Consider the following 57,671-nt stretch of genomic DNA (forward strand, 5'->3'; position numbering starts at 1 on the left):
AAAAAAGACCTGATGGAACGCCGCTTCGCCGAAGCAGTGAAGCGAGCGAAGGACGATCCGACAGAGGGCAAGCCGCTGCGGGATTTCGATCTCGATTAGGCGGCCGCAGCGATCGCGCGGTGGGCGGAAGTCCGCATCACACCACAAGGATCGCTGCACGGGTGCGCATTTCCCAGAAAGCAGCGGATAGACCAGGACGCCAGACCACGGTGCCGGTGAAAGGAAACAGGAGCGATGGCGATGGAACTGTCAGGGGTATCGAAGCGAGTGAAGAACAGTCTGGATGACCTGCCGGGCGGCACGAGCGCGTGGACGCGCGGACTGGCTGCCGGATCCTTGTTGACGGGTGCTGTTCTGCTCGCAAGCGGACGCCGCCGTGCCGCGCTTGCTGTCGCTGCCGCCGGATCGCTGGTGGCTCTGCTGGAGGAGTCCGACAACGTACGCCAGATCTGGGAAGATCTGCCGGACTACATCAAGACCGCGCAGGAGGCCCTGGGCCGGTTCGAGACGTTCGTTCAGGATCTTGGCGAGCAGGGCGAAAAGATCCGCAAGGTCATCCGCGAACAGGTGCACGTCTAGTCGCGCGAAGCACGTCACAGACGACTGGATCGCACTAAACGCGAGAGACGGTGACAGGATTATTCCTGTCACCGTCTCTTGTTTGTTTTTGATACCTATTCGGTGTGCGACCGCAGCCAACGTGGCTTAGCTCGTGCGATCGACGATATATCGCGCGACCGTCTTCAGCGGCTCCGCCTGCTCCCCGAAGATATCGAGTGCCCGGAACGCCTCCTCGATCAGCCGGCGTGCTTCTGCGACCGAAGCAGGAATGCCGTGGACGGCTGGCCAGGTCGCCTTCGCGCTGGCCTCATCTTTGCCTGCTGTCTTGCCCAGCGATGCCGCGTCTCCCGTCATGTCGAGCACATCGTCGATGATCTGAAAAGCCAGCCCTGCATATGTCCCGAAGCTGGTCAGCGCGGCGACCTGTTGTTCGTTCGCTCCACCGTAGATACCGCCGCTCACCAGGCTGACGCGAATGAGTGCGCCCGTCTTCGCACGATGGATGGCGTGCACTGAACTCTCTGTCGGTTGCGATTGCTCGCCTTCCAGATCGAGCACCTGGCCACCGATCATGCCATCCCGCGTGCCCGTCGCTTCCGCTACCAGTTGCACAATGCGGATCGCGGCCGTTGCCGGACAAGCGAGTGAGCCGAGCACCTGGTACGCGAGCGTCTGCAGTGCATCGCCGGCGAGGATGGCGATCGCCTCACCGAACACTACGTGGCAGGTCGGCTTGCCTCGACGAAGATCGTCATTATCAAGCGCCGGCAGATCATCGTGGATCAGCGAGTAGGTGTGAATCATCTCGATTGCCGACGCGAGATCTTCCACACCGTTGGGGTACTCTGCGCCGCCTGCAAGCATGCGTGCTGCTTCCATGGCGAGGATCGGCCGCATCCGTTTGCCGCCCGCGAAGACACTGTGCCGCATCGCGCGGTGGATGGAAACAGGAACCTCGTCGGAGGAGGGAAGCAGGCGTTCCAGCGCCCGATCTGTGCGGGCCGCACCGCTCTCCAGCAGGGCGCGTATCTCGATCTGCATTGCGGTCATCATACCTGAGCCCTCCCTGTACTTTGTTCTACTGCTGGCCCGCTAAGATGGGCCAGACATTGAAGTATGCTTGCCTTTGCCCCAGACGCCGAAAGTGCCAGAAGAACGAACAGCGTCGTTGCGCATTCTGCTGCACGGGATCAACTATTCGCCGGAACTGACGGGTATCGGTAAGTACTCGGGAGAGATGGCGGAGTGGTTCGCATCGCGCGGTCACGAGATGCGAGTCGTCACTGCGCCGCCGTACTATCCGGCTTGGCGCGTGCGCGCCGACTATCGTGCATGGACCTATCGCACGGAACCTGGCACGGTTCGCGTCTATCGCTGTCCTATCTATGTCCCCCGGCGACCGTCCGGATCGACGCGCCTGCTCCACCTCGCCTCCTTCATGGTGAGCAGCCTGCCGTTGATGCTGGGCCAGGCGCAGTGGCGGCCGGACGTGGTGTTGACGATCGAACCCACGGTCCTCTCAGCGCTGGCCGGGCTGTGGACCGCGCGACTGGCCGATGCGGTGCCCTGGCTCCATGTTCAGGATTTTGAAGTAGACGCAGCGTTCGGACTCGGACTGCTGCCAGCAGAGGGTCGCATGCACGCACTCGCCGAAGCGCTGGAGCGCTACGCAATGCGCGGCTTCGATCGCATCTCGACGGTGTCGGAGAAGATGATGCAGCGCCTGCCGGAGAAGGGCATCCCGGTCGAGCGCACGGTGATGTTCCCCAACTGGGTGGACACGGACACGATCGCACCGCTCGAAGGCCCGAGCCGGTTGCGCCAGCAGTTGCGCCTTGGACCGGAGCGCGTTGTCCTCATGTATGCCGGCAACATGGGGATGAAGCAGGGACTGGAACTGCTACCGTCGCTGGCTCGCGAGTTCGCGAATGACCCGCGGGTCCATTTCATCTTCTGTGGCGATGGTGCGTTTCATCCGCAGCTGGCGGCCATGGTGCGCGAAGCTCCGAATGTGACCATGCTGCCTTTGCAGCCGTTTCACAAATTGAACGATCTGTTGAATACGGCTGATATCCATCTACTGCCGCAGCGTCCGGATGCCGCCGACCTGGTCATGCCTTCGAAGCTGACCGGCATGATGGCCAGCGGGCGTCCCGTAATTGCGACTGCCGCGCCCGGCACGCAGGTGGCGCTGGCGCTTGGTTGCTGTGGGGTGGCTGTGGCCCCACTCGACGAAGCGGCCCTGTACGCATCTGTCCGGACCCTGGCGTACGACACTGAGATGCGCCGTGCCCTGGGCGTTGCCGCGCGCGCGCATGCCGTCGAGCACCTGGGTCGAGAACGCGTGCTGGAGCGCTTCGAAGCGGAGCTCTTCGCAGCGGTGAAAGCGCATCGTCGCACTGCTCGCGACTACTGATGGCGCGCGCATCATGGAACCGCTTTGGCGACTCATGGACGGTGCGCATGCCGTGGTACCGTAAGGCTGAGGCAGCGCACCCATGCGGCCCGAGGAGCACGCTCTCACCGGGATGTCTCGTAAGATTGTCACAAGGGCGGTAGCGTGAAGAAGGCATTGATCACAGGCATCACCGGGCAGGACGGCTCCTACCTCGCGGAGTTGCTGCTCGCCAAGGGCTACCAGGTCCACGGCATCAAGCGCCGCACCTCGCTCTTCAACACCTCGCGTATCGACCACCTCTACCAGGATCCGCACACGCAGCCGCAGCGCATGGTGCTGCACTACGGTGACCTGACCGATACCTCGAGCCTGATCCACGTGGTACAGCAGGTGCAGCCGGATGAACTCTACAACCTGGCCGCGCAGAGTCACGTCAAGGTCTCCTTCGAAGAGCCGGAGTACACGGCGAACAGCGACGGTATCGGAACGCTGCGCCTGCTCGAGGCGATCCGTACTCTCGGCCTCGAAAAGAAGACGCGTTTCTACCAGGCCTCAACCTCCGAGATGTACGGACTGGTGCAGGAGAATCCGCAAACCGAGACCACGCCCTTCTACCCGCGCTCGCCTTACGGCGTCGCCAAGCTCTACGCCTACTGGATCACCGTGAACTACCGGGAAAGCTACGGCATGTTCACCTGCAACGGCATCCTCTTCAATCACGAGTCCGCGCGGCGCGGTGAGACGTTTGTCACGCGCAAGATCACACGCGCGCTGGCCCGCATCAAGGTCGGCCTGCAGGACAAGCTCCATCTCGGCAATCTGGACGCAAAGCGCGACTGGGGACACGCCCGTGACTACGTCGAGATGATGTGGCTGATGCTGCAGCAGCCCGAGCCGAGGGATTACGTGGTGGCGACGGGCCAGCAGTACAGCGTTCGCGATTTCGTCGAACGCGCGGCGAAGCTGCTGGGAATGGAGTTGCACTGGGAGGGCGCCGGTGTGGACGAACGAGGCGTCGATGCCGAGGGCCGCACCATCCTCGCGATCGATCCACGCTACTTCCGGCCTGCCGAGGTGGAGTCGCTGCTGGGCGACGCTTCCAAGGCGCACCGTGAGCTGGGCTGGAAGCCGAAGATCTCCTTCGACGAACTCATCCACGAAATGGTGACGGAAGATCTGAAGGAAGCGGAGCGTGACGCGCTGGTGCACAAGCACGGCTTCAATGCGTTTCGCTATCACGAGTAGCCATGCATCCGGACAGCAGAATCTTCGTCGCAGGACACCGCGGACTTGTCGGCTCGGCGATCGCGAGCTATCTCGAGCAGCGGGGCTTCCGCAGCGTCCTGAAACGTACGCGCGCTGAGCTGGATCTGCTGGACGCGCGCGCTGTTCAGGCTTTTTTTGCCGCGGAAAAACCGGAGTATGTCTTCCTCGCCGCTGCCAAGGTGGGGGGTATCCTCGCGAACGATACCTATCCGGCCGACTTCATTCGCGACAACCTCGTGCTCCAGACAAATTTGATCGAGGCGAGCCGGCTGAGTGGGGTGCGCCGGCTGCTCTTTCTCGGCTCCAGCTGCATCTATCCGCGGCTGGCGCCGCAGCCGATTCATGAAGAGTCCCTGCTCACCGGCCCGCTCGAGCCTACCAACCGTGCGTACGCGCTGGCCAAGATTGCCGGCATTGAGATGTGCTGGTCCTACAACCGGCAGTACGGGACGCAATACGTCGCCGCTATGCCTACAAATCTGTACGGCCCGCACGACAACTTCAACCTCGCTACCTCGCACGTGCTTCCGGCCCTGATGCGCAAGGTAGCGAAGGCAAAGGCGGCGGGGCAGCACTTCATTGAGGTCTGGGGCACCGGCACACCGCGGCGTGAGTTGCTCTATAGCGAAGACCTCGCCGAGGCCTGCGCGCACTTGATGCAGTTGCCGGACGCGCAGTTCCAGTCGTTGATCAACGCGGAGCATCCGCCGCTGATCAACATCGGCACAGGCGAAGACCTCACCATCCGGGAGCTTGCCGAGCTGATCTCGCGCGAGCTCGATTTTGAGGGTGAACTGCGCTTTGATACGTCGAAGCCAGACGGCACACCACGCAAGCTGCTGGACGTCTCACGCATTCACGCACTCGGCTGGCATGCTCGCACGCCGCTGCCCGAGGGCATCCGCAAGACCTATGCTGCGGCCGAAGCAGTGCTTACAGCAACGGCGCGTTAGACCGTCTCTCCCGTCGCCATACAGCGAGCAGTAGCACGCACCCAAACAAGCTCAGCGCTCGCCCGGCCCAGACGTCGGATGTCGTGCGCCAGTCGATCTCGATGGTGGAACGGCCGGCAGGCAGCGGAACCGCCAGCATGCCGTCATCGCGGCGAGGCATGTCCGTCACGGTCGCGCCATTGCGGCGGACCTGCCATGCCGGGTAGTTCAACAGCCGGAACAGAGCATAGCCCGGCAGCGGCGAGTCGATCCGCACAGTCCATTGCTCTGGGCGAATCGCGATGGGCGCAATGCCGGCGTCGATCTCCCTCGCCGCGTCGCGCTGCCACTCTGGATTCTGCTGCCGGCTCGAATCCGGCTCCTCCGCCGCGGGCTCGCGGACAACCCGGATCTCTGGCTGATCCTGCGCGATTTCAGCGTTATCGTCGTCGCGCGGTGTGTACTCATCCGTGCCCTCCTGCCCGTCGCCACTCTTCATCAGCTCGACTTGCGCCGTGACATTGTCCTGGTCGTCGCAGGTCTGGTGATAGCGCGGCGTGAGGATGGCGATGGACAGCGCCGCCAATCCGGCGGCGCACACCAACATCAACGGCTCCGGCACGCGTTCGGTGAGCACGACCATCAACGCGAGCACAGCGACCGGCGCAAGAATCATGAGCCAGCGCCAGGGAAACTGCACGAACGCAAGATGCGGCGCGACATGCCACAGCGGTGCGCTGACGGGCAGAAGCAGGAGGAGGATGAGCGGAACCAGCATGGCCAGCCAGCCGAGCGAGGCGTCGGAGCTGTCTCTCCTGAATGCAGAGAGGGTGCGCTTCGAGCCGAGAAACGATACAGCGGCGGTGGCGAGAAGGAGACAGCTTAGGATAGATGCAGTGCGGAGCACCGCGTCATGGAACGCATCCCCGGTGCGCCCGAAGAGGAAGCTGTCCTCGTAACGCATGCCGCTGCCGACAGCACGAGTGATCTCTACCCAGCGCTGCTCGCGTGCAGCGGGGACCAGGTAGAAGCCCGCGATCGCGACCCCGATCGCGGTTGCTGCACCGAGCCGCAGCGACGCGCGCCAACGCCGCGTCCAGAGCACACGCACAGCCCCAATCCAGAGCAGCGTGTAGCAGGCGATGACGGCAGAGGGAGCATTCGTCAGCCAGAGCGCCGCGATGAGCAGCGAGAGCCGGGTCACGCGCGGACAGGCCGCGACGGCGCAGGCCAGCACATGCGGAATGAGCGCGGCGGCGAGCAGCTCGCCATAGGCCGTCCGCTCATACGCTACGAACAGTGAGTAGGGGTTTGCGAGACAGAGGCATCCCGCAATCGTTGCCGCACGGGGCGAGAGCCAGCGGCTGGCGAATCGGCGCATGCTCCAGCCGGAGAGCAGCAGGCACAGCGCGGTAAAACAGAAGGGCACTGCATGCCATCCGGCCACTGCGCCCAGCACTGCACCGAGGATCCATGAGCCGGGAGGATAGAAGACGAAGCGCGGCTCGCCCGCTCCGTAGTTTGCAGAATGTGCCCAGTGCGGATACGGAATACCCGCGTGCCACGCGCGTAATGTCTCCATCCAGGAAACGAGATGAAAATCGAAGTCATGCCCGCAGGACGCGCCTTCGCGCAGCAGCATCGCGCTCGCTGCCAGTGTGGTGAGGAGCAGAGCGAGCCAGCTTCGCCACGGCGTGTGCCGCTCGGTTGTCCGCACACCGCTTATGGAAGCAGGCGTAGCGTGTGCTCCGTCACCGCCTGCACGGCGGCTGGCGTGTAGGGCAGCGGCATCGTGGCGCCCGTGTACCAGAGCGGCCACTGGTCGCGGTACCACGGGCTGAGCGGGTCGCCGGACTCGCCCATCACGATGTTCTCGGTCGATTGATCGATATCACTCCAGTCCATGGTGAAGCGCTGGGATGGTCCAAACCCGCGATTCACCTGCTTGACTGTGCTGGTGTCGCCGGACTGCGGCACCGCATCGATACCGGTCCAGCCCATCAAGGGGAGCATGGAGTAGAGCGGGTGTGCGATTTCCACTTGGTGGAAGTCACCGTAGTTCCAGCTCTTCAGCGATGGCGGCGCCTGGAAAAGTGTGAGCCCCTGGTCGACTGCATCGGCGAGCAGGTCATTCCAACTCGCATAGTGCGGCGGCAGCCAGGCGGCGGGCATTGTTGTGATGAGCTGCTCTTCAGCGAACGCGCTTTCAGGCCAGTCGTAGAGCTTCCAGTCATCGCCGAGTCGCGGCCGAAGCAGCACACGCCAGAACGCCGCCTTGCTGACATTGATGATGGCGGGAGCGGCGTCGCTGGTGCGCAGCACCCCATCCCACGAGCGCAGCAGGTCGGCTGCCTCACGCAGACGCGGCGTGGTGTGCTGCGCATGATCGATCGCGTAGGCGAAGCGCTGCGCCAGCTCATGGTCCACATCGGAGTTGATATCGGTCTGGAGCTTGAGCATGTCGGCGCGGTTCAGCTTGTCATGGCTGCCGAGCCACTTCCAGATACGCTCATTGCGGTAAGGCGCCGCCCACTCAAGCGTTAGCGGTGAGGGGTAGTTATCCGGCGTGATGCGCGAGTTCGCGGTGGCGAGAATGCCGGATGGCGGATCGAGCGCGGACGGCAGCGACGCAAAGGGAATCGTTCCCTGCCACTCATGCATGTTGTCCGAGATCGGCACGCCCTCGAGCCCGCCGGGACGCTGCGGCAGATGTCCGATGGCCTGATAGCCGATGTGGCCCTGGTCATCCGCGTAGACAACGTTCAGCGTGGGCGCCCACCACTGCGCGAGTGCCGCCTGCATCTGCTGCCAATTGGCGGCTGTGTTGATGCCAAAAATCGGAAATCCACTGGCGAACTGCGGATCGTAGACCGACCAGCGCAGCGCAAGCGTGCGGCTCTCATGCGGCAGCAGCGGTGTCAGCACCGGGCCGTGCGGGGTGCGCGCCACATCGATGATCTGGTCGGCGGCGAAGCGGACGTGAATCACTTCGCGATCGTGATCCATGGGCCGCCACGCTGCGCCGTCCCAATACTCGCCCTGCGGGTTGGTGCGCTCCACGTAGATGTCCTGCGTGTCGCCGTACATGGCGGTGTAGCCCCACGCGATGTGATCGTTGTGGCCACCGATGATGAACGGCACACCCGGCAGCGTCACGCCGGCGGCATGGAAGCCCGGTGCGGCCAGATCCATCTCGTACCAGATCCCGGGGATGGAGTGGTCCAGGTGCATGTCGTTGGACAGCAGGGGCCGCCCGGATGCAGTGCGCGTGCCACTCACCGCCCACTCATTCGAACCAGGGGTGCAGGTCCGGCACGGGTCGTTCGCGTCGGGTAGAAACGGATGAAGCGCAGCGCGAATGTGCAACAGGTCCTGCGCGGTGCCTAATGAGGACTCCTCATCGGGCAGCATGGGCGGCGTGTCCGTTGGCGGCTGCGTCAGATCGGGTGTGCCCTGGGTCGGCGGATGGTCGCGCCACGAGCCAGTGGGGTAGAGATCAGCGGCGAGTGTCGGGCCCAGGCGGCGTGTGAGCTGCTCGCGCGCCAGCTTGGTCGGCCACTGTTCGTCGAGGGTCTGCACCATGTTCAGCACGATGAGCAGCGAGTCCACCGGCTGCCAGCGCTGCGGCTCATAGTGCAGCAGCCGAAACTCCGCCGGCAACGCGTCGGCCTCCTGGATGTAGTCGTTCACGCCCCGCGCATAGTCTTCGAGATAGCGTCGATCCTGCGCAGACAGGCTCGCTGTCAGCCGCTCGGCGGTCTGTCGCATCTGTAACACGCGCTGTGTGCGATCGTGGGCGACGAAGCGGCTGCCCAGAAGCTCCGCAATGTCGCCTGCGGCAACACGACGCAGCATGTCCATCTGCCACAGGCGATCCTGTGCTGCGACGTAGCCCTGCGCGGCGATCAGGTCATCGAGCGACTCTGCGTTCAGATGCGGCACGCCGGCGTGATCGCGGCGCACCGTGACCGGCGCCACGATCGAGGCGGTGCGGCGCTCGCCATCGATTTGCGGCAATTGCGCCTCCATGGCGTGACGCAGCCAGAGCCAGCCCCCGCCGACCAGCAGCGCCGCGAACAGCCCGATCCCAAGGCACATGATGACCAGCCGTGCCAACCAGCCGCGCCGCTTTCGCAATGGTCTCGTCTCCGCCAGCAGCATGCTGTTCCTCAGCCTGACGCTCTTCCCGTTCCGGAACCTTGCTGGCTGCCGTCGGCCACGGGGAGCGCCTGCCACTGACACAATACCGCAGCAGCTTGACAGGGAGGGGCGACCCGGCAATCCTAGGGGTTCTCTCGCGCTGCTATGTGGGCTACTGCCACGGGCCTTGAAGGAGCCTGCTGTTGAACGTTCGCGTTTTCTATCACGATAAGTGCTTCGATGGGGCGTGCTCGGCTTCTCTGTTCACCCGCTTCCACCGGGAGTGCATCGCACCCGGCGCGAAGTACAGCTATCACGGCCTGGTGCATCGCGCAGGAGCGCTCTTCAACGAGGCCGATTTTCAGGGCGATGAGAACGCGATTGTCGACTTCAAGTACTCCGCATCCCCGCGCATCACCTGGTGGTTCGATCACCACCTCAGCGCCTTTCTCACGCCGAACGACCAGCAGGACTACCAGCGTGGGCTGGCCGACGGCCGCTACGGCGAGCGCCGCTTCTACGATCCGACCTACACGTCCTGCGCCGGGTTCCTGACGCACATCGCGTCCAAGCACTTCGGCTTCAACGCCGAACCGGTCGCTGACCTGGTGAAGTGGGCAGACATCGTCGATGGCGCACTCTACGAGAGTCCCATGGCTGCCGTCGAGATGGCCCAGCCCGCGATGAAGCTGACGCTCGTGATCGAGTCAGCGGCCGACCCGGACCTGATCCCGCGCATGATTCCACTGCTCACCGAAGAGCCGCTGTCGGCCGTGCTGGACGAGCCGTTCATCGCCGCGCTGCTGCCTCCCCTGCTCGAGCGGCATGAGCAATCGCTGGCGCTGATCCGCGAGCGCGCGGAGTGCACCGATAACACGATCTACTTCGACATCACCGACCACCAGCTCGAGGGCTACAACAAGTTCATCCCCTACTACCTCCATCCCGAGGCGACCTACAACATCGGGCTGAGCAAATCGAGCTTTCGGACGAAGGTAGCGGTGGGATCGAATCCGTGGACGCGGCGAACCGCAGAGCAGATGGTGAACCTGGCGACCATTTGTGAGCGCTACGGCGGCGGGGGACATGCACGGGTCGGCGCGATCTCATTCCCGCCAGACCGCTCGGATGAGGCCCGCGCGACCGCAGCCACGATCGTCGAAGAGCTGCGGGCACACGAGCGCAGCCTGCGCTAGGCGTCGCTCTGCTCAACCTAGTGTGAAGTAGAAGCTCGCGCCCTCGGGGCCGCTCTCCGCCCAGACTTCGCCGCCGTGGCGCACGATGGCGCGGCGCACCGTCGCCAGCCCGATGCCGGAGCCCGGAAAGTCCTTCTCCCCATGCAGCCGCTGGAAGGGCTGGAACAGCTTGCCCGCGAACTTCATATCGAACCCCGCGCCGTTGTCTTTGACGAAGTACGCGCGTTTGCCATCGTGCTCCAGCGAGCCGAAGTGAATCACAGGCGTCGCCTGCTTGCCCGTGAACTTGACGGCATTGGCGAACAGGTTCGTGAGCACCACATGCAGCATGCGTGAGTCGCCGTTGCCCTCGAGCCCGGGCTCGATCTCTACAGCAAAGTGCCGCCCGGGAAGTGTCCGGCGCAACTGCTCGACCACTTCGCTGGCCAGCTCCGACAGGTCTACCTCGTCGCGATCGATGTCTGCGCGGGTCACGCGGGAGAGTTGCAGCAGCGAATCGATCAGCCGGTTCATCTGCCCGACGCCCGCGTGAATGCGGCGCAGGTAATCCTGGCTGCGTTCGTTCAGCAGCGGGCCAACATCTTCTTCAAGTGCTGTGCTGAAGCCGTCGATCGTGCGCAGCGGGGCACGCAGATCGTGCGAGACGGAGTAGCTGAATGCCTCGAGCTCCCGGTTGCTGGCGACCAGCTCTGCGGTGCGCTGGCGCACCCGCTCTTCCAATAGCGCGTTCAGTTGCCGAATCTCTTCGACCTGCGCCCGCCGCTCCGTCACATCCCGGTGCACCCCCACCCACTCGCGCACCGAGCCGTCTGCGCGCAAAACCGGCAGCGCCCGAACTACAAACAACCGATACACGCCGTCGTAGCGGCGCACGCGGTGCTCCAGAACGCACATGCGGCGCTCGGCCACCGACGCTTCCCACGCATCGATGGTGGGCTGCGCGTCATCGGGGTGCAGAGCCTTCGCCCAGCCGTAGCCCTCGTATTCTTCGCGACTCTGCCCGGTAAAAGCAGCCCACCCCGGCTGCTCTTCCGTCATGCGGCCGTGCTCGTTATTGGTCCATAGCAGGTCACTGACCGCCAGCGTTGCGGTCCGGAAACGTTCTTCCTTCTCAATGAGCGCCTCGCGGGCGCGACGCTGCTCATGGATGTCCGTGCAGGTGCCGAACCAGCGCACGATGCGACCTCCGGCATCGCGCATCGGATTGCCGCGGCCAAGAAACCAGCGGTAGCTGCCATCCGCACTGCGCAGCCGGTACTCAACCTCGTACCGGTCACCGCTTCTCACCGCACCCTGCCATACGGCCGTGGAACGCTCGAGATCGTCCGGGTGCAGAACAGATGTCCACGCATCGCCATCGGTCGCGCCGGCGTCCACACCGGTGTAGTCGTACCAGCGCTGGTTGTAGAAGTCCGGATGCCCCTCGGCATCGGCCGTCCACACCAACTGGGGCACCAGTTCGACCAGTTGCTCATAATTGCTCTGGCTCTCGCGCAGCTCGGCTTCTGTCCGGAACTTCTCCGTCAGGTCGTAGAGGCTCGCCTGCACGGCGGCTGCACCGTCAAACGTAATCGGCCAAGCGACAACCTCAGCCGCGAAGGGTGTGCCGTCGCACCGGAGCAGGCTCAGGCGCATGCGTGGGGTCGCTTCGCCACCGAGGATGGTTTGAATGCGCTGGTCAACGATCGCGCGCGAACCATCCGCGATGAATGCGAGTGGCGAGCGGCCCAGCAGGTCCGCCGGGGCGGCCGCATGGAAGGCCTGCACCGCAGCGCGGTTCACGTACACGAGAACGTAGTCCTGGTGCACCCAGACCGGGTGCGGGGCATGGTCCCACAGCGCCTGGAGGTGCTCCAGCCGGATCCCCGTCTTCAGTCGTTCTGCCGCGCTAGCCATGGACTCATCGAGGGAAGTGTACCGGTCAGCGCCGCGACGGCCAAACCGGGGCGCGCTTCTCGAGGAATGCCTGGATGCCCTCCCGGAAGTCATCCGTCGCACGGAGCTCGGCATTTGTGTTGACCGCCGCGCGCAGGTTGCGGCTCAGGCGCTCGATCTCCTGCCGATGCAGCAGGTGCTTGGTCGCGCGGATGGAACTTGGGCTGTTCGCCATCAGGGTCGCGGCCACCTCGGCCGCTGCGTTCCCGAGTTCACTCGCCGGATGCACGCGCGTCACCAGACCCAGGCGGTGCGCCTCTTCCGCCTCCAGCACGCGACCAGTCAGCAGCAGATCCCGCGCCTGCTTCTCGCCGATTTGCAGCAGAAGGAAGGCCGAAACGATGGCCGGTACGAAGCCGATCCGGACCTCGGGGTAGCCGAAGCGCGCGTCATCGCTGCACAGCGTGAAGTCGCAGATGGTGGCGAGCCCCATGCCACCCGCCATCGCGGCGCCGCGCACCACGGCGATGCTCGGCACGCTCAGGTTGTAAAGCGTGCGGAACAGCTCGGCGATGTTCATCGAGTCAAGCCGGTGCTCTTCCATGCTGCGGCTGGTCATTGCGCGCAGCTCGGACAGATCGAGCCCGGAGCAGAAATGCTCACCCGCGCCCTGGATAACGACAACGCCGGCACAGGTGTCCTCCGCCGCCCGCAGGGCCAGCGTCAGCTCCTGGATCATGCACGCGGTGAGTGCGTTGCGCCGCTGCGGCCGGTTCAACGTGATGGTACGGATGCAGCCGCCTTCAATCGGCCTTTCTTCCACCGTGATGGTGTTGTACTGCGCCATGCGTCCTCCGCCCTGAGCAAAAGAAACGCTACTGTTTCACGCCCGAGTATCGTTCGGCAATGGCGCTGCTGGCTGTCAGCAGGGGACCGAGGTCACCGAGCGAGGGTACTGTTGCGCCAGCTGCGGCCAGAGCCTCAATGGCACGCTCCGTCGGCACATTGCCGACCAGGATGTCCTGCGCGAACGGACATCCGCCAAGACCGCCCAGCGCCATATCGAAGCGGCGGCACCCGGCGCGGTACGCGGCTGTGACCTTGGCTGCAGCCTGATCCGGCCGCGCGTGCAGATGCACTCCAAGCTCCACCTGCGGACCGGACGAGAGCACCGCGCGAACCACCACTTCGATCAACTCCGGTGTCGCCAGCCCGACCGTGTCCGCGAGCGAGATGCTCTCGATGCCGGAATCGGCCAGCAGATCGCAGGCAGCGACGACTTCCTCGACGCTCCACGGGTCGTCGTAAGGATTGCCGAAGGCCATCGAGATGTACGCGACGACACCGAGGCCGGCCTTGTACGCCAGCGAGCCCACCGTCTCCAGTGCCTCCACTGCCTCCTCCGGCGTCTGCCGCTGGTTACGCTCCAGGAATCCGGCGGAGATGGAGTACGGAAAGCCGACCGTCGTCACACCGTTGCTGTTGATCGCTCGCTCCGCCCCTTTCGCATTCACGACGATCCCGATCACCTCGAGCGGATCCGTAGTCAGCGACGGCAGGTCGGCCAGAGCCAGCACCTGCTCGGAGTCGGCCATCTGCGGCACTGCCTTCGGGGACACGAAGGATGCAGCATCGAGGTGGCGGAACCCCGCGCTGACCAGGGCGCGCAGGTAGTCGGCCTTGATCTCGACCGGCAACGGCAGGGGCAGCCCCTGCCATGCATCGCGGGGGCACTCAATCAACTTCAGCGGCGCGGAACTCGGGTTTTCGGGCATAGGACAGACGAGAGTACCAGTTGTCCGATGCGGCAGAGAGGCAACACGTCGCGGCACGTTGGCCTTGCGACGGTGGCGCTGCTACTGTGCGGCTAAAGCTGTGTCTAGAGCTGAGCCAGGATCAGGACCGCGCCGACCGCAAGGCCGTGGATCACAAGCACCGTGATCAGCGCGCGCAGAAAGCCAGCGACGCGCCACGTGAGCGCCGCAAGCAGCCCGTAGAGAGGGAACTGCGCGTACAGCAGCACCTGTCCGACCGAGTCGGCCGTCGCCTCCGGCAAGCCAAGCTGCGGTTGATGGACCAGCATGGCGAGCGGCGCCATCAGGCGCAGGCGCGCCAGTCCGGCAGGGCCGAGCAGCGGCAGCACCTCTGCGTATCGCACCGCGAACCAGGCAGCGGCGATCCCGGCGACAAGAGGCAGCCACAGCACCCAGCCGGGTGCGCCTGCCGCCTTGCGCTTCTTCTTGCGGGTGCCAGACTTCTGCCGGGGGAGTGCCTCTGCACGCGATGCCATAGCTGGAGCATAGCTGCGGCCGATGTGCATCCGGGTGCCACCTCTTGGGCATGCACCTGCCTGGTCACCTATCCTGCTTTTGAACGCGGAAGGAAACTGGCTCAGGTCTGGAGCACGCCGGGATGGAAGCGCTCCACCTCTGGATTGAGCGCCGCTGCTTCCAGCGCCAGCATCAGCGCCTCGCGCGTCCTCGCCGGGTCGATGATGCCGTCCACCCAGAGCCGCGCCGCCGCATAGCGACAGTCGGTCTGCGCCTCGTAGGTTGCCTCGATACTCTTGCGGATCTCCTGCTTCTCTTCATCGCTGAGACGGCGTCCGCCGCGCTCGAGCGTCCGCAGGCGCAGCTCCACCAGCGTTCCCGCTGCTGATGCGCCCGCCATCACGGCGTAGCGCGCCGTTGGCCACGCGAAGATGAACCGCGGGTCATAGGCCTTGCCGCACATCGCGTAATTGCCCGCACCAAATGAGCCGCCCACAATCACGGAGATCTTCGGCACGGTCGAGTTCGACACGGCCGCGACCATCTTCGCGCCCGAGCGAATGATGCCGGTCCACTCCGCATCCCGCCCCACCATGAAGCCGTTGACGTCGTGCAGGAAGATCAGCGGCACCAGGTTCTGGTTGCAGTCGAGGATGAAACGTGCGGCCTTATCAGCGCTCTCGGCGTAAATTACGCCGCCGAATTCGACGCGCTTCTCGCCGGTGTGGCTGGTGTGCGGCTGGTGCTGCTTCTGATTGGCCACGATGCCCACCGCATAGCCGCCGATGCGTGCATACCCGCAAAGCAGGGTGCGCCCATAATCCGCCCGGTACTCGTCGAACTCCGAGCGATCGACCACACGCGCGATCAGTTCGTGCATGTCGTAGGTGTTCGTCGACGCGCGCGCCGGGTCCGGATCAATCAACGCATACAGGTCTTCCGCCGCATACCGGGGAGCATCAGCCACGCGATCGAAGGCGACACGATCAAACGGTGCGGGCCGCGGATGGCCCAACTTCCCAACGAGCGAGCGCAGACGCGCGAGACACAGATGATCGTTCGGCTCCTTGAAATCGACCGTGCCCGAGATCTCGGCATGCATGGTCGCCCCGCCCAGTTCTTCAGCCGTGTACTTCTGCCCGATCGCGGCCTCAACCAGCGCTGGTCCGGCAAGGAACAATCCACTGCCTTCGGTCATCAGCACGTGGTCGGTCATCACCGGCAGATACGCGCCGCCCGCGACGCACATGCCCATGATGGCCGTCATCTGCGGAATGCCCATCGCCGACATGCGCGCGTTGTTCCGGAAGACACGGCCGAAGTCGTCCTGGTCGGGAAAGACATCCTCCTGCAACGGCAGAAAGATGCCCGCCGAATCCACCAGGTAGAGCGTCGGGATGCGGTTCTCAAGCGCGATGTGCTGCGCGCGGAGCACCTTCTTCGCGGTCATCGGGAAGAACGCACCGGCCTTCACCGTGGCGTCGTTGGCGATGATCATGCAGAGCCGCCCGGCGACGCGCCCCAGCCCGCAGATCGCGCCTGCCGCGGGCGCCCCGCCCCACTCCTCGTACATGCCGAACGCGGCAAACAGCCCGAGTTCGAACAGCTCCGTTCCCGGATCGAGCAGCAGTGCCAGCCGCTCGCGAGCGGTCAGCCGCTTCTTCGCATGCTGAGACTCGATCGCTTTCGCGCCGCCACCCTCGCGCAGCGTCGTCTCCTGCTGCCGTATGGCTGAGAGCAGCGCGAGCATGCCGGTCGAGTTCGACTGCTGGCGCTTCGCCTTCGGGTCGAGCTTCGAGGCGAGCGTGTTGCTGAAGGCGGGCGATGGCGCGTCAGGAGGAGGCATAGGCGGAAACGGGCCAGCATAGCAGAGGCGCGACCCTTGCCTGCTAGGCGCTCGCCTCTGCCGGAGTTCCATCCAGCCCCAGCGCTTCTGCATCCCGCTGCATCGCGGCGAGGCAGAACGCAATGTGCTGATCCAGATCGACCCCGAGTTCGCGTGCTCCGTTGATCACATCGTCGCGATTGACCCCGCGAGCGAAGGCTTTGTCCTTGAGCTTCTTCTTCACGCCTGCGACTTCGACGTCGTGAATCGACTTCGACGGCTTCACCAGTGTGCATGCCGTCAGAAATCCGGCGAGCTCATCGCACGCGAACAGCACCTGGTCGAGGTGCGACTCGCGCGGTGTGCCGCTGTAGTCGGCATGCCCAAGGATGGCGTGCCGCATCTCGACGGGCCAGCCCTGCTCCTCCAGGATGCGGACGCCGACGAAGGGGTGCTCTTCCGGCGACGGATGCTTCTCGTAGTCAAAGTCATGCAGCAGGGCCGTCGCCTCGTAGAGCGACACTATCGCCGCGCGCTCCTGCTCCGGAAGCGCACGGCGCTCTGCCTCCTGCTCGCCGTAGGCGCGAACGCAGCACGCTACGGCGAGCGCATGCTTCAGCAGGCTGGGGTTGTGCGTGTGCTCGGTCAGCAGCGCCCATGCGGCTTCGCGCGTCGGCTTGACTGCGTCCGACGCAGGCGGGCCAGGTACCTGGTTTGTCACTATGTCCCTCGTTCTTCCGATGAGCCACTCTGCTTCGGGACTCTTCGGGTTTTCTAGCGATTCCTCCCGGCGATTCACACGATCTTCGCCGGGTTGTCTCCGGAATTTCCTTGACACTAAAATCAAGGCTGCTGCACTGTAGCAATGCGCTGAAGTCCTACTGCTTCTGCGCAGGGAAGCCCGCTCTGGCCTCCGTACAACATATGGCAACTACCTTAGCAAGCGTCGAGGCGCGCGAGGTAATGCGCTGCACTCACTGCAGTCTCGTGCAGTTCCGCACGATGACCACACTCTGCAGGCGGTGCCGCAAGTCCCTGGAGATGGAAGAGCCGGAGCCTGTCGTTCCGGTCGCGACCTCCCGAACCCCTGAACCGGAAGCAGAAGAGGGTGGTCTGCAGGTGGCCCGTGCCGTGCGCGATGCGCGCCGCGGACGTAACCTCTCGCAGCGTCAGCTCGCCGGTCGCATGCAGGTGCCCCGCACCTACATCTCGAAGATCGAGAATGGCAAGGCGATGCCGACACTGTCCTCGCTCGAGCGGCTGGCTACTGCACTCGAAGTCGACATGTGCAACCTGCTGCACGATGCCCGGAACCGTCAGCACGACGACTCCCTGTCCATGTTCAACGATCCGTTCCTGGCCGAGATTGCTCCTCTAATCTCGAAGCTGGACGCATTGCAGCGCTCCATGTTCCTCAACCAGGCGCGCGAGATGGCCCTCGGCCGCCGCCGCACCGCCGTCGCCTAGCCGAACGCTTCGCATCACCCCGTCGCGCGCGCCGGGCCTGCTTCTCCGGCAGGTCCCGCGCGTTGCGACCCCCTTCCGCGCTGTGCTACGGTCGAAGGGCTGAGAGGGAAGGGCGTTTGTCCATGAAGTCACCCAACCGGACCCACGAGCTCTCGCCCGAGGAGCAGGTTGTTTACCGGTCGCTCGACCCCGAGCGTATGCCGGAACACATTGCCATCATCATGGACGGAAACGGTCGCTGGGCCGGCCGTCGTAGTTTGAAGCGCTTCCTCGGTCACCAGCAGGGCGCCGAATCCGTGCAGTACGTCGTCGAGACGTCCTCCCGCATCGGCCTGCCGTGGCTCACGCTGTACGCCTTCTCGCTCGAGAACAATCTGAAGCGGCCGAAGACGGAAGTGAACTTCCTGATGCGCCTCTTGCGCTCTTACCTCATCAACAACGTGCAGCGCATGAATGACAACAACGTGCGCATCTCCTACATCGGGCGCACGCACGAGCTGCCAGCCGAGGTGCAGGAGCAGATGCAACGGGCTGCCGAGGCCACCGCTCGCAACACGGGCACTGTGCTCACGCTGGCACTGAATTACGGCGCGCGTTCGGAGATCATCGATGCCTTCGCGTCACTCGCGCGCGAGCGTGCCGCGGACGGCCGCAGTGCGGACGCGATCACCGAAGACGATCTGCACCGCCACCTCTACACGGCGCACATGCCTGATCCGGATCTCGTGGTCCGCACCTCGGGCGAGATGCGCATCTCGAACTTTCTGCTGTGGCAGATCGCCTATTCCGAGATCTTCGTCACCGATCGCTTCTGGCCCGACTTCCGTGGCCTGCATCTGCTCGAAGCCATCGCGGAATACCAGCGGCGCGAGCGCCGCTACGGCGGGCTGAAGGATCGGTCGCCCTCGGACGAAGAGCTGCCTGAGCCCTCAGGCGTGCTCGTCCCCCGCTAGCTTCTCAACATCTCTCAACGACGGCTCGAGCCCCCCAGCAGCGTGCCCAGGGCGCCGCGAATCAGGTCCCGGCCCACCTGCGAGCCGATCGCTCGTGCTGCGCTGTTCACCATGGCCTGCGCGGGCGACATCCGTCGCGTGTTGCTCGAGAACAGCGCTCCCATGGCCTCGGTCAGCAGACCGCCAGCGGCCGCGCCGATGCCCGCGCCGGCCGGTGCGCTCTGCTGTTGCACCGTAGCCTGCGCCTGCTGGTTGACCTGGTCCCGCTGCTGCATCTGCACGGGCGTCGGTGTCTGCTGCGCCTTGCCGCTCAACCGTTCGTAGGCTGACTCGCGGTCGACCGTCTTCTCGTAGACGCCCGCCACCGGCGAGTTGGCGATCAAGGCGTGCCGCTGCTCCGGTGTGATCGGACCGATCTGACTTGACGGCGGGGTCACCATCGCGCGCTCGACGATGCCGGGCGTGCCGCGCTCGTCGAGGAAGGACACCAGCGCTTCACCCACACCGAGCTGCGTGATCGCGCTCGCTGTGTCGAGCTTCGGATTCGGGCGAAACGTATCCGCCGCCGCCTTCACCGCTTTCTGATCGTTCGGCGTGAAGGCGCGCAGTGCATGTTGCACGCGATTGCCGAGCTGGCTGAGCACCACCTGCGAGATATCCGTCGGGTTCTGCGTGACGAAATACACGCCGACACCCTTGGACCGGATCAGCCGGATCACCTGCTCGATACGCGAGCCGAGTACGGGTGGTAGATCGTTGAACAGCAGGTGCGCCTCGTCGAAGAAGAAGACCAGCTTCGGCTTCTCCGGATCGCCCACCTCCGGCAGTTGCTCGAACAGCTCCGACAACAGCCACAGCAGGAAGGTGGCGTAGAGCTGTGGCGCCTGCATCAGCTTGTCCGCCGCCAGCAGGTTGATCACGCCGCGCCCATGCTCGTCCGTCTGCATCAGGTCGTCGATGTTCAGCGCCGGCTCGCCGAAGAATTTGTCACCGCCCTGCTGCTCGAGCCCGATCAGCCCACGCTGGATTGCGCCGATGCTCGCCGCGGAGATGTTGCCGTACTGCGTCTTGTACTGCGCGGCGTTGTCGCCCGCGTGCTGCAGCATGGCCCGCAGGTCCTTCAGGTCGAGCAGTAGCATGCCTTCGTCATCGGCAATCTTGAAGACCAGCGTCAGCACGCCGGCCTGCGTGTCGTTCAGGTTCAAGATGCGGCTCAGCAGCAGCGGCCCCATCTCGGAGACGGTCGCGCGCACCGGGTGGCCCTGCTCGCCGAAGATGTCCCACAGCGTGACGGGGCAGCCAGCAAACGCCGGCGCGGGCAGGCCCATCGCCTTCAGCCGCTCGTTGAGCTTCGGCGTGCCCGTGCCCGGCTGGCTGATGCCGGAGAGGTCGCCCTTCACGTCCGCCGCAAACACTGGCACACCCAGCCGGCTCAGCGCCTCTGCCATCACCTGCAGCGTCACCGTCTTGCCCGTGCCGGTTGCGCCGGCGACCAGGCCGTGCCGGTTCGTCAGCCCGGGCAGTAGCGCCAGGTCTTCGTTGGTGTCAATGGTGCGGGCAATCAGCATCGGTGCTGGCATCCAGCCTCTCCTACCGCCGCAGCGGGTTCTCCGAAAAGACGAAGGTACACCGAGCACGCCTCCTTCGCACCACGCGCGCGCCGGACTACCTTCCATGCCATCGACCGTCTAAGCTGAGGAAGCATGCAGGTGCGCGTTCTCTTCTTCGGCGTTCTCAAGGACCTTCTCGCCTCGGACGGTCAGTCGCTCACGCTGCCCGAGGGCGCGACCGTCCGCTCTCTGCTCGACCATCTGCGCACCCCAGACCCGGTGTGGTCTGCTTTGGCGGTGGCCGTGAACCAGGAATACGCCAACAGTGCGGTCGTGCTCCGGGATGGCGACGAAGTTGCGCTGCTACCGCCAGTCTCGGGCGGCCTCGATGCGGCAGGCTTTGCTGAGCCGCACATTGCGCTCACGCGCGAGCCGATCCGCCGCGACGAGTTGATCGCTGCACTCCAGCAGCCCGGCGATGGCGGCACTGTCGTCTTCGACGGCACCGTGCGCGACAACACGCGCGGACGGCGCACGCTCTTTCTCGATTACGAAGCCTACGAAGCCATGGCGCTCGACGGCATGCGCAAGCTCGCCAGCGAAGCACGCGAGCGTTACGCGATCGATCGCGTCGCCATCGTTCATCGTTTGGGGCGGATCGAGGTAAGGGAGAGCAGCGTGTTGATCGTCGTCACCTCCGCGCATCGTGCGGCCGCGTTCGACGCCTGCCGCTGGCTGATTGACACGCTCAAGCGCACGGTGCCGGTGTGGAAGAAGGAGCACTTCGCCGATGGCGCCGTGTGGACCGACGGCGAGCCCTTCCCGCCCGAGCTGACGCCCGACGCAGCACCGCAGCCGGAACCTGCCCCATGATGGGCAACGTCATCGGCCAGCTTCGCCGCGCCGAGCTGCTGCCACTCGTCGTCTCGCTCGCCTTATCGCTCGCCGGCGCTGCGCAGACGCAGCCGTCTTCCGATCCGCAGCCGGACAGCGTCCCCAACTTCCGCGTCAACGTTGGTCTCGTGCCGGTCTTCGTCAGCGTGACCGACAAGGCGGGCGCGCCCATTGGTGCGCTGAACCGCGATGACTTCACTCTGCTTGAGAACGGCAAGCCGCAGCGCATCGCCGTCTTCGAGCGCGACACCTCCGCGCCGCTCGCCATCGTGCTCTCAGTCGATATCAGCGGCAGCGTGTCGAAGGACTTCGCGCAGGAGCAGCAGGCCGCGCTCCACTTCACGCACGATGTGCTGCGCGCGCAGGACCGTGCGGACCTGCTCGCGTTTGCCGACAGCACGCGCGAAGTCACTGGATTCACGCGCGACGCAAAGCGTATCGCCGGCGGCCTCGGCTCGTTGCATCGCGGCCGCGGCGGCACTGCCTTCTACAGCAGCATCGTGCTCGCATCGCAGTTGCTGCGGCCTGAGCATGGGCGACGCGTGCTGGTCGTCGTCTCCGATGGCGGCAATACCGTGAACGGCTCCAGCTATCAGGACGCGCTCGATGAAGCCGTGCGCGACGAGGTGATGATCTACAGCATCATCGACGTGCCCGTCGCGGCGAGTGCCGGTCGCGATCTTGCCGGCGAGCACGCGATGATTACGCTCTCCGAACAGACCGGTGGGCGTGCCTACTACGCCGACCAGGGCTCGCTCGATCAGATCTTCCAGCGCATCGCCGACGATCTGCGCACGCAATACCTGCTCGGCTATTACCCGCAGCAGCGTCCGCCCGAGGCGGAGATCGCTGGTGGCACGAGGTTTCGCAGCATCACCGTGAAGCTGAGCGGGGCACAGGGTGAGACGCGCTACAGTGTGCGCAATCGTCCGGGCTACTACGCGAAAGACGCGGGACAATAGCCCTGTTGAAAGCCGTCCATTCGGCTCGGCTACAATCGCCGCATGCCGAATGAGAGCTCCGCCCGCCGCGGCCGCAAAGCGCCCCCGCCCGGCGACACTGGTCAGGAGACAGCGTACCTGCGCTTCCTGTCGGAGAAGCAGGTCCCGGTCACGGTGAAGCTGCGCGATGGTGAGAGCGTGTCCGGCTGGATCGAGTATTTCGACGACAGCATGATCCGCCTCACACGCGAGGGCCGGCCGAACCTCTTCATCTACAAGCAGCAGATTCGCACCATCAGCGAGCAGGGGCGCCGTCCGCGTCCGGATGCCCGTCCAGAAACCCGCAGCGACACCGCCCCCGAGCCCCGCCCGTGATCAGCCAGCTACCGGATTCCCTCAACCTCGGACTTGCTGTTCCCGCCGCTGCGATCGCCATCGAAGCCGGGCTGCTGGTCCACGACTACTACGAACGCGGTGTGCGCGCCGAGTACAAGGGCGACGTCGATCTCGTCACCGAGGCAGATCGCGCCAGCGAAGAGCTCATCGTCGCGAAGCTGCAGCACGCATTCCCCAACCACGGCATCTTCGGTGAAGAGGGAACGCGCTTCGGTCTCGAGGCCGAGTACCGCTGGTATGTGGACCCGCTCGATGGCACGACGAACTTCGCCCACGGCTTCCCATATTTCTGCATCTCGCTCGGCCTGGAGCACCGCCCCGCGGGCCTCGCCGCGGATCAGGATGGCGAGCTCATCGCCGGTGTCATCTATCATCCGGTGACCAACGAGCTGTTCGTGGCGGAGAAGGACAGCGGCGCGTACCTGAACGGCCGTCGCTTGCAGGTTTCGAAGACCGCACATCTGCAGGAGGCGCTGCTCGCGACCGGCTTTCCCAGTCACAAGCGTCACGAGAATCCAAACGTGCACTTTTATCAGCAGCTCACGCTACGCTCGCATGGTGTGCGCCGCGCCGGCGCTGCCGCGCTCGATCTGGCGTACACAGCGGCGGGCCGCTTCGACGCGTACTGGGAGTTCAACCTGAACCCCTGGGACACAGCGGCGGGCGTCCTGATGGTGCGCGAGGCAGGTGGAACGATGACCGGCTTCGAGGGCCACCCCTTCCGACTGGACAGCCGCGAAGTGCTCGCGACCAACGGGCTGCTCCTGCCCGAGGTGCAGCAGATCTTTTCCGACATGTTCGCCGGGCGAGATATCGAGCCCGTCCCTACGCCAGCCGAGTTCGCCGCTCGCCGCGCCAAGCACGACGCAAAGTAAGCACGGGGCACGCGCTAGCTCATTCGGAGCTCGATGCGGTATGGTCTTTTCGTCTTCGTGAAAGGCCTTACATGCGCACTCTGTCTGCCTCCGCCCTCGCTGCAGTTCTTGCATTCGCCTCGTTGCCCGCAGGTGCGGCTGATGCGCCGAAGCTCGTCGAAAACAATGGCCACCATGCCCTGATGGTCGACGGCGCGCCATTTTTCGTGCTCGGCGGGCAGATCAACAACTCGAGCTCGTGGCCGTCCACTCTGCCGGCAGTCTGGCCCACGCTCGAGGGTATGCATGCGAACACCATCGAGGCGCCTGTCTACTGGGAGCAGATGGAGCCGGTTCAGGGCAAGTTCGATTTCTCCACCGTTGATCTGCTCGTGAACGGCGCGCGCGAGCACAAGCTTCACCTCGACATCCTGTGGTTCGGCACTTGGAAGAACGGCGAGGATCATTACGTTCCCGAGTGGATCAAGACGAACCCGGAGAAGTATCCGCGCATGATCAACGAGCGCGGCGATCCGGTGCAGGTGCTCTCTGCCAACTCCGACACCAACCTCGAGGCCGACAAGGCTGCCTTCCGCGCACTGATGCACCACCTGCGCGAGATTGATGGTGAGCGGCACACGGTCATCTTGGTGCAGGTCGAGAACGAGTCGGGCGCAATCAATGCGGTGCGTGACTACTCACCCGCTGCGCAGAAGCAGTTCGATGGGCCGGTTCCCGCCGCGCTCGTCAAGGCACTCGGCAAACGGCCGGGCACGTGGCGCGACCTCTTCCACACCCAGGAGGGCGGCCCCGATGCGGATGAGGCGTTCCAGGCCTACTCGGTGGCGCACTATATCGACCAGGTGGCTGCGGCTGGCAGGCAGGAGTTCGATATCCCGCTTTATTGCAACGTGTGGATGCAGTACCCGCACGGCTACCACGTGCGCGGCTGGGATCATCCCGGGGACAGCTACCCGAGCGGCGGGCCGGCGCAGACCAACCTCCCCATCTGGAAGGCGACCGCAACCCACATCGACATGATCGGGCCGGATATCTACACCAGCGATACGGAGGCCTTCAACCTCATCCTGAACGCCTACCACCGTCCAGACAATGCAGTGTGGGTGCCGGAGACCGGTCTCGGGGACGACTTCGGCAAAGGCATCTTCTACGTCATGGGCCTGGGCGGCATCGGCTACTCGCCATTCGCCACGGACCAGACCGGCTGGACGCTCGCGCCGGGTGAACTGCCCAAGCGCCACACGGAAAACTACGGTCTGCTTGCGCCGATGGATCGCGATCTCGCGAAGTGGCTCTACGAAGGGAAGGTGCACACCGCGACCGAGGAGGTCGGGCGCGCTGATACTTCGCTCGAGCTGGGCCGCTGGCATGCGGAGATCGGCTTCGGCCATCCGCAGGAAGATGGCGCCCGTGCGCCTGGCACCACGGACCACATGGGCCGCGTGCTCATCGCGCAGACCGAGCCCGACACCTTCATCCTTGCCGGCTTCGATACGCGTGTGACGTTCCGGGTCGGCCCGGGCCAGAAGGGGTACGCGCAGATCGTTCGTGCCGAGGAAGGCCGCTACGAAAACGGAAGCTGGCACGCGCTGCGCATCCTGAACGGTGACCAGACGGATCGCGGCATCAATCTGCGGCACGACGATATGGTGGTGCGGGTGCAGATGGGCACTTACTAGGCAGCGGCCGAAAGGACCTCGCAACAGCGTCCCGGGCCGCGTAGCGGCGCGTTTCACCGCGTCCATCGGCCCTGTCGCGCCCTGCTACAATCGCAGAGAACCCACCGCACTGGAGATTTCGCTTCATGGCTTACGTCATCGCAGAACCCTGCATCGGTACCAAGGACAGCGCCTGCGTCGATGCCTGTCCCGTTGACTGCATTCATCCCAAGAAGGATGAGGGCGATTACGGCGCGGCCGACCAACTGTTCATCGATCCCGTCGAGTGCATCGACTGCGGTGCCTGCGTGCCGGTCTGCCCCGTCTCCGCAATCTTCGCCGGCGACGACCTGCCGGAGAAGTGGGCCAGCTACGCAGAGAAGAACTCCACGCACTTTGGCCGCTAGGCACTCCTTGTTTTGCATTGCCAACGCGCAGCCTTCGGGCTGCGCGTTGCTGCGTCTGGATCGACCTGCATGACCGCAGAAGCCATCGTCTTGCGCACCTGGCCCATCCACGAGGCCGACCAGATCGTGGCGCTGTTCACCCGCGAGTACGGCAAGCTGAAGGGTGTCGCTAAATCTGCAGCGAAGAGCCGCCGTCGCTTCGGCGGGGCGCTCGAGCCGATGACCCATGTGCGCGCCAGCTTCGTCGAGCGGCCACGCCAGGAACTGGTCCGGCTCGACTACTTCGAGATCGTGCAGTCACCGCTCTCATTGCAGATCGACTATCTGCGGCTCAGCGCGCTCGCCTTCTTTGCAGAGGTCACGGACGAGACGCAGCCCGACCACGACCCGAACGACGCCGTCTTCCGCCTGCTGCTCTCGGTACTCGACGTGGCGGCCAGCGGGAATGTGTGGATGCCGGTTACCTACTTCGCGCTCTGGATGCCACGCCTCATGGGCTGGCTGCCGGACCTGCGGCGCTGCATGCTTTGTGCGGAGCCGCTCGACGGAGCACCGGCCTATTTCCATGCGCTCTCAGATGGGCTGGTGTGCACACATCACCGGCGGCTCGCCTCCGGCACGCTGTCGAGCGATTCGCAGCGACTGGCTGCGCACATCCTGCACGCGCCCGCATCGGCACTTGCCGCGGAGCCTTGGCCCCGCGAGCGTGCTCGCGATCTGCGAAAGTTCTCCGTGCAGACGCTCGAGCGCCACCTTGAACGTCGCCTTACGAGTGCCGCTGCGCTGGTGAAGCAGGGCGGTTAGACCCCAGCCTCCTCGCGCTCGTTCGCCGGTTCACGGTACCGCGAGGACAGCAGGCGGAACACGCGCTCCCGGGCCTCCTCTCGTTCGACCGAACGTCGCCGCCCGAGCAGCAAATCTTCGAGCGAGACAAAGCCGATCCGCTGATGCGTCGTACGGTCGAGGACGGGCAGCCGAAGTTGGCCCGTCGTCGCCATCCGCTCCGCAGCGCTGCGGCAGGTGTCATCCCCATAGGCCCAGAGTGCAGGCGCCGGCATCACATCCACCGGCGCCGCGTACGCCGGAGGCTCCTTGTCGACTTCCTGCATCGCATCGCCAACGCTCACCATCTCGAGTGGATCGACTCCGTATTCGCGCGTCAGATGGTAGCCCCGACGTCCCAGCTTCTCGGTCAGGATCGAACGGCGCATGATGAGCGACGTGACGGTATAGGAAGCCACGCAGGCCGCGACCAGTGGCAGGAGTGCCGGCAGAGCCTGGGTGAGCTCGACCGAGAAGACAATCGCTGTCAGCGGAGCGCCCAGCGCACCGGACAGCATCGCGCCCATGCCGAGCAGAGCCAGCGTCCCCTCCGGCATGTGAAGCAGATGCGCGATCAGCGCGCCGATGGAGGCGCCAATCATCAGGATCGGGGCGAGCACGCCTCCGGATGTGCCTGAGCCGAGCGAGAAGGCCCACATCAGCGACTTGAAGACGATCACGCCGAAGATCAGCGCGAGTGTCGCCTTGCCCGCGAGCAGCGCGGCGATATTGTCATAGCCCACGCCGAGCCCGTGCGGGAAGAACAAGCCGCCTAATCCCACCCCGACCCCACCGATGGCTGGCCACCACATCCAGTGCACCGGCAGACGATGAAACAGGTCTTCGAAGCCATACATCATGCGGCTGATCGCGGCCGCAGCCAGCCCGATGACCATCCCGAGCAGCGCCGCGAAGAAAGCGAAGCCAATGCCCCCGGGCATGGCGAGGTCGTGAACAGGGAAGAGCGGTCCCGCGCCCAGCCACCACACCCGCAGGACAGCAGCGACCGTACTCGCAACTGCAACAGGTACGAGTGACCGGGGACGCCACTCGAACAGCAGCAGCTCCACCGCAAGCAGCACCGCGGCGAACGGGGCGGCAAACGTCGCAGACATGCCTGCAGCCGCGCCGGCCACCAGCAGCGTGGTTCGCTCAGCGTCCGTGAGCCTCACCCATTGCGCCAGCAGCGAGCCGAACGCGCCGCCCGTCATGATGATTGGGCCCTCTGCGCCGAACGGACCACCGGAACCGATCGCGATCGCTGCGGAAAGTGGTTTCAGCAGCGCGACCCGCGGTTCCACACGCGCGCCGCGCAACAGGATTGCCTCCATGGCCTCGGGAATGCCGTGCCCGCGAATCTTGTCGGAGCCGTAGCGCGCCATTGCGCCGACGATCAGGCCGCCGAGGATCGGCACCGCCACCATCCACGCGCCAAGCGGGCTGCCGGCAGGGCCCACCATCTCGAGGCTCCACCGGTGGTAGTAGAAGAGGTTGGTGGCGAGCGCGATCGCGCGCAGCAGCACCACGGCGAGCACCGCACCGCCTGCGCCGACGACCGCCGCGAGCGCGGAGATCAGCCAGACGCGGCGATCGAGCGTGAAGTCGCGGAGCGGAGACTCCGTGCGAACAGCCTTCATCGCGCGCTCCTCGTCCCCTCTGCCAGCGGAGGGTGGGCTGCGGGCGTCAGCAGGCCTGTAAGCGCCTCGATCAGCGCCGGTCCCATCGTCTCCAGTTCGTTGCGATGATGCCGTGCCAGCTTGTTCAACATGCGGCTACCGCGTACCGTCACGCGCAACAGCACGCGCCGTGCATCCGCTTCGTCGTTGGCCCGCTCCAGCAGCCCCTGCTCCTCAGAGCGGTTCGCCAGCTCGACCACGCTGTTGTGCCGCAGGCCCAGCCGCTCCGCCGCGTAGGCGATGGTCGGCACCGCGCCCGCCGGCGCACCGGCAATCTGCAGCAAAAGCTGATGCTGCTGCGGCTGCAGGCCCGCGCTGGTCGCAGCCTGCTCGCTGAACAGGAGGAAATGACGCAGACGGTAGCGGAACTCTGCCAGCTCTCCAATGAGGTTGTCGGCAGGTTCAGCCTCCGGGCGAGAGCGGGGCGGTCGTGCAGTCTCGATCACACTTATATCGTATCACGATATATTTGGTGAAGCAGTGAACCCCTCCTGCCCGGACCGCCCTCCGGCGTATACTTCAGGTATGTCGATCGTGCGCAACATAGCCGGCGTGGCGAAGGGAATGTCGATCACCTTTGGCGAGATGTTCAAGCCAACAGAGGTGGAGAATTACCCGGACGGCCCAGGGCCGAATCGCGGTGCGCACTTTCAGGATCGCTATCGCGGCGCTCACGTCCTGCAGCGCGACGAGAACGGCCTCGAGAAGTGCGTCGCGTGCTTCCTCTGCGCCGCAGCGTGCCCTTCGAACTGCATTCATATTGAGGCGGCAGAAAACACGGACGAGAAGCGCTTCTCGAGCGCCGAGCGCTATGCCAAGGTCTACAACATTGATTACAACCGCTGCATCTTCTGCGGCTACTGTGTCGAGGCTTGTCCCACGGACGCAATCACGCACGGCCACGGCTTTGAACTGGCCACACTGAACGCGACCAACCTGATCTATCGCAAGGAAGACATGCTGACCCCGGTCAGCACGCTCACCGGCGAGAACCAGGTGCAGACCGACGAGATCTACGCGGCGAATCCGCCGAGCGAAGCCGCCCGCTAGGTCGGCGTCTTCAGCAACAGGTAGCCACCGGCAAGCCCGAACAGCAGGTCCGGCGACCACGCTGCCAGAAATGCAGGCAGCATGTTCACATTGCCCATCGCCTGGAACAATCCTTCCACCATCCAGTAGGCGATCGCGACACCGATCGCTGCCGCCACACCGGTCAGTGAGCCGCGCCGGCCCATCGAGAGCGCGAACGGCACGGCAAGCACGGCCATGATCAGCGTGATCAGCGGATAGGCCAGCTTGTGATCCAGCTGCACGCGCAGCCGCATGGTGTCGAATCCGCTCTGCCGCAGGTCGTGGATATATCGCGAGAGCTCGAGGAAGCTCATCTCCGACGACTGGTGGTTTTCTTTCTTGAAGTATGCGGGCTGCTCCGGCAACGTACTGAACGTGCTGAGCGAGAAGCGCTCGTAGCTGCTCACCGCCTCGCCATCGAAATGGCGGTCCCAGCCGTCTTCAAACAGCCACTGGTGCAGGTGTGGATCCCAGTGCGCCGTCGTGGCGAAGATGCGCCGCGTCAGCGAGAAGTTCTCCGGATCGAACTCGAAGACCGACAGGTTCGCGAAGCGGTCGTGATCCGGATCGAAGAACTGGTAGTAGTAGATGCGCCCCGGCCGCGCGGGCTCCTGTTTGCCGAAGATCCACTGTTGATCGGGGCGAAGAAACGTCTGCGCCGGGCGCCCCTTGATGACGCTCAGCAGTGCCTCCTGGCGGCGATTCGCGCCGGGCAGATAGCTCTCGTCGAAGAGGAACAGCCCGAGCGCGAGCACGGCGGCGATCACCAGCACGGGCACGATCACGCGATAGAGGCTGATGCCGGTCGCCTTCATCGCCGTCAGCTCGCTCGACCGGTTGAGTACGCCAAACGTCACCAGTACAGCGACGAGTACGCCCAGCGGCATCAGCGTGTAGATCATGCTCGGAATCAGGTTGAATAGGTACTCGCCCACCGTGACCAGCGGTGTGCGGTTGCGAATGATGTCGCCCAGCCGCTCGAAGAACGTGAAGACGAGCATCAGCATTACGAACGTGACGAGCACCAGGCCGAACGTGGTGAGGAATTCGCGGAGCACGTACTCGTCGAGGATGATGGGAAAGCTGCGACGGCCGGAGCGCGCACGCGGCGTCTGCTCGGGGCGCGGCGCCCGCTGCCGCTGTTGCCGGCCACCGGCGCGTCCGCTGCCCAGGGTAAAGAGCAGCGGCACCACGCTGCCGCGGCTGAGCTGCTGGACCAGCAGAACTCCCAGTCCGCCGAACAACAGATTCGCCGCCCACACGCCGAGGAACGGATCGATTTTGTTCTGCCGGGCGAGCGCCACGCCCGTCGACGACAGGAAGTAGTAGAGAAACACCAGCGCGATCGTCAGCACAAAGCCGGCGCTTTTGCCGCCGCGCCGCGACGCCAGGCCGAGCGGCACGCCCACCAGCATCAGCACCAGGCACGACGTCGGGAACGCAAACCGTTTGTACAGCTCGATGCGATACCACTGCCCGCCCGGCGCATGCGAGCGCCGCCACAGCTCGCGGGCGGACATGGCCAGCACCGGCATGTCCGCATGGCCAATGTGCGTGGCATCCTGCTCAGTGATCTGCAGTGGCAGATCCGCCTCCGCGAAGGTGGAGACGGAGTATTGATTCGGATCGTTGGCGACGAACTCGTGCTGCGTGCCATTGCGCAGTCGCATCCGCAGCGAGCCATCGCCGCCGTTCACGACCGTCGCCTGCGCAGCGGTGATAATTCGTGGCGACCCCGGATGTGTCAGGTCGGCGAGGAAGACACGCCGCCACTGGGCTGCGCCCGCTGCAGCGCGCACATCCTGAATGTAAAGAACGTAGTTCTTGAAATCTTCGTAGAAGACGCGCGGCTGAATCTCGAACGAGGCCTGCGACGTCTTCAGGCCGTTCTCCAGCTCCAGCAACGCCTCCGCCGCTCGCGGGGCCAGGTACAGCGCATTCAGCAGCGAAAGGATCCACCCGAACACCGCGACGATCGACACGATGCCCACGAACCGCCACACGCCCATGCCGGCGGCACGCATTGCGGTGATCTCGCTGTCTGCGGCGAGCCGGCTCAAGCCAAGCAGCACGCCGACCAGCACCGCCATCGGGATCGTGACGGTGAAGGTGTTGGGCAGGGTGAGCAGGAAGATCTCAGCCATGCTGGCCAGCGACGCGCTCTCCCGCACCACCAGCTCCAGAATGTGGCCGAGGTCGCGCATGAACAGCACGAATGTGAACAGCGCTACGCCCAGCAGGGCATGCGAGGTCACTTCGCTCAGGATGTAACGGGTCAGGATGCGCACGAAGTCGGCCTTCGGGCTAGTGTACTGTGCTCGATTCGCTGCGCTACGCTGGAAGTGGCTGGCTACCGTGCGTGACGGTATACGAGGTCGAGCAGCTCGTCGTACATCGCGGTCGCGCTCTCCCCGCCCTTCTGGATCGCCTCCGTCGCGCAGTGCTCCAGGTGATTGCGCATCAGCAGCCGGCCCACGCCACGCAGCGCCTCCTGCACGGACGCGACCTGCACCAGAATGTCGGCGCAGTAGCGCTCGTCCTCGACCATCGCCTCGAGGCCACGCACCTGCCCTGCAATGCGTCGTAGCCGGCGAACCGCTGCCGTCTTCAACGCCGGGTCAACAGCCACCGCGTGCCTGCCGCTGCTTGCGCACGCAGCGTGCGATGCCGGCACAGCCGTCTTCTTCGTGGCGCTCATGCTGCCCTCCAGCGCCGCAGGCGCAGACTGTTCAGCAGCACACTCACCGAGCTCAGCGCCATGGCCGCGCCGGCCACCGCAGGCGAGAGCAGCAGCCCGAACCGCGCAAATGCTCCCGCAGCCAGCGGAATGGCGAGCACGTTGTAGATCGCGGCCCAGCCCAGGTTCTGCTGCATCACGCGCCGGGTGTGGCGCGCCAGTTCAATGGTCGCCGCCACGGCGCGCAGGTCGCCCCGCAGCAGCACCGCATCGCCCGCTTCGCGCGCCAGGTCGGTGCCGCTGCCCATCCCAAGGCCGGCATCTGCCTGCGCAATCGCAGCCGCATCGTTGATGCCATCACCCACCATCAGGACGCGCGACCCCGCCTGCTGCAGCGCCTGGATGCGCTGGAGCTTCTGCTCGGGTGAGAGCGCCGCCTCCACTTCATCGATGCCCAACTCCGCACGCACCGGCTCGGCGGCTGCGAGGCTGTCGCCGGTCAGCAGCACGGTGCGCAGCCCAAGCCGGCGCATCGACGCAAGCGCGGCACCCGCCTCAACGCGCACCGTGTCGCGGCACAGCAGCAAGCCGGCGTAAGTCTTGTCGGCTGCGATATAGAGAGTCGTCGCGCCCTGCTGGTCCGCGTCGGACGCAGAGTCCGAAACATCGACACCATGCTCGCGGAGCAGCTTCGCGTTGCCGGCCAGCACGCGCGTGTCGCCAACCGCCGCCTCAACCCCCATCCCGGGGCGCGCCTGGCTATCCTCAATTGGCTGGAGCGGCAGATGCTGCGACTCCGCCGCGCGCAGCACGGCCCGGGCCAAGGGATGTTCGGAACGCTGCTCGGCGGATGCAGCGAGCGCCAGCAGCCCCTCCTCAGTCCAGCCGGCGGCGGGCAGAATCGCGATCACACTCGGCGCACCCTCCGTCAGCGTGCCAGTCTTGTCGAAGAGCACTGTATCCACATGCGCCAGCCGTTCCAGCGCCTCGCCGCCCTTGAACAGCACGCCCAACTGGGCCCCGCGCCCCACCGCGATGGTGAGCGCCGCAGGCACAGCCAGCCCCATCGCGCAAGGGCAGGCGACCACCAGCACCGCGACGGCCGTCGCGAATCCGCGGCTCGGATCGATGAAGGACCATGCCAAAAACGTCACGGCCGCAAGTACAAGAACTACCGGCACAAAGATGCGGCTCACGCGATCGGCAAGCTGCTGCATGGGAGCACGCGAGGACTGCGCCTGCTCCACCAGACGCAGGATCTGCCCCAGCCGGCTCTCCGCCCCCACAGCCGTCGCTCGGTATTCGAGCGCGCCATCGTAGTTCAGCGATCCGCCAGTCAGCGCATCTCCGGTCGCCTTTGCCACGGGCCGTGCCTCCCCGGTCAGCAGCGATTCATCGACCTGCGTCGTGCCGCGCAAAACAATGCCATCGACCGGCACCCGCTCGCCCGGCCGCAGAACGACCGTGTCGTCCGGCAGCACAGTCGCAGTGGGCACGACGATCTCGCGCCCCTCGCGCAGAATGCGCGCCTCACCCGGCTCCAACTCCGCCAGCGTGCGCACGGCATCGAGCGCACGCTTCTTCGCCCGCGCCTCCATCCAGTTGCCCAGCAGCAGAAAGCCGAGGATGAACAGCACAGAGTCGTAATAGAGATCCGCGCGTAGGCGATGGCGCTCGAATATTCCAGGCCATAGCGTCGCGGATGCCGAGTACAAGAACGCAGCAGTGGTGCCTAGCGCGACCAGCGTGTGCATGTTCGTGGTGCGGTGGCGTGCCGCGCGCCACGCCCGCTGGTACACCGGCGCACCCGCGGTCATCATGCCCAGCAGCGTCACGGCTCCAAGCACGAGTGAGCGCGTCCGGCTCACCGGCTCCGTTGCCGCCATGCTGATCCACATCAGAATCGCGCCGGCCGTAATCGTGACGACAGCCATCCAGAGCAGTCGGCTCGCCGCGCGTGCGGCGCTCTTCTCGTCATCCTCAGTGCGTTTGGCAGAGCGGCCGACGTCGGGCAAGGTCGCCTGGTAGCCCGACTCGTCGACCACCTTCACCAGTGCGTCCGGCGACGACTGTCCCGGCGCGTAGATCACACGGGCCGAATGCGCCAGCAGGTTCACCGTCGCATCCATCACCCCAGGCGCAGCACGCAGCGAGCGTTCGACATGCGACTGGCACGCCGCGCAACTCATGCCCTCGATCGGCATCACGATCGTGCAGACCTCCGGCTCAGCCGGCGTCGCGGGCGTCTGCTCCGCGTGCCGCAAAGCCGTGTCAGCTGGTGACATGCGCTTCGAACCCCGCCTTGCGAATCGCTGCGACATACGGCTCTGGCGATGCGGACTCGCCGCGCAGTCGCGCGGCGCCCACCCGTACCTCGTCCACCTGCGTACCCGGAACCTGGTTGAGTGCGCGTGTCACCCGCTGCACGCATGCTCCGCAGTGCATGCCATCGATCTGAAAGGTTAGCTCAGCCATACCCCCACCCCCTATACAGGATAAGATGCGCGTCCCACGCCGAGGATGCAAACCGCAGCTACTCGGCGGCAGGGGAGGGCGAGGTGCCCTCCGGGTCGAAGCGATAGCCGACCCCTCGCACCGTGCGCAGGAACACCGGCGCAGCCGGGTCTTCTTCGAGGTACCGGCGCAGGCGCACGATGAAGTTATCGATAGCGCGTGTGTCCGTGTCCTCGCGCATCCGCCACACCTGCTCCAGCAGCTCTTTGCGCGGGATGCTCCGGGCCTGGTGGCGCACCAGGTAGCGCAGCAGGTCCGCTTCCATTACCGTCAGCCGCACGGTGCGCTCGCCGCCCGGCCGATCGATGCGCAGCTCCAGCGCGGCGAAGTCGATGGTCCGTCCCGCGAAACGGAACGGCGTCTCCTGCTCCGCCTGCGCTGCGCCCTCCGCGCGCCGCAGCCAGGACCAGCGCCGCAGTAAGCCGTGCAGTCGCGCCAGCAGAATCGACAAGTCGAAGGGCTTGGGCAGATAGTCGTCCGCGCCCGCTGCAAATCCACGCAGGATGTCCTCGGAGCGGCCGCGTGCAGTCAGCATCAGCACCGGGGTGCGATCGCCGCGCTCGCGTAATTGCTCGACCACCGCGAACCCATCGCAGCCGGGGAGCATCACGTCCAGCAGGATGACGTCATAACCGCCACGCTGATCGCTCGTCATTGCCAGCGCCGACTCGCCGTCGCGCGCGATCACGGCGCGATAGCCCTCCGCCTCGAGGTTGAACTTCAACCCCTGGGCGAGGTGCTCCTCGTCTTCGACGATGAGGACATACGCGCTCGCGCTCATACCGTTGCGCCGCCTTCCAGGCTCTTGCCAGGTGTAAGAATGCGCGGCAACTGCAGGTGGATGGTCGCACCGTGGCCCTCACCTGCGCTCTCTGCAAAGGCATCGCCCCCGTGCTGGCGTGCGATCGATCGCACCAGGAACAGACCGAGCCCTGTGCCCTTCACGCGCAGAATGCTGCGGTGTGGCACGCGATAGAAGCGGCGAAAGATGCGCTTGAGCTGTGTCTGCGGGATGCCCAGGCCCTGGTCGGCGACACTCACCATCACCCACGCATCGCTCTCCACTGACAGCACTACGGTCAGCTGCGCGCCTTCCGGCGAGTACTTCACCGCATTGTCCAGGATGTTCATCACCGCCGTGCGCAGCTCGTCGGCGTTGCCGGCCACATCGAAGCTCGAGCCGCCGGGTGCGCCTTCGAGCGCCCGCCGCTCTACTTCAATCGCACCGGGTGGCAGGTGATAGCGCAATCGCGCCGTGACCGCCGCCTGCTCCACCAACTGATCCATCGGCACGCGTTCCCGCACCTGGCTCTTCGAGCGCTGACCCAGCTCACCGGCCTTCAGCACCTGTTCCACGGTCGCCATCAGCCGGTCGGTATCGTCCGCCATGATGGTGAAGAACTCCAGTTGCTGCTCGCGCGTTACCTCGCGCCGACGCATGGTGTCCAGGTAGAGGCGGATCGAGGTAATGGGCGTCTTCAACTCATGTGTCACGGCATTCAGGAAGCTGTCCTGCTGCTCGCTGCGACGCACTTCGCGCACCAGGAAGACCGTATTCACAATCAGCCCGGCGATCAGCAGGCCGAAGAAGGGAATGCCGATCACCAGCGGCATCAGGCGACGCCAGTTCAGGATGATCCAGCCGACATTCAAAGTGAGCGCGACGCCGACCAGGCAAACACCCAGCGCGATGAAAAAGAACATCGCCCGGCCCCGCCGTGTGATCCGCATCGTGCCCCAAAGTATAGCGGCGCCGGCAGAGTTGTCTGCCGGCGCCGTGGAATGCTGCTTGGTTCGTGTGTTCTCTCGGCGTGCGATTAGGCTGCGCCCGCGGGACGCGGATTTGCCGGATCGTACGAAGCGATCTTGATCTGCGTCGCGAGCCCGAGCTTGCTCAGCAGCCAGATGCCCCAGTAGTTCGGATCCAGTTCGTACCAGGCCAGTCCGTGGCGTGCAGAAACGGGGTGCGCGTGATGGTTGTTGTGCCAGCCTTCGCCGCCGGTCAGCATCGCTACCCACCACAGGTTGCGCGACTCGTCCTTCGTGGCAAAGCGGCGCGAGCCCCACATGTGCGTCGCCGAGTTCACCAGCCACGTGGCATGCAGCCCCAGGGTGACGCGCAGGAAGATGCCCCACAGAACTGCAGGCCAGCCACCGATGGCAAGCAGCCCCAGGCCGACCACGACCAGCGGCACCCAGTGGTAGCGGCTCAGCATGCGATGCACCGGGTCTTTCGCCAGGTCCGGAGCATAGCGCGACAGCAGGGCTGTCTCATGGTGCAGCGCGTCGCCCTTCAGGATCCAGTCGACGTGTGCCCACCAGCCACCATCGTGCGGGGTGTGCGGATCGCCTTCATGATCGCTGAGCTGGTGATGCACGCGGTGTGTCGCGACCCAGAAGATCGGCCCACCCTCGAGCGAGAGCGTGGCGCAGATCGTCATCGCGTACTCCACCCATTTCGGCACCTTGTAGCCTCGGTGCGTCAGCAGCCGGTGATAGCACATCCCGATCCCGACGTTGATCGCGAGCACGTAGAGAACGACGGCGGCGATGAAACCCGTCCACGTGAAGAAGAACAGCGCCGCGACAGCGCCGACATGGAACGCGAGCATGAAGACTGTGGTGATCCAGTTGCGGCGGCTGCCCTGCGTGGCCTTGCCGAGCACTGGCACATCGACCTTGCCGCGCTTCGACCGCTCGGCGGCAATCTTCGCTGCCGGATAGGAAGCGGGGGAGGGGGAGGGAGCTTCGAGGATGTCAGGCATTTCAACGGGCATGCGCGAGGAGACCTTGTTTGGAATAGCTTCAACTTCGACCCTACCAGCAGCCTCCGGACCCCCTCCGTAACAGTTTTGTAATCGCGGTACGCAGGGGTGCATGAGACAAAAGTTCATGCGGATTTTCTTCACGAAACGGGTGTTCTCGAGTGGTCTATTGCTGGCTGCCACAACAGTTGTAGGTCTGGCCCAGGGTCCAACGCCCCTCCCAACCAGCAAAGAACTCAGTCCGGTGCCGGGCTCGCCGCAAGGAACGAACAACCTGCCGATGACGGTCGCGGTCTCTCCGGACGGTCGCCACCTCGCGCTGCTGAACGCGGGCTACGGCTCGGCAGACTCGCAGTACCTCCAATCGATCGCCCTGGTCGACACCGCCACGGGCAAGGTGATCGACGTTCCGGACGCGCGCACGGACCGCCACATGCCCCAGATGCTCTATCAGGGGCTCGCCTTCAGCTCCGATGGCACGCGCCTCTTCGCCTCTTTCGATTCGCTCACCGCGCCCGAGGGCGGCAAAACCTGGCAGACCGGCAATGCCATCGCGGTCTACCGCATTGATGCCGACAAGCTCACGCCGGAGCGGCTGATCCCCATTCCTCTCCAGACGCTCGCGCCTGGCCGCGCACAGAACAGGCTCGCCGCCGCTCTGCCGCCAGGCAAGGCCATTCCGTCTCCGGCTGGCCTCGCCGTCGTGAAGAGCGCAAAGGACGATCAGCTTCTCGTGGCCGACGACCTCTCCGACGACGTCCTGCTGATCGATGCAGCGAGCGGCACCATCCGCCAGCGTTTCGATCTCTCGACTGGCCCCGTAGTGCCCTCCGCCTATCCCTTCGTCGTCACGGCAACTCGCGACGGCAGCCGGGGCTTCGTCGCACTATGGAACGCCTCCGCAGTCGCCGAGCTCGACCTGCGCAGCGGCAAGGTACTGGGCACTGTATCGCTGCTGCCGCCCAAGGACGCGACCTCACCCGGATCACACCCGGCCGCGCTCGCCCTCTCCCCCGATGAGAAGACGCTCTACGTCGCGCTCGCCAATCGCGATGCCGCCGCGGCAATCTCAGTCGCTGGTTCCGCGATGAAACTCACCGGCCTCTACGACACGCGCCTGCCCGGCCAGACACTCTTTGGTGCGGAGCCGGATGCATTGGCGCTCTCCGCGGATGGCACTTCGCTGTATGTAGCCAACGCAGGCACAGATTCCGTCGCCGTCTTCAAGACGCGTCGCTCGCACGCCGGCACCCCTCAACAGGCAGAAGGCTTCGTGCCCACGGAGTGGCTCCCCACCGGGCTCGCCCTCGTCAACCAGCACCTCTTCATCGCCACCGGCAAGGGCAAGGGCACCGGCCCCAACAACCATCCGCAGCCTGGCGCCCCGCAGCGCTCCTCCACTTACATCGCCACGCTCCTGCGCGGCTCGCTCGCCTCCATCGATCTCACCCAGGCACGCGCGCAGCTCGCATCGCTCACGCGCCAGTCGGTCGAGAGCAACATGCAGAACGCCGCCGCGGTCCACATCCGCTTCCATGGCGGCGCAAACCCCATCCGCCACGTGATCTACATCATCAAAGAAAACCGCACCTACGATCAGGTCTTCGGCGATCTGAAGTCAGGCGATGGCGACCCCAGCCTCACCATGTACGGTCGCGACATCACGCCCAACCAGCACAAGCTCGCGGAGCAGTTCGGCATCCTCGACAACTTTTACGACTCGGGTGAGGTCTCGGGCGACGGCCACGTCTGGTCGACCGCCGCCATCACCAGCGACTACACCGAGCGCACGTGGCAGCAGTCCTATCGCGGCAAGGAGCGGATCTACGACTACGAAGGCGTGGTCGAGAACGGCTTCCCGCTCGCCGAGAAGATTCCCGACGTGAACGAACCCGCGAGCAGCTATCTCTGGACGAACCTCGCGCGCCACGGCAAGAGCTACTACCACTTCGGCGAGTTCGTCGCGACGCACTTCTGCGGTTCGGACGAGCCCGCGCCACGCAAGAGCCCGACCGAGGGCACACCCGAACCCGAGCCGGAGCATTGCACTGAGCCTGCAATCGCGCCCGGCAGTGAGGTCCCCGCCATGTATGGCGGCGGCAAGAGCCCGTACCCGTGGGCCATTCCTCGCATCGCGGAGAACGTCGCAACCAAGCCCGAGCTGGTGGGGCACTTCGATCCCAACTATCCCGACTTCGAACTCGATTTCCCGGATCAGTTACGGTTTGAAGAGTTCGATCAACAGTTCAAACAGTGGGTAGCAAAGCGAAACAGCGGCAGAGACGAAATGCCGGCGTTCGTCATGCTGCGCTTTCCCAACGACCACACGGGCGGCACCCGCCCGGGCAAGCCAACTCCCAGCGCATCGGTGGCTGACAACGACCTCGCCGTCGGCCGCGCCGTTGAGGCCGTCTCGCACAGCCCGTACTGGAACGACACCGCCTTCTTCATCCTCGAAGACGACGCACAGGCCGGCGCCGATCACGTCGATGCGCACCGCAGCACCGCGCTCGTCGTCAGCAAGTACGCGCCGCGGCAGGCGACGCCCTTCGTCGAGCACAGCTTCTACACCACGGTGAGCATGGTCCGCACCATGGAGGACCTGCTCGGCGTACCGCCGATGAACAACAACGACGCCTTCGCGCCGCCCATCGCCGCGCTCTTCGGCGGTGCAGGGGATCAGCCCGCCTTCGACGCGGACGTCAGCAACCGAGACAACGGCCTGATCTATACCGCGAACAAGCCAAGCGCGCCGGGTGCAAAGCAATCCAGCCGCATGGACTTCCGCCACGAAGACCATGTCGATCCGCAGAAGCTCAACGTGATCCTGTGGCGCGATGCGAAGGGAAACACACCGCTCCCGGCAGCGTTGCGCATTCCGGCAGGGAAGCGCCGCGACGACGACTAGCCGCATGCGACTGCGCAAATGCAGAGAGGCGGCCATCGTGGCCGCCTCTCTTAGCTTCTGGTCAGACTTGGTTCGAGTCCGTCAGCCGACGAAGTCGACGTTCACTGGGTGCGGGATGATGCCGCGCTCATGGCCCAGGGCCAGCAGGCGGCGAATCGCTTCCTTGCCGTCCTCGCCGTAGTTCAGCGTGCGCTCGTTCACGTACATGCTGACGAAGCGATTCGCGAGCTGCGTGTCGAGATCGCGCGCAAATTGCATCGCGTAGGCCAGCGCCTCTTCGCGGTGGTCGAGCGCATGCTGGATGCTCTCCCGCAGCGCGCGCGTCACAACGCGCATCGTCTCGTCACCCAGGCTGCGACGAATCGCATTGCCGCCCAGCGGAAGCGGCAGTCCGGTCTGTTCGCGCCACCACTGGCCCAGGTCGAGCACCTTGAACAGCCCGCTCGCCGCGTACGTGAGCTGCCCCTCGTGAATGATCAGCCCTGCCTCATGCTTGCCGGCCAGTACCTCGGGGATGATCTGATCGAACGGCACTAGCGTCGTCTCGATCTCCGGTGCGAACAGCTTCAACGACAGCGCCGCCGTGGTCAGCTCACCGGGAATCGCGATGCGCACTTTCTTGATCTCGTCCAGCGAGAAGCGCCGCGAGGACACGATCATCGGGCCATAGCCTTCGCCCACGCTGCCGCCGCACGCCATCAGCGTGTAGCGGTCCTGCATGTACGGGTACGCGTGGAACGAGATCGCGGTCACGTCGTAGAACGCTTCCTTGATCGCTCTCTGGTTCAGCGTCTCGATATCGGTCAGCGTGTGGGTGAACTTCAGTCCGGGCACGCGCACCTTGTTGGTCGCCAGCCCGTAGAACATGAAAGCGTCATCGGAGTCGGGCGAGTGCGCGATGGTGATCTCGCGCACGCCTGTGGTGGTCTGTTCCATCTGCGGGATGGTGCTCACGCGATTGTGTTCCTTTCCGCAACCAGCCGGCGGCTGGCGATCGAGGCGCTGCTTTAGGAACGGACTGACGGGTCCGTTGGCTGCGCGCGCTGGGTGAATGAGAGGAAGATCTGGGCGCAGGCAGCGGCTGCCAGCACCTTGGCCGCGTCGCTTACCAGGAACGGCGCAATCGAAACGCGGAGCAGGGTCGCAACGCCGGTGTGCGTCAGCACGCCGAACCACGCAGCGCCACCCGAGAGCAGCAGCAGATCGCCCACCGCCGCGCCCGCAAGTGCGCCGGCCCAGTTGCGCTTGGCCCAGCGGTAGAGCAGACCGGCAGCGGCAGCAGCGAACGGCTCGGCCATCAGGTAACCGCCACTGTAGCCGAAGAGCTGGAACAGGCCGCCCGGACCATGTGGGCTAAACACCGGCAGACCGGCCGCGCCTTCGAGCAGATAAAGCGTCAGCGCCGCGAAGCTCAGCGCGGGCGAGAGCAGCAGCCCCAGCAGCAGCACCGCGAAAGGCTGCAGCGTGATCGGCACCGGCGTAAAGCCGAGCGGCACCGAGATATGCGCGCAGAGCGCGACCAGCGCCGTCGCGGCGATCGCAATGCCGGCTTGCCCGGCAAGGTGGCGAACGTTGTCACTTGCGTGTGTGGCCAGCGGTGCTTCGACTGCGGACTGCTGCATGCTTTCAGGCGTCGTGTCGTGCATCATCCTGCTCTCCCTCAGTCTTCCGGCACGTCCGTGCTCGCGATCGCTTCGCGGGCCGGCTCGCTTTCCTTGAGGACCCCACCGCTCGTCCGCTCGCGGGCGTCGCGGCGAATGTGCCGGGCCACCGCGATCGCTGCCCAGAGCAGCGCAATCAGGCTCGCGATGAAGACGGCAAACAGCCAGCGCATGCGTCGGGGAGGCGGTCCTTCCAGAAAAGTCAGGATAACAAAGTCAGGCGTCACCCCGGGCATGTCGCTCGTGGCCGTTTCCAGCCGCTGGCATCAGCGCACGTTCGCGAGCACCCACTGCAGGTAGGCTTCGCTGCCGCCCTCGATGTCGAGCACCAGGAACTCCGGCACGTCGTAGCTATGCAGTTCGTGGACCCGCTGGCGCAGCCCTTCCACAGCGGATTGCCGAGTTTTGATCAACAGCAGCGCCTCCTCCGCTGACTCGATCGCGTCCTGCCAGCGGTAGATCGAACGCACGCCGCCCAGCACATTCACGCACGCGGCCAGCCGCTCCTCGACCAGCGCGTGCGCGATGCGCTCACCCTCTCCGCGACTGCCCGCTGTTACCAGCACCAGGCGTGCTTCGCTCATCGCTCAACCTCGCCGAACCGAACGGCCACGCACAGCTCCGGTGCGCTCACCACGCGCTCTGCCATACAATCCTCCGCGAACCGCATCCGACGGCACAGCAACCTTCGATGTGCCCGGCGCGCGATCCCAACAGGAGAAAGACAGCAAAGCCATGGCGACAGAGATCAAGTTCGGCACCTCGGGCTGGCGGGCCATCGTTGCGGAGGAGTTTACCCTCGCAAACATTCGACGCGCCGTCACCGGCATCGCCACACATGTCGCCAGCCAGCCGGGCAGCCATCGCGTGCTGGTCGGCCGCGATCCGCGCTTCATGGGCGAGATGTACGTCGACGAGGCCGCACGTCTGCTGGCCCAGCATGGCGTCACGCCGGTGGTCATCCCGGAGGCCGCGCCCACGCCGGCCATTGCCTACGCCATCCGCCGGACCAAGAGCAGTGGCAGCATCAACTTCACTGCCTCGCACAATCCGCCTGAGTACAACGGCATCAAGTTTTCGACCGCAGACGGCGCACCCGCGCTGCCGGACGTCACGAAACAGATCGAGGCCGCCATTCGCGACCTGGGTGATGCGCCAGTCGCGCCGGGCAAGCCCCTCACCAAGACCGAAACGCTCGATGTGAAGCCCGACTACCTGAAGCGACTCGCGGAACTCGTCAACTTCGAAGCCATTGAAGCCGCCAAGCTGAAGATCGTCTTCGATCCTTTCTGGGGCGCCGCGCGCGGCTACACATCCGACCTGCTGCGCGAGCACGGCATCAACGTCCACACCGTGCACGACTACCGCGACGTGCTCTTCGGCGGCCATGCACCGGAGCCGGACGATCACCTGCTCGGCGACGCGAAGGCAAAGATGCGCGAGGTCGGCGCGCAGCTCGTCATCGCCACCGATGGCGACGCCGATCGCTTCGGCATCGTCGATGCGGATGGCACGTTCATCCAGCCCAACTACATCATCGCGCTCCTGTTCGACTACCTGATCGAAACGCGCGGCTGGAAGAACGGCGTCGCCAAGTCGGTCGCGACCACGAACCTCATCAATGCCATCGCCGAGAAGAACAGCGTCCCGCTGCACGAGACGCCGGTTGGCTTCAAGTACATCGGCGAGCTCATCCTCAAAGATGCGATCGCTATCGGCGGCGAGGAGAGCGCCGGTCTCACCATCCGCGGCCATGTGCCGGAGAAGGATGGCGTCATCGCTGGCCTCCTGGTCGCCGAGATGGTGGCGCGTCGCGGCCGCAGCCTCGGGGAGCAACTCAGGACGCTCTTTGCCAAGTATGGTTCCTTCTACCCCGTGCGGGAGAACTTCCACTTGACCGATGAGAGCAAGGAGAAGTTCACTGAAAAGGTGAAGCAGGACCCGACGGAGCTGGCCGGCAAGCGCGTGTCGCAGGTGGTGCGCACCGACGGGCTGAAGCTCATCTTCGAGGATGGCTCCTGGGTCTGCTATCGCCTCTCCGGCACCGAACCGGTGGTGCGCGCCTACACCGAGGCGCGCAACCAAGAGGAGAGCGAAACACTCACGCAGGCCGCTAAAGACTGGGTCCTGCAGTAACGCAGAAGGGGAGCAGGCGTGCAGCAGTCAGCATCAGGATCGGGCCAGCCGGCCGCATCACCGCGCGGGCGGCTGGCCCAGCGCTTCACCCTGGCCACGGCTGCGCATACGCAGCGCCGTCGTGTTGCCACCGTATGCGCGGTCGTGATTGCGGCCCTGGTCGGCTACCACGCATTATTTGGCGCCAACGGCCTGCTCGCTTATCAGGCCAAGCGGCAGGAAGACCAGGTGCTGCAACGTCAGCTCGAGCAGATCAGGCTCGAGAACACCCGGCTCAAGGCCCACGTCGATCACCTCAAAAACGATCCCGATGCTATCGAGTACGAGGCCCACACGCGCCTGCGCTACACCCGGCCGGACCAGGTGATCGTGCTGAACAATGAGCCCGAGGGCAGAGGCTCCGCACCCATGCAGCCTGTCGTGCCGCGACGCACCGCACCGGCTGCTCACAGCCCGCAAGCACGCTAGTCGTTCTGCCGCAACCCGTTCTGCCACGTATGGTTTACCGCAAGCGCCGGCATCTGGTGCGGCCTCTCTGCGCGTCTATACTGAGGGTATGAGTACAGCGGAACCGCGGGATCGTTATCTGTTCGGCTCGCTCGAGAGCAGCGCGCGCAATCAGGTCAAAGTGCAGGAAGCCAACTTCGGCGAGGAGCAGCCGGAGGGCGTCATCCTCACGTCGCTCGACTTCGCCGTGAACTGGATCCGCAAGAGCTCGGTCTGGCCGATGACCTTCGGCCTCGCCTGCTGCGCGATCGAAATGATGTCCATGGGCGCCTCGCGCTATGACATTGCGCGCTTTGGCGCAGAGGTCTTCCGCCCCTCCCCGCGCCAGTCGGACCTGATGGTGATCGCCGGCCGCGTCTCGCAGAAGATGGCTCCGGTCATCCGTCGGCTCTGGGAACAGATGCCCGAGCCGAAGTGGGTCATCTCCATGGGCGCCTGTGCGACCTCGGGCGGCGTATTTAACAACTACGCACTGGTCCAGGGCGTGAACCAGATCGTGCCCGTCGATGTTTACGTTCCCGGCTGTCCGCCGCGTCCGGAGCAGCTGATCTACGCCATCACCCTGCTGCAGGAAAAGATCATGCGGGAGCGCGGCACACTGAAGCGGGCGTTGAACCTAGAGTAAATTCTCGGTTGCATCCAAGCTAACAAACGTTAGGATGGTCCGGTCTGGGCCCATGCCGAAACGGAACTGATGTGCTGTGTCAAAGAGTAAGCATCAATTTGTAACGGGCCCCGGCATTGATTACTCTGGTGATGCTGGCTTTAACTCATTGTAAAGATTAGGCAACTAGGCTTATACAATGTGCTCTAACCTAGTCAACGCGTAGCAGCTCTGCTTCAGCTGCCGGCTCGTTGCATTGCGGATGGTGCGAGTGGCTTGCAGTATGATGGGGCGCTCGAGTGCCATTCGTAACAGATTTTGTATGACTTTCAGTACGGTTTTGGAGGATAACGCATGCATTTACGTCCGTTGCATTCTCTGAGCCGGATTCTGCTCATCACCTGTGCGGTTGGCCTGGGAACAACGGCTCTCTTTGCGCAGGACCAGACTCCGCCTCAGTCCACCCCGGGTCAGTCGTCGAGCGGTGTCTCGGCGAATGCTCCTGCCAGCCCAGCCGCGGCGGCCACCAAGGCTCCTGAGGCTCAGTATGCCTCACGCGTGGACATCTTTGCCGGGTATTCGTACCTGGCGCCGCATGGCTCGCTTGTCATCCCCGGGGGGGCGGCGGTCGGCCTCACCGGTCCGGTCACCTACTCCTCGATCGACCTCGGCGCGATCGGGAGCGGCACCTACTTCTTCAATCGCTACGTCGGCGCGCAGGTCGAATACAGCAACCACCCCGACGGCAAGAATGACGGCGCGTCCGTCGCCTCGGGCGGTATCGTATTCCGCTATCCCGCCGAAGAGATCACGCCCTTCGTTCACTTCGAAGCAGGCGGCGTTCGGCTGGGCGGCCCTTACAAGCAGCCCTACACCTGGGGTCCGGCACTCACTGCGGGCGGCGGTCTTGACTACGCCCTCGGCCACCACTTCGGCATCCGGGTCTTCCAGGCGGATTATCAGTACTACCACGTGAATTTCGGCCCGCAGTTCCCGTACCCCACGGGCGGTCGTGCCAACCTGAACGCGGTTCGCCTCAGCACCGGTCTGCTCTATCACCTCGGCAGCATCACGCCGCCGCCGCCGGTTACCTATCAGTGCGCCGCCAGCCCCGCCTCGGTCTACCCGGGCGATCCGGTCACCATCACTGGAACCACCACCAACCTGAACCCGAAGAAGACGCCGACCTATAGCTGGACCGGCGCCAACGGCGTGAAGGTTACGGGTGACTCAAACACGGGCGCCGTCGATACCAACGGTCTGAACCCCGGCAACTACTCGGTCACAGGTCACGTCTCGCAGGGCCAGAAGGCCGGTCAGTTCGCTGATTGCACCTCGAACTTCGAGGTCAAGCAGTTCGAGCCGCCGACACTCAGCTGCTCGGCGAATCCGACCACCGTCAAGCCGGGCGACAGCTCGACGATCACTGCCCAGGGTGTGAGCCCGCAGAACCGTCCGCTGACCTACACCTACACCACCTCGGCTGGCCAGATCAACGGCAGCAACAACACTGCCACCCTGACCACCTCCGGCGCACCGGCGGGCACGATCACCGTGACCTGCAACGTCGCCGACGACAAGGGACAGACGGCTTCGAGCACGACCACGGTAAACGTGGAAGCGCCGCCGCCGCCGCCGCAGCCCAAGACGCAGACGCTCTGCTCGATCAACTTCGATCGTGACAAGCGCCGTCCGGCTCGCGTCGACAACGAAGCCAAGGCCTGCCTGGATGATGTGGCACTGAACCTCCAGCGCTCCTCGGATGCGACGGCAATCGTGGTTGGTGATGCCGCCTCGGACGAGAAGGGTGGAGCAAAGGTCGCAGCACAGCGCGCCGTCAACACGAAGGACTACCTGGTCAAGGAAAAGGGCATCGATGCCTCCCGCGTCCAGGTCCGCACAGGCAGTGAAGCAGGGAAGCAGGCGCAGAACTACCTGGTCCCGGCTGGTGCGAACTTCGAGAACGACGTCCAGGGCACGACCCAGGTGAACGAGGACAGCGTCCGGCCACAGACCCGCGCTGCCCACGCCGCCGCCCGTCACCACCACCGCAAGAAGGCTGCCAAGTAAAGCCTTCTTCGTCACGAACAACGGGGCTGACCGGATCACCGGTCAGCCCCGTTCTCTTTCTCAGCCGTCCTCCCCACCCCAGGTACCGCCCCCCGATGCATACCTGGATACGGGCCCCTTCGTGGCATTGCCCTTCGCTCCTGCCACTCGTTACTCTTGAACTAATATCCCCACGTTCCAAGGAAGTGCCTGTAGATGACCCCTCGCCGACTCGCGTGCCTGCTGCTTCTCTCCGCCTCCTCTCTGCCTGTGCTGGCAGCGCCGCCCCAGGCGGCCACCAACGCGAATCCCGTCTCGACCGCCTGGGTTCCCGTCGGTCCGGATGGAGGGGACGCGCGCAGCTTCGCCGCCGACCCCAGCGACAGCCGCCACCTGTTTCTCGGCACCACCAACAGCTGGCTCTATGAGAGCCGCGATGCCGGCGCCTCCTGGAATCGCCTGACCAAGCTTTCGCCGAAGGACGACCTGATCCTCGACAATATCGTGGTCGACCAGGGCGACCCCAAGACGATCTATGTTGCTGCGTGGGTGGTCGATCACCCGGACGGCGGCCTGTTCATCAGCCACGACGCCGGCCGCACCTGGATCAAGGTTCCGGCCATGGATGGCCAGTCGATCCGCGCGCTCTCACAGGCGCAGAGCAATCCAAAGATGCTCGTTGTCGGCACGCTCAAGGGCGTCTACCGCAGCGAAGACGGCGGCATGCACTGGGACCTGATCAGCCCGGCCGCAAGCAACGAGTTGCACGAGGTCGAGTCGATCGCCATCGACCCCAAGGACCCGAAGACCATCTACGCCGGCACCTGGCACCTGCCGTGGAAAACCACCGATGGCGGCGCGAACTGGCACAACATCAAGCAGGGCCTGATCGACGACTCTGACGTCTTCTCCATCATCATCGATCCCACCGCGCCGCAGACCGTCTACACCAGCGCCTGCTCCGGTATCTATAAGAGCGACAACGGTGGCGAGCTTTACCACAAGATCCAGGGCATCCCCTCGACCGCGCGCCGCACCCGCGTCCTCATGCAGGACCCGATGACCCACTCGACCGTCTACGCCGGCACCACCGAAGGCCTCTACCGGACGAGCAGCGCAGGCACCAACTGGACCCGCCTCACCGGCCCGGACGTCATCATCAACGACGTCTACGTAGACCCGAAGAACCCGCGCCACGTCCTGCTCGCGACCGACCGCAGCGGCGTGCTGCTCAGCGACGATCAGGCCGTCACCTTTGCCCAGTCGAACCACGGCTTCTCCCAGCGCCAGGTCGCCGCAATCACCAAGGACGTCAAGGACCCCAACCGTCTGTACGCCGGCGTGGTCAATGACAAGATGTACGGCGGCGTCTTCACCTCCGCCGACGCTGGCCGCACCTGGCAGCAGCAGAGCCAGGGCCTCGACGGCCGCGATGTCTTCAGCCTGGCCGAGAGCCCGGATGGCACGCTGCTCGCCGGCACCAGCCACGGCATCTTTGTGTGGCAGGGCGGCCGCTGGCAGCCTGCCGGACGCGTCGTCCGCACAGAAGAGAAGCCCGTGTACACGAAGCGCAAAGGCAAGACCGTCAAGACCACCAAGAGGATCGAGGTGCCCGCGGGCGAGATCGACGGTCGCGTCAATGCCCTCGATCTGACCCAGCCCGTCTGGTATGCCGCGACCGCCAAGGGCGTCTACGCGTCCCGCGATCAGGGTCACGTCTGGGCCGGCGGACCGGTGCTCGGCCAGTCCGAATTCCTCAGCGTGCATGCGCAGGGCTCAACGGTTCTGGCTACCCGCCGCACCGGCATCAACCTCTCGCAGGACGAGGGCCACACCTGGAACGAGCTGCCCATGCCGGGCAAGCTGACCACTGTCCGCACCAGCACACTGGCCCCGGGTGGCAGCATGTGGCTGGGCGGCCGCGAAGGCGTCTACTACAGCACGGACAAGGGCGCGAACTGGACCTTCCTCGCCTCGCTGCCGTTCTCGGACATCAGCGGCATCGACTACGACGGCGATCTGCGCCGCATCGTGATCACGTCGTGGAGCTCGACCTGGGTCATGGCCGTCAACGAGGCGGACAAGAGCTGGAAGTGGTGGGACGCGGGTTGGCACGTGCGCGGTGTACGCTCGAATGGCGGCCGCCTGCTCGCCGCCTCGCTCTACAACGGCGTGGTGCAGCAGCCGGCCTCAGGCGCAACGGCCCCGGCCGCTGGCGTGGGAGGCCACAAGTAGAACGCGCACGGGTACGGCTGCGGAAGTACCGCCCAGACGACCTGCCCGAGCTGGAGCGATTGGACGCGGTGTGTTTCCCACCGCCCATCTCCTACTCGCGCGCAGAGCTCTACTACTTCGTCCGCCACGTCCGCAGTACCACGTTCATCGCCGAGCTTGAAGAGGAACCGCCGCAGGAGACCACCGCTCGCCTGCCGCTCGCCGGCTTCTGTGTACTCGACTGGCGTCTTGAAGGTGGCCGCAAGATGGGCCACTTTATTACCATCGACGTCGCTCCGGAGCTGCGACGCATGGGCATCGGGCAGACGCTGATCACGGCGGGCGAGCAGCGCCTGGCCGAACTCGGCTGCGTCGCGATCACGCTCGAGGTCGCGGTCGACAACCACGGCGCACAGGCGTTTTACGCCCGCATGGGGTACGAGGGCACGGCGCGTCTACGGGGCTACTACGCTGATAAAACGGATGCCCTGGTGCTGCGCAAGACGCTGCCCGCCGTCGAGAAAGCGCCGCTCGAGAAGCCAGACTCAGCGTAGCTGCGGAGCCGGCGGAAGATCGGCCGGCGTCAGTGCCGGTGCCCCGGCCGCCTCCAGCAGAGAACGCATGGCGGCGCGTGTTGGGTCTGTCGGCGCACCACTCACGCGGCCCAGCACGTGTCCCTTCCGATCCAGCAGCAGCAGCACCGGCGCATCTTCTGAGTGGATGTCGAGTGCCCCTTCAAACGACTGCTTGTTCACGTAGAGCGGCAGCGTCATGTTCCACCGGCTCGGGTCTGGCGCGGTGCCGCGCAGCGACGCATTCTGCCACCAGCGCGACAGGATGTTCTTCGCAGGCGAGACCAGCGAAACGTAGGCCGTCAGCGCCGAATCGCTCTCATGCCAGTGATCGACTACCGTCATCCAGGTGTTCACATCGTTCTGCTGCGTGAGCTGAAAGTAGAGCAGGAGCAGGTTGCGATCGCTGTGCAGGTCGGGCGGCAGCGTCACGCGCGCCTTTGCCAGGTTGTAAAAGCTGATCGTCGGCAGGGTCGGCCCATCGCCACCACCCTTTGCACGCTGTGCCGCGCACAGAAGCAGCAGCAGCAACACGGCGGAGTATTTCGATAACAGGGAACGATGCATGGGCAGAGAACGCTCGAGCACTCGCGAAGCTCAGGCCTGCTTCGCACGAACGCGAACCGTCAAGGCATCCTATCAGCCGGCCTCTGCTGCTTCCCGCTGGTGCTCTGCCGGGTCAACGAGCAAGCATGCGCCGTGCTCGCGCCGTCGCTGCGGTCGTAGAATAGAGATGTGAGCGCATCGAGAGCCAAGCTATCCAGCCAGTCGTTTCGCACCGCAGACCCGCGGCTCGCCGCTGTTGCGGAGAAGGTGTTCGCCGGCGAGAGACTGTCCTTCGAGGACGGCCTCACGCTCTACGGCAGCAAGGACATCCTGGCCGTGGGCTCGCTCGCGAACGCAGTGCGTGAGTCGCTGCACGGCGACATCACCTACTTCAACGTGAACCGCCACATCAATCCGACCAACGTCTGTGTCGCGGCGTGTCGGCTCTGCGCCTTCGGCCGCAAGAAGGATGAGCCCGGCGCCTACACCATGGCGCTTGACGAAGCATGGACATCCGCCGCGACCGGCTATCACGAGGCCGTCACCGAGTTCCACATCGTCGGTGGTCTGCACCCGGATCTTCCGCTTGAATACTTCCTCGATCTCGTCCGCGGGCTCAAGGAGCGCTTCCCGCTTGTGCACGTCAAGGGCTTCACCATGGTTGAGGTGTCGTTCCTGGCGCGCCGCGCCAGGATCACCATTCCTGAAGTGCTGATGCGCCTCAAGGAAGCTGGCGTGGACTCGATGCCCGGTGGCGGTGCAGAGATCTTCTCCGACCGTGTCCGCCACATCATCTGCGATCACAAGATCGACGGCGGCGAGTGGCTCGAAACCGCGCGCGCCGCGCACAAGCTCGGCCTGCGCTCGAACGCCACCATGCTCTACGGCCATGTCGAGAATGATGAGGACCGCGTCGACCACATGCTGCGCCTGCGCGCCGTGCAGGACGACACCGGCGGCTTTCAGACCTTCATCCCGCTCGCGTTCCATCCCGACAACACGCCGCTCTCGCACCTGCCGCGCACCACCGGCCTCACCGACCTGCGCCAGATCGCCGTCGGCCGCCTGCTGCTCGACAACTTCGCGCACATCAAGGCGTACTGGCAGATGATGACCGCGGGCATCGCGCAGGTGGCGCTGCGTTTCGGCGCAGACGACATCGACGGCACCGTGATCGAAGAGAAGATCTACCACGACGCGGGCGCGAGCACGCCGCAGGGCATGCGTCGCAGCGACCTGATCCGGCTCATCCGCGAGGCTGGCCGCGAGCCCTTCGAGCGCGACACACTCTACCGTCCGGTCACCCGCACCGAAGAGAGCTTCACCGTCGGCGTCTAGCGCCACTCGCGCAGTACAACTCACCCCGATCTGCCCGGATGCCCCATCTAGCCGGATTCAGGAGACACGATGAAACTGCCAATCCCTGCAGGCAGCTTTGCTGCGTACCTGTTTGACTGCGATGGCACCATCGCGGACTCGATGCCGCTGCACCTGGTCGCGTGGCAGCGCGCGCTCTCCCGCTGGTCGTGCCCCTTCGATGAGGAGCTGTTCTATGCCTGGGGCGGCATGCCGGTCGCCGCGATTATCGCGGCGCTGAATGAGCGTCACAGCCTCACCATGCCAGTAGCCGAGGTGCTCGAGCAGAAAGAGTCGTTCTACTACGAACTGCTGCCGAAACTGGCGGCCGTACCCGAGGTGCTTGAGCATATCGAGCTCAGCCATGGCAGGATCCCGTTCGCGGTCGTCTCCGGCAGCAGCAGGGAATCGGTCACGGCATCGCTCGAGGTGCTCGGGCTGCTCAACCGCTTTGACACACTGGTCTGCGCCGAGGACTACACGCGCGGCAAGCCCGACCCGGAGGCCTTCCTGACCGCGGCCGCGCGGCTCGGCGTCGCTCCAGGCGCGTGCCTGGTCTTCGAAGATACGGAGATGGGCATTCAGGCCGCGACTGCTGCGGGCATGGCTTCGGTCAAGGTGCCTCCGCCATCGCAGCGCGGAGTGGTCGCGCAGAGCTAGGCAGCCGTGTTCGCAACCGCCGCAGGCGGTGCGGGCACCTGTTCCACCTTCGCGCGCTTGCGTCGCACCTGCCGCTGCGCCACGTAAATCAAAGCAGCGAACGTCACGATCAGCAGCGTTAGCGCGACCACGCCATGCAGCTGCGGCACCTCGCCGTAGAGCAGCGCGAGTCCAAGGAAGACAAACAGCAGGTGCGCGCAGAAGACCTCGAGCGAGGCCTTGCCCAGCGTGATAAACGGCTCGCGCGAGATCACCCAGCGCACTGCGCTGCGCGCCCCGTACAGCAGGATCACAAACGCCACGATGTTCAGCATGCGCAGCGGCGCGACCTGCCACTTGTCGAGCCACATCCCGAAGCTCTCTTGTGTCAGCGCAGGCCCCCACCAGCTATGCCGCACGCCAAAGAAGAAGACGCACACCGCGCCCGCCACCCAGCGCGTCCACACAGGCAGGCGGCGCAGCGGTAGTGAGCCTTCAAGCGAGCGCGCCCCCAGCCACATGCCGATGATCCAGATCCACTGCCACGCGAACAGATTGAACGCGCCCGACTGCTGCAGCGGGATCGGCAGATGCGTCAGCGAGACGACCGCATCATGCACCCAGATGCGCAGGTGAAACTGCGCCAGCAGCCAAATGAATGTGCTGCCGATCACCACAGGCCGCCAGCCCCGCCGCGCTGCGATCGATATCGCCAGTGGCGATGCCAGCAGGAACAGCACGTACATCGGCAGGATGTCGAGCAGCGGCGGACAGTAGATCAGCAGCAGTGAGCCGATGATCGCCACGCCGGGGTGCGCAAAGTAGAAGTCGAGCAGATGCTCGAGCGCTGCACGATGGCTGAAGTGCGCGAACGCCGCAGCAAACGTGAACGCCAGCAGCAGCAGCGAGACGTGGTAAGCGTACACACGCAGCGCGCGCTTCCATAGCTTGTTGCGTAGGGCGTCCGGATCGAGCGCCTGCCGCATGTACACACGTCCCACCAGCAGCGCGGAGAGGAACACAAAACCCTCAGCCGAGGAGACGAACCCGAATGGCTGGTTCACGAAATCGCTCATTCGCGTCGGCAGATGCGTCAGCGTCATCCACACCAGGAACAAGCCTCGGAGCGCATCGAACTCAGGCCGCCGCGTGAGCTGCAGCTTCTTGAGAGCGGCCGTCGATGTGTTCTTCAGGTTCAAACGCAAACACGCTCCCCAGCCCTCTTAGACGGAGTTCCGGGGAGCAGGTTGCGCGGAAACAATGCACTTCGCTGTGTGCATCCCGAACAGGCCCGCTTCCTCGCAGCAGGAAATCAGCAGAACTGCTTAGTACGCCGCAATCCCGGTGATCGCCTGCCCGATGATCAGCGTGTGGATATCCTGCGTGCCCTCGTACGTCTTTACCGACTCGAGGTTCATCATGTGGCGCATGATCGGGTAGTCGTCCGTGATGCCGTTGCCGCCCAGCACGTCGCGCGACAGCCGCGCGCATTCGAGCGCGATCTGCACGTTGTTCCGCTTGGCCATCGAGATGTGCTCGAAGCCCACCTTGCCGGCATCCTTCAACCGCCCTACCTGCAGCGACAGCAGTTGGCCCTTCGTGATCTCCGTCACCATCCAGGCCAGCTTCTCCTGCACCAACTGGTGGCTCGCGATCGGCTGATCGCGGAACTGCTTCCGCATTAGTGCATACTGCAGCGCCGTGTCATAGCACGCCATGGCCGCGCCCAGCGCGCCCCAGCTAATGCCGAAGCGCGCCTGGTTCAGGCACATCAGCGGCGACTTCAGACCACCCGTGCCCGGCAGCAGCGCCGATGCAGGCACCCGCACATCCTGCAACGCCAGCCCCGACGTGATCGACGCACGCAGCGACCACTTGCCATGCACGTCATACGCGCGGAAGCCCGGCGTCTTGGTCGGCACCAGGAAGCCGCGGACCTTGTCGTTCTCATCCGTCACCTTCGCCCAGATCACCGCGACGTCCGCGATCGAACCCGACGTGATCCACATCTTTTCGCCATTCAGGATGTAGTCGTCGCCATCGCGCCGCGCGCGTGTCCGCATGCCGCCCGGGTTTGAGCCGAAGTCCGGCTCCGTCAGGCCGAAGCAGCCCAGTTTCTCGCCCTTGGCCATCGCGGGCAGCCACTCGTCCTTCTGCGCGTCCGTGCCGAAGGTGTAGATCGGGTACATCACCAGCGCGGACTGCACGCTCACAAACGAGCGGAGCCCGCTATCGCCGCGCTCCAGCTCCTGTGTCACGAGTCCGTACTCGACATTCGACATCCCGGCGCAGCCATAGCCATGCAGGTTCGCGCCAAAGAAGCCGAGCTCGCCCATCGGCTTGATCAGCTCGCGCGGAAACCGGCCCTCGCGATTGCACTCCTCGATGATCGGGATGACGTTGTTTTCGACATAGCGGCGCGCCGTCTCGCGCACCATCCGCTCATCCTCCGACAACAATGTGTCGAAGCCGATGAAGTCAACGCCCTTGAACTTGAAAGCCATGTGGGTCCAACCTTCCCTGCAGACGTGCAAACCAATCAGGGTAGCAGAGCAGGCACGCCGCAAGACGGCTGCTGGCGGCCAGCCCCGCGGAAGACTTTGGTGCCATCCACGCCGGGTTCGAAAGCCGGCGTGGGGGGTGAAAGAACGCTAGTTTGTCACCGTGATGGTGACGTTTACCGGCTGACTGGCTGCGGCCGAGCCCGCCCCTGCCGTTGCATTCAGCCGGATGGTGTAAGTTCCCGCAGGCGTCGCGCTCGCATTCGGCGGTGGCGTGGACGCGCCGGAGCTGCCACCGCATCCGATCGCGCCCAGTGCCAGCACGAGCAGGCAGAGCGCTGCGGGCCACGACTTGCGTCGCATCACCGGCACGCCGAAGAACAGCAGCGCGAGCACCGCCCCACCACGCGGCAGCCACTCTGGCAGCAGCGGAGCCGGCGCGAGCTTCGCTGTTGCGGCCGTGGTGCTCACCGTCAGCGTCGTCGTCGCGGCAACGCCGTTCGGCGTCACACTGGCCGGGCTGAAAGCGCAGGAGACGCCCTGTGGCAGCGACGTCGCATCGCAGTTGAACGTGACCGCCTGGTTGAATCCATTCTGCGGTGTGACCGTGATCGCAAGCGAGCCTGTACCGCCCTGCTTCACCGTCAGCGTGCCCGGGTTCGCGGCAACTGTGTAAGTCGGTGCGGCCGGTGCGCCCACCGTGACCGCGACCGGAGCCGAGGTCACGGCGGCATAGTGCACATCGCCCGCATAGCTCGATGTCACGGAGGCATTGCCCGTCGCCAAGGCGCTGGTCGTGAACGTCGCCGTGTAGTTGCCGGAAGCATCCGGCGCAGCGGGCAGATCGGCAGACCCAAGGACGGTCGCTCCGTTGAGGAACTGCACCGTTCCCGTCGGCGCAAATCCGAACGAGAGATTGCTGTAGCTCGCGCTGAGCGTCACCGGCGAGCCCGCGCTCGCGGTCGTCGCGGATGCAGTCAGGGCGGCATTGAGTTTGGTCGGATGCAGCAGCACGCGCCGCACCCGCAGATTGCCAGCGTCGGAGATATAGACGTCCCCAAGAGTGTCTGCAGTGACGCTGACAGCGCCAAAAAGTTGAGCCTTGGTGGCCGGTCCACCGTCCCCCGAGTAGCCGAGTGTACCGTTGCCTGCGAGGGTCGTGATCATCCCGCTTCGCAGATCAATGGAGCGGATGACGGCATTTCCTGTGTCAGCGATCAGCAGGTGTCCCGCGCCGTCCACTGCAATGTGCCGCGGCGAATGCAGCAGCGCTGCGGTTGCCGGACCGCCGTCGCCGGCATACCCGCCGCTCGACGGTTGGGTCAGGCTGCGAATCGTTCCGTTCTTCAGATCGATAGCGCGGATCACGTTATAGAGGGTGTCGCTCAGGTACAACGTCCCGTTCCCGTCGAGAGCCAGGCCGGTAACCTCGCCCAGCCGCGCATCGATAGCTGGTCCACCATCTCCGACAGGACCACCGCTGCCCAGGGTGCTCCCGGCGATGATTATCTGTGCGCCCGTCACCGTGTCGACGCTGACGATGTGATTCGGAGTGTTCAGCGTCGCGTAGACGAGCCCGTGGCCGTCCGCAGCAATCTGCGAGCCGGGCCAGAGTCCGGACCCCGGTTGGGAGCTGTCGACCAGCTTCTTGAACGTGCCGTGCGTCGGGTCGACCCCGATCAAGTCGGATCCGCTGAGAATGAAGACCTCTTGCTCGCTGCCGGGATTGATGGAGTCGGGCGAGAAGACGGGAGTGATCACGGGAGCCGCATTCGAGGGGGTTGAGCCCACGATCGTGGTAATCACACCCGTGTGCGAATCGATCTGCCGGATGGCGCCGTTGCCACTGTCGGCAAGGAGCAGATGACCTGCGGCATCGAAGGCCAAGTCGTTCGGACCGGACACGCCCGCTAGCGGTGCGAGGCCTCCGTCGCCGAAGTCGTTCAAGAAGCCGTTTCCCGCGACAGTGGTGATGTTGCTGCCTACCGTAAAGCTGCGAATTCGAGCGTAAGAGCGAACCACAACCTGGCCCTGCAGCGAGACAGCCATGGAGTACACGTTTAGGCTCGCAGCGGTGGCCGGCCCCCCATCCCCAAGCGGCCCGGCCTGCCCGGTTCCCGCTACCAGGGTGACCGCATGGGTCCCCTGATCGAAACGGTAGATCTGGCTAAAGCTGCTGCCGAAGAACAGGTTGCCCTGTGCATCTGCCGCGACCGCGGTTGGGTACAGGTGCTTGTCGCCCACCGCTGGGTATCCGGGGTAGGAGGTGGTGAGCAGGCCACCTCCGGCGATGAGCTGAATTGTGTCCGTCGTCAGGTCAAGATCGAGCAGACTGGGTGCGGGACGGTACGCGGTCTGATCGTTTGGGTATCCGAACTCCTGAGAGGCCAGATACAAGTGGCTGCCGCGCACCGCAATGCACGCAGTGCTGGGGTCGACGCCGATGATCACACTGGTACCCGGGCAGCCCTGGCCAGGCGCGATGGAGCAGGGCGCTTTCGAGTAGATCGTGCCCGCGATGGTGGAGAGAACCCCGGTGACCGCATCGACGCGCCGGATGAATTGTCCATCGACGATGAACAGATCGCCCACGGCGTCGACGGCTAGGGCGGTTGGAAACCCGAGCGGAGTTTGGGCCGCGAGACCGCCATCTCCCAAGTCAGCCGCGCCGACCTTCCCGCTCACGCCAGCCACGGTGGTGATCATCCCCGTTTTTGCATCGACGCGTCGTACCGTCGGTCCCGAGATGTCTGATATGTAAAGGTCACCCGCTGCGTCAACCGCCAAGCCCTGTGGCCCTGCCAAATGGGCCGAAGTGGCAGGTCCCCCGTCGCCGGAATCTGCAAAGG

51 protein-coding genes (1 of these 51 running past the window's edge) are annotated in these 57,671 nt (G+C 64.9%); 24 read left to right on the plus strand and 27 right to left on the minus strand.

Annotated features, from left to right (window positions below):
- The first annotated feature begins 240 nt into the window (after positions 1–240).
- Positions 241–579: a hypothetical protein gene (locus tag AC5IJH_RS03945; protein WP_491901500.1), complete on the plus strand. Its 339-nt coding sequence runs from the start codon at positions 241–243 to the stop codon at positions 577–579.
- Positions 580–705: 126 nt separating this feature from the next.
- Here AC5IJH_RS03945 and AC5IJH_RS03950 read toward each other — a convergent pair whose 3' ends face one another.
- Complete coding sequence (locus AC5IJH_RS03950) at positions 706–1,611, minus strand: polyprenyl synthetase family protein (RefSeq protein ID WP_491901608.1); 906 nt, start codon at positions 1,609–1,611, stop codon at positions 706–708.
- Positions 1,612–1,705: 94 nt separating this feature from the next.
- Here AC5IJH_RS03950 and AC5IJH_RS03955 point away from each other — a divergent pair, with 94 nt between their 5' ends.
- The 3 genes from AC5IJH_RS03955 to AC5IJH_RS03965 all read left to right on the plus strand — a co-directional run bounded on the left by AC5IJH_RS03955 (position 1,706) and on the right by AC5IJH_RS03965 (position 5,178).
- Complete coding sequence (locus AC5IJH_RS03955) at positions 1,706–2,977, plus strand: glycosyltransferase WbuB (RefSeq protein WP_491901501.1); 1,272 nt, start codon at positions 1,706–1,708, stop codon at positions 2,975–2,977.
- 144 nt (positions 2,978–3,121) lie between these two features.
- Positions 3,122–4,204 carry a GDP-mannose 4,6-dehydratase gene (gene gmd, locus AC5IJH_RS03960; RefSeq protein WP_491901502.1) on the plus strand — a complete coding sequence of 361 codons (1,083 nt, stop codon included), beginning with the start codon at positions 3,122–3,124 and terminating at the stop codon, positions 4,202–4,204.
- 2 nt (positions 4,205–4,206) lie between these two features.
- On the plus strand, positions 4,207–5,178 hold the full coding sequence (locus AC5IJH_RS03965; RefSeq protein ID WP_491901503.1) for a GDP-L-fucose synthase family protein: 972 nt from the start codon (positions 4,207–4,209) through the stop codon (positions 5,176–5,178).
- On the opposite strand, the gene AC5IJH_RS03970 is transcribed toward AC5IJH_RS03965, so the two are convergent.
- Together AC5IJH_RS03970 and AC5IJH_RS03975 are read right to left on the minus strand one after the other, a co-directional pair.
- Positions 5,159–6,874, minus strand: coding sequence for a hypothetical protein (locus tag AC5IJH_RS03970; RefSeq protein WP_491901504.1), 1,716 nt, complete (start codon positions 6,872–6,874; stop codon positions 5,159–5,161). The genes AC5IJH_RS03965 and AC5IJH_RS03970 overlap by 20 nt on opposite strands.
- A gap of 5 nt (positions 6,875–6,879) precedes the next feature.
- A complete protein-coding gene (locus AC5IJH_RS03975; RefSeq protein ID WP_491901505.1) occupies positions 6,880–9,318 on the minus strand; it encodes a penicillin acylase family protein in 2,439 nt (812 codons plus the stop codon).
- Between the two features lie 182 nt (positions 9,319–9,500).
- Here AC5IJH_RS03975 and AC5IJH_RS03980 point away from each other — a divergent pair, with 182 nt between their 5' ends.
- Entirely contained in the window at positions 9,501–10,493 is a 993-nt protein-coding gene (locus tag AC5IJH_RS03980) for a phosphoesterase (protein WP_491901506.1), read from the plus strand.
- A 12-nt stretch (positions 10,494–10,505) separates the two neighbouring features.
- On the opposite strand, the gene AC5IJH_RS03985 is transcribed toward AC5IJH_RS03980, so the two are convergent.
- From AC5IJH_RS03985 to AC5IJH_RS04010, 6 genes are all read right to left on the minus strand, one after another.
- Positions 10,506–12,389, minus strand: a complete 1,884-nt coding sequence (locus AC5IJH_RS03985; RefSeq protein ID WP_491901507.1) for a PAS domain-containing sensor histidine kinase — start codon at positions 12,387–12,389, stop codon at positions 10,506–10,508.
- Positions 12,390–12,414: 25 nt separating this feature from the next.
- A complete protein-coding gene (locus tag AC5IJH_RS03990) occupies positions 12,415–13,215 on the minus strand; it encodes an enoyl-CoA hydratase/isomerase family protein (RefSeq protein WP_491901508.1) in 801 nt (266 codons plus the stop codon).
- Positions 13,216–13,243: 28 nt separating this feature from the next.
- Positions 13,244–14,143, minus strand: coding sequence for a hydroxymethylglutaryl-CoA lyase (locus tag AC5IJH_RS03995; RefSeq protein ID WP_491901509.1), 900 nt, complete (start codon positions 14,141–14,143; stop codon positions 13,244–13,246).
- A gap of 104 nt (positions 14,144–14,247) precedes the next feature.
- Positions 14,248–14,658 carry a hypothetical protein gene (locus AC5IJH_RS04000; RefSeq protein WP_491901510.1) on the minus strand — a complete coding sequence of 137 codons (411 nt, stop codon included), beginning with the start codon at positions 14,656–14,658 and terminating at the stop codon, positions 14,248–14,250.
- A 101-nt stretch (positions 14,659–14,759) separates the two neighbouring features.
- On the minus strand, positions 14,760–16,484 hold the full coding sequence (locus AC5IJH_RS04005) for an acyl-CoA carboxylase subunit beta (RefSeq protein ID WP_491901511.1): 1,725 nt from the start codon (positions 16,482–16,484) through the stop codon (positions 14,760–14,762).
- A gap of 43 nt (positions 16,485–16,527) precedes the next feature.
- Entirely contained in the window at positions 16,528–17,184 is a 657-nt protein-coding gene (locus AC5IJH_RS04010; RefSeq protein ID WP_491901512.1) for an HAD family hydrolase, read from the minus strand.
- Between the two features lie 281 nt (positions 17,185–17,465).
- On the opposite strand from AC5IJH_RS04010, the gene AC5IJH_RS04015 reads away from it, so the two are divergent.
- A complete protein-coding gene (locus AC5IJH_RS04015) occupies positions 17,466–17,930 on the plus strand; it encodes a helix-turn-helix domain-containing protein (RefSeq protein ID WP_491901513.1) in 465 nt (154 codons plus the stop codon).
- Between the two features lie 122 nt (positions 17,931–18,052).
- Complete coding sequence (gene uppS / locus AC5IJH_RS04020) at positions 18,053–18,883, plus strand: undecaprenyl pyrophosphate synthase (protein WP_491901514.1); 831 nt, start codon at positions 18,053–18,055, stop codon at positions 18,881–18,883.
- A 14-nt stretch (positions 18,884–18,897) separates the two neighbouring features.
- Here the strand turns inward: uppS and AC5IJH_RS04025 are convergent, their stop codons facing one another.
- Positions 18,898–20,463: a helicase HerA-like C-terminal domain-containing protein gene (locus AC5IJH_RS04025; RefSeq protein WP_491901515.1), complete on the minus strand. Its 1,566-nt coding sequence runs from the start codon at positions 20,461–20,463 to the stop codon at positions 18,898–18,900.
- A gap of 123 nt (positions 20,464–20,586) precedes the next feature.
- Between AC5IJH_RS04025 and AC5IJH_RS04030 the strand changes: the two genes are divergently transcribed.
- From AC5IJH_RS04030 to recO, 7 genes are all read left to right on the plus strand, one after another.
- Positions 20,587–21,306 (plus strand): molybdenum cofactor biosynthesis protein, encoded by a 720-nt coding sequence (locus AC5IJH_RS04030; RefSeq protein WP_491901516.1) that lies wholly within the window; start codon positions 20,587–20,589, stop codon positions 21,304–21,306.
- Positions 21,303–22,289 carry a VWA domain-containing protein gene (locus AC5IJH_RS04035; protein ID WP_491901517.1) on the plus strand — a complete coding sequence of 329 codons (987 nt, stop codon included), beginning with the start codon at positions 21,303–21,305 and terminating at the stop codon, positions 22,287–22,289. Before AC5IJH_RS04030 ends, AC5IJH_RS04035 begins: the two co-directional genes overlap by 4 nt.
- Positions 22,290–22,331: 42 nt before the next feature.
- Positions 22,332–22,643 (plus strand): RNA chaperone Hfq, encoded by a 312-nt coding sequence (locus tag AC5IJH_RS04040; protein ID WP_491901518.1) that lies wholly within the window; start codon positions 22,332–22,334, stop codon positions 22,641–22,643.
- Positions 22,640–23,539 (plus strand): inositol monophosphatase family protein, encoded by a 900-nt coding sequence (locus tag AC5IJH_RS04045; RefSeq protein WP_491901519.1) that lies wholly within the window; start codon positions 22,640–22,642, stop codon positions 23,537–23,539. Before AC5IJH_RS04040 ends, AC5IJH_RS04045 begins: the two co-directional genes overlap by 4 nt.
- A 71-nt stretch (positions 23,540–23,610) precedes the next feature.
- Entirely contained in the window at positions 23,611–25,218 is a 1,608-nt protein-coding gene (locus tag AC5IJH_RS04050; protein ID WP_491901520.1) for a DUF5597 domain-containing protein, read from the plus strand.
- Between the two features lie 125 nt (positions 25,219–25,343).
- Entirely contained in the window at positions 25,344–25,604 is a 261-nt protein-coding gene (locus tag AC5IJH_RS04055; RefSeq protein WP_491901521.1) for a 4Fe-4S dicluster domain-containing protein, read from the plus strand.
- A gap of 69 nt (positions 25,605–25,673) precedes the next feature.
- Positions 25,674–26,408 (plus strand): DNA repair protein RecO, encoded by a 735-nt coding sequence (recO, locus tag AC5IJH_RS04060; RefSeq protein WP_491901522.1) that lies wholly within the window; start codon positions 25,674–25,676, stop codon positions 26,406–26,408.
- On the opposite strand, the gene AC5IJH_RS04065 is transcribed toward recO, so the two are convergent.
- Positions 26,405–28,063: a chloride channel protein gene (locus AC5IJH_RS04065; protein WP_491901523.1), complete on the minus strand. Its 1,659-nt coding sequence runs from the start codon at positions 28,061–28,063 to the stop codon at positions 26,405–26,407. The genes recO and AC5IJH_RS04065 overlap by 4 nt on opposite strands.
- Positions 28,060–28,548 carry a MarR family transcriptional regulator gene (locus AC5IJH_RS04070; protein ID WP_491901524.1) on the minus strand — a complete coding sequence of 163 codons (489 nt, stop codon included), beginning with the start codon at positions 28,546–28,548 and terminating at the stop codon, positions 28,060–28,062. Before AC5IJH_RS04070 ends, AC5IJH_RS04065 begins: the two co-directional genes overlap by 4 nt.
- Before the next feature lie 79 nt (positions 28,549–28,627).
- On the opposite strand from AC5IJH_RS04070, the gene nuoI reads away from it, so the two are divergent.
- Entirely contained in the window at positions 28,628–29,152 is a 525-nt protein-coding gene (gene nuoI / locus AC5IJH_RS04075; RefSeq protein WP_491901525.1) for an NADH-quinone oxidoreductase subunit NuoI, read from the plus strand.
- Here the strand turns inward: nuoI and lptG are convergent.
- From lptG to AC5IJH_RS04110, 7 genes are all read right to left on the minus strand, one after another.
- Positions 29,149–31,461 (minus strand): LPS export ABC transporter permease LptG, encoded by a 2,313-nt coding sequence (gene lptG, locus AC5IJH_RS04080; RefSeq protein ID WP_491901526.1) that lies wholly within the window; start codon positions 31,459–31,461, stop codon positions 29,149–29,151. The two genes, nuoI and lptG, sit on opposite strands and share 4 nt — an antisense overlap.
- Before the next feature lie 62 nt (positions 31,462–31,523).
- A complete protein-coding gene (locus AC5IJH_RS04085) occupies positions 31,524–31,871 on the minus strand; it encodes a metal-sensitive transcriptional regulator (RefSeq protein WP_491901527.1) in 348 nt (115 codons plus the stop codon).
- Positions 31,868–34,135: a heavy metal translocating P-type ATPase gene (locus AC5IJH_RS04090; protein ID WP_491901528.1), complete on the minus strand. Its 2,268-nt coding sequence runs from the start codon at positions 34,133–34,135 to the stop codon at positions 31,868–31,870. Before AC5IJH_RS04090 ends, AC5IJH_RS04085 begins: the two co-directional genes overlap by 4 nt.
- Positions 34,122–34,325, minus strand: a complete 204-nt coding sequence (locus tag AC5IJH_RS04095; protein WP_491901529.1) for a heavy-metal-associated domain-containing protein — start codon at positions 34,323–34,325, stop codon at positions 34,122–34,124. The genes AC5IJH_RS04090 and AC5IJH_RS04095 overlap by 14 nt, the downstream gene beginning before the upstream one ends.
- Positions 34,326–34,383: 58 nt before the next feature.
- On the minus strand, positions 34,384–35,145 hold the full coding sequence (locus AC5IJH_RS04100) for a response regulator transcription factor (protein ID WP_491901530.1): 762 nt from the start codon (positions 35,143–35,145) through the stop codon (positions 34,384–34,386).
- Positions 35,142–36,095: a sensor histidine kinase gene (locus AC5IJH_RS04105; protein ID WP_491901531.1), complete on the minus strand. Its 954-nt coding sequence runs from the start codon at positions 36,093–36,095 to the stop codon at positions 35,142–35,144. The genes AC5IJH_RS04100 and AC5IJH_RS04105 overlap by 4 nt, the downstream gene beginning before the upstream one ends.
- Positions 36,096–36,181: 86 nt before the next feature.
- On the minus strand, positions 36,182–37,141 hold the full coding sequence (locus AC5IJH_RS04110; protein ID WP_491901532.1) for an acyl-CoA desaturase: 960 nt from the start codon (positions 37,139–37,141) through the stop codon (positions 36,182–36,184).
- Positions 37,142–37,241: 100 nt separating this feature from the next.
- Between AC5IJH_RS04110 and AC5IJH_RS04115 the strand changes: the two genes are divergently transcribed.
- Entirely contained in the window at positions 37,242–40,037 is a 2,796-nt protein-coding gene (locus AC5IJH_RS04115) for a beta-propeller fold lactonase family protein (protein WP_491901533.1), read from the plus strand.
- An 81-nt stretch (positions 40,038–40,118) separates the two neighbouring features.
- Here the strand turns inward: AC5IJH_RS04115 and AC5IJH_RS04120 are convergent, their stop codons facing one another.
- The 4 genes from AC5IJH_RS04120 to cutA form a co-directional block, all read right to left on the minus strand.
- Positions 40,119–40,973 carry a menaquinone biosynthesis family protein gene (locus tag AC5IJH_RS04120; RefSeq protein WP_491901609.1) on the minus strand — a complete coding sequence of 285 codons (855 nt, stop codon included), beginning with the start codon at positions 40,971–40,973 and terminating at the stop codon, positions 40,119–40,121.
- A 71-nt stretch (positions 40,974–41,044) separates the two neighbouring features.
- Positions 41,045–41,686, minus strand: a complete 642-nt coding sequence (locus tag AC5IJH_RS04125) for a biotin transporter BioY (protein ID WP_491901534.1) — start codon at positions 41,684–41,686, stop codon at positions 41,045–41,047.
- An 11-nt stretch (positions 41,687–41,697) separates the two neighbouring features.
- On the minus strand, positions 41,698–41,871 hold the full coding sequence (locus tag AC5IJH_RS04130; protein WP_491901535.1) for a hypothetical protein: 174 nt from the start codon (positions 41,869–41,871) through the stop codon (positions 41,698–41,700).
- 93 nt (positions 41,872–41,964) lie between these two features.
- Complete coding sequence (gene cutA, locus AC5IJH_RS04135; protein WP_491901536.1) at positions 41,965–42,282, minus strand: divalent-cation tolerance protein CutA; 318 nt, start codon at positions 42,280–42,282, stop codon at positions 41,965–41,967.
- A 151-nt stretch (positions 42,283–42,433) separates the two neighbouring features.
- On the opposite strand from cutA, the gene AC5IJH_RS04140 reads away from it, so the two are divergent.
- The 6 genes from AC5IJH_RS04140 (at position 42,434) to AC5IJH_RS04165 (ending at position 49,762) form a co-directional block, all read left to right on the plus strand.
- Positions 42,434–43,834 carry a phosphoglucomutase/phosphomannomutase family protein gene (locus tag AC5IJH_RS04140; protein WP_491901537.1) on the plus strand — a complete coding sequence of 467 codons (1,401 nt, stop codon included), beginning with the start codon at positions 42,434–42,436 and terminating at the stop codon, positions 43,832–43,834.
- Positions 43,835–43,852: 18 nt separating this feature from the next.
- Positions 43,853–44,302 carry an FtsB family cell division protein gene (locus AC5IJH_RS04145; RefSeq protein ID WP_491901538.1) on the plus strand — a complete coding sequence of 150 codons (450 nt, stop codon included), beginning with the start codon at positions 43,853–43,855 and terminating at the stop codon, positions 44,300–44,302.
- An 88-nt stretch (positions 44,303–44,390) separates the two neighbouring features.
- Positions 44,391–44,966, plus strand: a complete 576-nt coding sequence (locus tag AC5IJH_RS04150) for an NADH-quinone oxidoreductase subunit B (protein WP_491901539.1) — start codon at positions 44,391–44,393, stop codon at positions 44,964–44,966.
- A gap of 333 nt (positions 44,967–45,299) precedes the next feature.
- Entirely contained in the window at positions 45,300–47,015 is a 1,716-nt protein-coding gene (locus AC5IJH_RS04155) for an OmpA family protein (RefSeq protein ID WP_491901540.1), read from the plus strand.
- Between the two features lie 195 nt (positions 47,016–47,210).
- Complete coding sequence (locus tag AC5IJH_RS04160) at positions 47,211–49,229, plus strand: WD40/YVTN/BNR-like repeat-containing protein (RefSeq protein ID WP_491901541.1); 2,019 nt, start codon at positions 47,211–47,213, stop codon at positions 49,227–49,229.
- A gap of 68 nt (positions 49,230–49,297) precedes the next feature.
- Complete coding sequence (locus AC5IJH_RS04165) at positions 49,298–49,762, plus strand: GNAT family N-acetyltransferase (protein ID WP_491901610.1); 465 nt, start codon at positions 49,298–49,300, stop codon at positions 49,760–49,762.
- Here AC5IJH_RS04165 and AC5IJH_RS04170 read toward each other — a convergent pair.
- Positions 49,754–50,347 (minus strand): hypothetical protein, encoded by a 594-nt coding sequence (locus AC5IJH_RS04170; protein ID WP_491901542.1) that lies wholly within the window; start codon positions 50,345–50,347, stop codon positions 49,754–49,756. The genes AC5IJH_RS04165 and AC5IJH_RS04170 overlap by 9 nt on opposite strands.
- 168 nt (positions 50,348–50,515) lie before the next feature.
- On the opposite strand from AC5IJH_RS04170, the gene mqnE reads away from it, so the two are divergent.
- Positions 50,516–51,664 carry an aminofutalosine synthase MqnE gene (gene mqnE / locus AC5IJH_RS04175; protein WP_491901543.1) on the plus strand — a complete coding sequence of 383 codons (1,149 nt, stop codon included), beginning with the start codon at positions 50,516–50,518 and terminating at the stop codon, positions 51,662–51,664.
- 69 nt (positions 51,665–51,733) lie between these two features.
- A complete protein-coding gene (locus AC5IJH_RS04180; RefSeq protein WP_491901544.1) occupies positions 51,734–52,342 on the plus strand; it encodes an HAD family hydrolase in 609 nt (202 codons plus the stop codon).
- Here the strand turns inward: AC5IJH_RS04180 and opgC are convergent.
- The 3 genes from opgC to AC5IJH_RS04195 form a co-directional block, all read right to left on the minus strand.
- Positions 52,339–53,526, minus strand: a complete 1,188-nt coding sequence (gene opgC / locus AC5IJH_RS04185; RefSeq protein WP_491901545.1) for an OpgC domain-containing protein — start codon at positions 53,524–53,526, stop codon at positions 52,339–52,341. The genes AC5IJH_RS04180 and opgC overlap by 4 nt on opposite strands.
- Before the next feature lie 120 nt (positions 53,527–53,646).
- On the minus strand, positions 53,647–54,825 hold the full coding sequence (locus tag AC5IJH_RS04190) for an acyl-CoA dehydrogenase family protein (RefSeq protein ID WP_491901546.1): 1,179 nt from the start codon (positions 54,823–54,825) through the stop codon (positions 53,647–53,649).
- Between the two features lie 147 nt (positions 54,826–54,972).
- Positions 54,973–57,671, minus strand: the 3' portion of a protein-coding gene (locus AC5IJH_RS04195; protein ID WP_491901547.1) for an NHL domain-containing protein. 286 nt of this gene lie beyond the right edge of the window; 2,699 of the gene's 2,985 nt are visible here — the last part of the coding sequence; its start codon lies off the right edge, out of view — the gene reads right to left on this strand; the stop codon is at positions 54,973–54,975.

This window comes from Candidatus Dedyshia acidiphila, assembly GCF_051025295.1.
Classification (GTDB): Bacteria; Acidobacteriota; Terriglobia; order Terriglobales; family Acidobacteriaceae; genus KBS-83.

Bases quoted from the DNA above. Each gene is read 5' to 3' on its own strand.
- AC5IJH_RS03945 (WP_491901500.1), top strand. From the start codon at position 241: ATGGAACTGTCAGGGGTATCGAAGCGAGTGAAGAACAGTCTGGATGAC.
- AC5IJH_RS03950 (WP_491901608.1), bottom strand. From the start codon at position 1,611: ATGACCGCAATGCAGATCGAGATACGCGCCCTGCTGGAGAGCGGTGCG.
- AC5IJH_RS03965 (WP_491901503.1), top strand. From the start codon at position 4,207: ATGCATCCGGACAGCAGAATCTTCGTCGCAGGACACCGCGGACTTGTC.
- AC5IJH_RS03975 (WP_491901505.1), bottom strand. From the start codon at position 9,318: ATGCTGCTGGCGGAGACGAGACCATTGCGAAAGCGGCGCGGCTGGTTG.
- AC5IJH_RS03985 (WP_491901507.1), bottom strand. From the start codon at position 12,389: ATGGCTAGCGCGGCAGAACGACTGAAGACGGGGATCCGGCTGGAGCAC.
- AC5IJH_RS03990 (WP_491901508.1), bottom strand. From the start codon at position 13,215: ATGGCGCAGTACAACACCATCACGGTGGAAGAAAGGCCGATTGAAGGC.
- AC5IJH_RS03995 (WP_491901509.1), bottom strand. From the start codon at position 14,143: ATGCCCGAAAACCCGAGTTCCGCGCCGCTGAAGTTGATTGAGTGCCCC.
- AC5IJH_RS04000 (WP_491901510.1), bottom strand. From the start codon at position 14,658: ATGGCATCGCGTGCAGAGGCACTCCCCCGGCAGAAGTCTGGCACCCGC.
- AC5IJH_RS04005 (WP_491901511.1), bottom strand. From the start codon at position 16,484: ATGCCTCCTCCTGACGCGCCATCGCCCGCCTTCAGCAACACGCTCGCC.
- AC5IJH_RS04015 (WP_491901513.1), top strand. From the start codon at position 17,466: ATGACCACACTCTGCAGGCGGTGCCGCAAGTCCCTGGAGATGGAAGAG.
- uppS (WP_491901514.1), top strand. From the start codon at position 18,053: ATGAAGTCACCCAACCGGACCCACGAGCTCTCGCCCGAGGAGCAGGTT.
- AC5IJH_RS04025 (WP_491901515.1), bottom strand. From the start codon at position 20,463: ATGCCAGCACCGATGCTGATTGCCCGCACCATTGACACCAACGAAGAC.
- AC5IJH_RS04030 (WP_491901516.1), top strand. From the start codon at position 20,587: ATGCAGGTGCGCGTTCTCTTCTTCGGCGTTCTCAAGGACCTTCTCGCC.
- AC5IJH_RS04035 (WP_491901517.1), top strand. From the start codon at position 21,303: ATGATGGGCAACGTCATCGGCCAGCTTCGCCGCGCCGAGCTGCTGCCA.
- AC5IJH_RS04040 (WP_491901518.1), top strand. From the start codon at position 22,332: ATGCCGAATGAGAGCTCCGCCCGCCGCGGCCGCAAAGCGCCCCCGCCC.
- AC5IJH_RS04050 (WP_491901520.1), top strand. From the start codon at position 23,611: ATGCGCACTCTGTCTGCCTCCGCCCTCGCTGCAGTTCTTGCATTCGCC.
- AC5IJH_RS04055 (WP_491901521.1), top strand. From the start codon at position 25,344: ATGGCTTACGTCATCGCAGAACCCTGCATCGGTACCAAGGACAGCGCC.
- recO (WP_491901522.1), top strand. From the start codon at position 25,674: ATGACCGCAGAAGCCATCGTCTTGCGCACCTGGCCCATCCACGAGGCC.
- AC5IJH_RS04065 (WP_491901523.1), bottom strand. From the start codon at position 28,063: ATGAAGGCTGTTCGCACGGAGTCTCCGCTCCGCGACTTCACGCTCGAT.
- nuoI (WP_491901525.1), top strand. From the start codon at position 28,628: ATGTCGATCGTGCGCAACATAGCCGGCGTGGCGAAGGGAATGTCGATC.
- AC5IJH_RS04085 (WP_491901527.1), bottom strand. From the start codon at position 31,871: ATGAGCGCCACGAAGAAGACGGCTGTGCCGGCATCGCACGCTGCGTGC.
- AC5IJH_RS04090 (WP_491901528.1), bottom strand. From the start codon at position 34,135: ATGTCACCAGCTGACACGGCTTTGCGGCACGCGGAGCAGACGCCCGCG.
- AC5IJH_RS04095 (WP_491901529.1), bottom strand. From the start codon at position 34,325: ATGGCTGAGCTAACCTTTCAGATCGATGGCATGCACTGCGGAGCATGC.
- AC5IJH_RS04100 (WP_491901530.1), bottom strand. From the start codon at position 35,145: ATGAGCGCGAGCGCGTATGTCCTCATCGTCGAAGACGAGGAGCACCTC.
- AC5IJH_RS04105 (WP_491901531.1), bottom strand. From the start codon at position 36,095: ATGCGGATCACACGGCGGGGCCGGGCGATGTTCTTTTTCATCGCGCTG.
- AC5IJH_RS04110 (WP_491901532.1), bottom strand. From the start codon at position 37,141: ATGCCCGTTGAAATGCCTGACATCCTCGAAGCTCCCTCCCCCTCCCCC.
- AC5IJH_RS04115 (WP_491901533.1), top strand. From the start codon at position 37,242: ATGAGACAAAAGTTCATGCGGATTTTCTTCACGAAACGGGTGTTCTCG.
- AC5IJH_RS04120 (WP_491901609.1), bottom strand. From the start codon at position 40,973: ATGGAACAGACCACCACAGGCGTGCGCGAGATCACCATCGCGCACTCG.
- AC5IJH_RS04125 (WP_491901534.1), bottom strand. From the start codon at position 41,686: ATGATGCACGACACGACGCCTGAAAGCATGCAGCAGTCCGCAGTCGAA.
- AC5IJH_RS04130 (WP_491901535.1), bottom strand. From the start codon at position 41,871: ATGCGCTGGCTGTTTGCCGTCTTCATCGCGAGCCTGATTGCGCTGCTC.
- cutA (WP_491901536.1), bottom strand. From the start codon at position 42,282: ATGAGCGAAGCACGCCTGGTGCTGGTAACAGCGGGCAGTCGCGGAGAG.
- AC5IJH_RS04140 (WP_491901537.1), top strand. From the start codon at position 42,434: ATGGCGACAGAGATCAAGTTCGGCACCTCGGGCTGGCGGGCCATCGTT.
- AC5IJH_RS04150 (WP_491901539.1), top strand. From the start codon at position 44,391: ATGAGTACAGCGGAACCGCGGGATCGTTATCTGTTCGGCTCGCTCGAG.
- AC5IJH_RS04155 (WP_491901540.1), top strand. From the start codon at position 45,300: ATGCATTTACGTCCGTTGCATTCTCTGAGCCGGATTCTGCTCATCACC.
- AC5IJH_RS04160 (WP_491901541.1), top strand. From the start codon at position 47,211: ATGACCCCTCGCCGACTCGCGTGCCTGCTGCTTCTCTCCGCCTCCTCT.
- AC5IJH_RS04170 (WP_491901542.1), bottom strand. From the start codon at position 50,347: ATGCATCGTTCCCTGTTATCGAAATACTCCGCCGTGTTGCTGCTGCTG.
- AC5IJH_RS04180 (WP_491901544.1), top strand. From the start codon at position 51,734: ATGAAACTGCCAATCCCTGCAGGCAGCTTTGCTGCGTACCTGTTTGAC.
- AC5IJH_RS04190 (WP_491901546.1), bottom strand. From the start codon at position 54,825: ATGGCTTTCAAGTTCAAGGGCGTTGACTTCATCGGCTTCGACACATTG.